The 56029-nt window shown below is 65.7% G+C and carries 51 protein-coding genes and 1 pseudogene (2 of these 52 only partly in view); 25 read left to right on the top strand and 27 right to left on the bottom strand.

Going from position 1 to position 56029, the window contains the following annotated elements:
• Positions 1-613: the 3' end of a homoserine dehydrogenase gene (locus tag ATF69_RS07640; protein WP_146870478.1), read on the top strand. It extends 791 nt beyond the left edge of the window; 613 of the gene's 1404 nt are visible here — the last part of the coding sequence; its start codon lies beyond the left edge, outside the window; the stop codon is at positions 611-613.
• A 112-nt stretch (positions 614-725) separates the two neighbouring features.
• Here the strand turns inward: ATF69_RS07640 and ATF69_RS07635 are convergent, their stop codons facing one another.
• Both ATF69_RS07635 and ATF69_RS07630 read right to left on the bottom strand, forming a co-directional pair.
• Entirely contained in the window at positions 726-1361 is a 636-nt protein-coding gene (locus ATF69_RS07635; protein WP_146870476.1) for an FMN-binding negative transcriptional regulator, read from the bottom strand.
• A gap of 1 nt (position 1362) precedes the next feature.
• Positions 1363-1842, bottom strand: a complete 480-nt coding sequence (locus ATF69_RS07630; protein WP_146870474.1) for an OsmC family protein — start codon at positions 1840-1842, stop codon at positions 1363-1365.
• Between the two features lie 97 nt (positions 1843-1939).
• On the opposite strand from ATF69_RS07630, the gene pdxR reads away from it, so the two are divergent.
• The gene (gene pdxR, locus ATF69_RS07625) at positions 1940-3382 is read left to right on the top strand and encodes a MocR-like pyridoxine biosynthesis transcription factor PdxR (protein ID WP_146870471.1); all 1443 of its coding nucleotides are present in this window, start codon (positions 1940-1942) and stop codon (positions 3380-3382) included.
• Between the two features lie 16 nt (positions 3383-3398).
• On the opposite strand, the gene ATF69_RS07620 is transcribed toward pdxR, so the two are convergent.
• The gene (locus ATF69_RS07620; protein WP_146870469.1) at positions 3399-4508 is read right to left on the bottom strand and encodes an MBL fold metallo-hydrolase; all 1110 of its coding nucleotides are present in this window, start codon (positions 4506-4508) and stop codon (positions 3399-3401) included.
• Between the two features lie 152 nt (positions 4509-4660).
• Here ATF69_RS07620 and ATF69_RS07615 point away from each other — a divergent pair.
• The 3 genes and pseudogenes from ATF69_RS07615 to ATF69_RS07605 form a co-directional block, all read left to right on the top strand.
• Positions 4661-5275, top strand: a pseudogene (locus ATF69_RS07615) (TetR/AcrR family transcriptional regulator); the annotation flags it as partial.
• Positions 5276-5485: 210 nt separating this feature from the next.
• Entirely contained in the window at positions 5486-6013 is a 528-nt protein-coding gene (locus ATF69_RS07610; protein WP_146870465.1) for a gamma carbonic anhydrase family protein, read from the top strand.
• Between the two features lie 344 nt (positions 6014-6357).
• Complete coding sequence (locus ATF69_RS07605; RefSeq protein ID WP_146870742.1) at positions 6358-8238, top strand: B12-binding domain-containing radical SAM protein; 1881 nt, start codon at positions 6358-6360, stop codon at positions 8236-8238.
• 100 nt (positions 8239-8338) lie between these two features.
• Here ATF69_RS07605 and ATF69_RS07600 read toward each other — a convergent pair whose 3' ends face one another.
• Positions 8339-8638, bottom strand: coding sequence for a hypothetical protein (locus ATF69_RS07600; RefSeq protein WP_146870463.1), 300 nt, complete (start codon positions 8636-8638; stop codon positions 8339-8341).
• A gap of 162 nt (positions 8639-8800) precedes the next feature.
• On the opposite strand from ATF69_RS07600, the gene dinG reads away from it, so the two are divergent.
• From dinG to ATF69_RS07575, 5 genes are all read left to right on the top strand, one after another.
• Positions 8801-10963: an ATP-dependent DNA helicase DinG gene (gene dinG, locus ATF69_RS07595; RefSeq protein WP_146870461.1), complete on the top strand. Its 2163-nt coding sequence runs from the start codon at positions 8801-8803 to the stop codon at positions 10961-10963.
• 62 nt (positions 10964-11025) lie between these two features.
• Positions 11026-11382, top strand: a complete 357-nt coding sequence (locus ATF69_RS07590; RefSeq protein ID WP_146870460.1) for a zinc ribbon domain-containing protein YjdM — start codon at positions 11026-11028, stop codon at positions 11380-11382.
• Positions 11383-11530: 148 nt separating this feature from the next.
• Positions 11531-12034, top strand: a complete 504-nt coding sequence (locus ATF69_RS07585; RefSeq protein ID WP_056742558.1) for a pyridoxamine 5'-phosphate oxidase family protein — start codon at positions 11531-11533, stop codon at positions 12032-12034.
• A gap of 297 nt (positions 12035-12331) precedes the next feature.
• On the top strand, positions 12332-12757 hold the full coding sequence (locus ATF69_RS07580) for a hypothetical protein (protein WP_056057652.1): 426 nt from the start codon (positions 12332-12334) through the stop codon (positions 12755-12757).
• A 58-nt stretch (positions 12758-12815) separates the two neighbouring features.
• The gene (locus tag ATF69_RS07575; protein WP_146870458.1) at positions 12816-14093 is read left to right on the top strand and encodes an extracellular catalytic domain type 1 short-chain-length polyhydroxyalkanoate depolymerase; all 1278 of its coding nucleotides are present in this window, start codon (positions 12816-12818) and stop codon (positions 14091-14093) included.
• A gap of 33 nt (positions 14094-14126) precedes the next feature.
• Here the strand turns inward: ATF69_RS07575 and ATF69_RS07570 are convergent, their stop codons facing one another.
• Together ATF69_RS07570 and ATF69_RS07565 are read right to left on the bottom strand one after the other, a co-directional pair.
• Entirely contained in the window at positions 14127-15158 is a 1032-nt protein-coding gene (locus ATF69_RS07570; RefSeq protein WP_146870456.1) for a M28 family peptidase, read from the bottom strand.
• Between the two features lie 59 nt (positions 15159-15217).
• Positions 15218-16639, bottom strand: coding sequence for a serine hydrolase domain-containing protein (locus ATF69_RS07565; protein ID WP_056742550.1), 1422 nt, complete (start codon positions 16637-16639; stop codon positions 15218-15220).
• A 146-nt stretch (positions 16640-16785) separates the two neighbouring features.
• Between ATF69_RS07565 and ATF69_RS07560 the strand changes: the two genes are divergently transcribed.
• Positions 16786-17397: a 3'-5' exonuclease gene (locus ATF69_RS07560; protein ID WP_146870454.1), complete on the top strand. Its 612-nt coding sequence runs from the start codon at positions 16786-16788 to the stop codon at positions 17395-17397.
• A 98-nt stretch (positions 17398-17495) separates the two neighbouring features.
• On the opposite strand, the gene ATF69_RS07555 is transcribed toward ATF69_RS07560, so the two are convergent.
• Entirely contained in the window at positions 17496-17789 is a 294-nt protein-coding gene (locus ATF69_RS07555; RefSeq protein WP_146870452.1) for a TfoX/Sxy family protein, read from the bottom strand.
• Between the two features lie 161 nt (positions 17790-17950).
• On the opposite strand from ATF69_RS07555, the gene ATF69_RS07550 reads away from it, so the two are divergent.
• From ATF69_RS07550 to ATF69_RS07540, 3 genes are all read left to right on the top strand, one after another.
• Positions 17951-18532, top strand: coding sequence for an NnrU family protein (locus ATF69_RS07550; protein WP_056742546.1), 582 nt, complete (start codon positions 17951-17953; stop codon positions 18530-18532).
• 78 nt (positions 18533-18610) lie between these two features.
• The gene (locus ATF69_RS07545; protein WP_015011863.1) at positions 18611-18874 is read left to right on the top strand and encodes a DUF3297 family protein; all 264 of its coding nucleotides are present in this window, start codon (positions 18611-18613) and stop codon (positions 18872-18874) included.
• The gene (locus ATF69_RS07540) at positions 18871-19368 is read left to right on the top strand and encodes a ribonuclease HI family protein (protein ID WP_146870450.1); all 498 of its coding nucleotides are present in this window, start codon (positions 18871-18873) and stop codon (positions 19366-19368) included. The genes ATF69_RS07545 and ATF69_RS07540 overlap by 4 nt, the downstream gene beginning before the upstream one ends.
• Positions 19369-19389: 21 nt before the next feature.
• On the opposite strand, the gene ATF69_RS07535 is transcribed toward ATF69_RS07540, so the two are convergent.
• The 5 genes from ATF69_RS07535 to ATF69_RS07515 all read right to left on the bottom strand — a co-directional run bounded on the left by ATF69_RS07535 (position 19390) and on the right by ATF69_RS07515 (position 22767).
• Positions 19390-19917 (bottom strand): GFA family protein, encoded by a 528-nt coding sequence (locus tag ATF69_RS07535; protein WP_146870448.1) that lies wholly within the window; start codon positions 19915-19917, stop codon positions 19390-19392.
• Between the two features lie 48 nt (positions 19918-19965).
• Positions 19966-21258, bottom strand: coding sequence for an RNA polymerase sigma factor (locus ATF69_RS07530; protein ID WP_146870446.1), 1293 nt, complete (start codon positions 21256-21258; stop codon positions 19966-19968).
• Between the two features lie 46 nt (positions 21259-21304).
• The gene (locus tag ATF69_RS07525; RefSeq protein ID WP_146870444.1) at positions 21305-21712 is read right to left on the bottom strand and encodes a VOC family protein; all 408 of its coding nucleotides are present in this window, start codon (positions 21710-21712) and stop codon (positions 21305-21307) included.
• Positions 21713-21787: 75 nt separating this feature from the next.
• Positions 21788-22324 carry an SRPBCC family protein gene (locus ATF69_RS07520; RefSeq protein ID WP_146870442.1) on the bottom strand — a complete coding sequence of 179 codons (537 nt, stop codon included), beginning with the start codon at positions 22322-22324 and terminating at the stop codon, positions 21788-21790.
• Between the two features lie 26 nt (positions 22325-22350).
• Positions 22351-22767 (bottom strand): YciI family protein, encoded by a 417-nt coding sequence (locus tag ATF69_RS07515; protein WP_146870440.1) that lies wholly within the window; start codon positions 22765-22767, stop codon positions 22351-22353.
• Positions 22768-23176: 409 nt separating this feature from the next.
• On the opposite strand from ATF69_RS07515, the gene ATF69_RS07510 reads away from it, so the two are divergent.
• Genes ATF69_RS07510 through ATF69_RS07500 form a run of 3 tightly spaced genes read left to right on the top strand, consistent with a single transcriptional unit; the run spans position 23177 to position 27591 of the window.
• A complete protein-coding gene (locus tag ATF69_RS07510; RefSeq protein WP_244303674.1) occupies positions 23177-25129 on the top strand; it encodes a TonB-dependent receptor plug domain-containing protein in 1953 nt (650 codons plus the stop codon).
• Positions 25130-25132: 3 nt separating this feature from the next.
• Positions 25133-25681, top strand: coding sequence for a YfiR family protein (locus ATF69_RS07505; protein ID WP_146870438.1), 549 nt, complete (start codon positions 25133-25135; stop codon positions 25679-25681).
• Complete coding sequence (locus tag ATF69_RS07500) at positions 25678-27591, top strand: putative bifunctional diguanylate cyclase/phosphodiesterase (protein ID WP_146870436.1); 1914 nt, start codon at positions 25678-25680, stop codon at positions 27589-27591. Before ATF69_RS07505 ends, ATF69_RS07500 begins: the two co-directional genes overlap by 4 nt.
• 1 nt (position 27592) lies before the next feature.
• Here ATF69_RS07500 and ATF69_RS07495 read toward each other — a convergent pair whose 3' ends face one another.
• Positions 27593-27958 (bottom strand): YciI family protein, encoded by a 366-nt coding sequence (locus tag ATF69_RS07495; protein ID WP_146870434.1) that lies wholly within the window; start codon positions 27956-27958, stop codon positions 27593-27595.
• A gap of 441 nt (positions 27959-28399) precedes the next feature.
• Here ATF69_RS07495 and leuA point away from each other — a divergent pair, with 441 nt between their 5' ends.
• The 4 genes from leuA (at position 28400) to ATF69_RS07475 (ending at position 32514) form a co-directional block, all read left to right on the top strand.
• The gene (leuA, locus tag ATF69_RS07490) at positions 28400-30100 is read left to right on the top strand and encodes a 2-isopropylmalate synthase (RefSeq protein WP_116748457.1); all 1701 of its coding nucleotides are present in this window, start codon (positions 28400-28402) and stop codon (positions 30098-30100) included.
• Positions 30101-30111: 11 nt separating this feature from the next.
• Positions 30112-30615 (top strand): GNAT family N-acetyltransferase, encoded by a 504-nt coding sequence (locus tag ATF69_RS07485; RefSeq protein WP_146870432.1) that lies wholly within the window; start codon positions 30112-30114, stop codon positions 30613-30615.
• A gap of 122 nt (positions 30616-30737) precedes the next feature.
• Positions 30738-31244, top strand: a complete 507-nt coding sequence (locus ATF69_RS07480; protein ID WP_056742526.1) for a C40 family peptidase — start codon at positions 30738-30740, stop codon at positions 31242-31244.
• A 169-nt stretch (positions 31245-31413) separates the two neighbouring features.
• Positions 31414-32514, top strand: coding sequence for a 3-deoxy-7-phosphoheptulonate synthase (locus tag ATF69_RS07475; RefSeq protein WP_146870431.1), 1101 nt, complete (start codon positions 31414-31416; stop codon positions 32512-32514).
• 53 nt (positions 32515-32567) lie between these two features.
• On the opposite strand, the gene ATF69_RS07470 is transcribed toward ATF69_RS07475, so the two are convergent.
• Positions 32568-32999, bottom strand: coding sequence for a PaaI family thioesterase (locus ATF69_RS07470; RefSeq protein ID WP_146870740.1), 432 nt, complete (start codon positions 32997-32999; stop codon positions 32568-32570).
• Positions 33000-33104: 105 nt separating this feature from the next.
• A complete protein-coding gene (locus ATF69_RS07465; protein ID WP_146870429.1) occupies positions 33105-33560 on the bottom strand; it encodes a MerR family DNA-binding transcriptional regulator in 456 nt (151 codons plus the stop codon).
• A gap of 309 nt (positions 33561-33869) precedes the next feature.
• Here ATF69_RS07465 and ATF69_RS07460 point away from each other — a divergent pair, with 309 nt between their 5' ends.
• Entirely contained in the window at positions 33870-38762 is a 4893-nt protein-coding gene (locus tag ATF69_RS07460; protein ID WP_146870427.1) for an EAL domain-containing protein, read from the top strand.
• A 1236-nt stretch (positions 38763-39998) separates the two neighbouring features.
• Here ATF69_RS07460 and ATF69_RS07455 read toward each other — a convergent pair.
• Complete coding sequence (locus ATF69_RS07455) at positions 39999-40571, bottom strand: Spy/CpxP family protein refolding chaperone (protein ID WP_056742512.1); 573 nt, start codon at positions 40569-40571, stop codon at positions 39999-40001.
• Positions 40572-40905: 334 nt separating this feature from the next.
• On the opposite strand from ATF69_RS07455, the gene ATF69_RS07450 reads away from it, so the two are divergent.
• Together ATF69_RS07450 and ATF69_RS07445 are read left to right on the top strand one after the other, a co-directional pair.
• Complete coding sequence (locus ATF69_RS07450; protein WP_056742511.1) at positions 40906-41961, top strand: recombination-associated protein RdgC; 1056 nt, start codon at positions 40906-40908, stop codon at positions 41959-41961.
• Positions 41962-42032: 71 nt separating this feature from the next.
• Positions 42033-43040 (top strand): acyltransferase family protein, encoded by a 1008-nt coding sequence (locus tag ATF69_RS07445; RefSeq protein ID WP_082564841.1) that lies wholly within the window; start codon positions 42033-42035, stop codon positions 43038-43040.
• Positions 43041-43095: 55 nt separating this feature from the next.
• Here ATF69_RS07445 and ATF69_RS07440 read toward each other — a convergent pair whose 3' ends face one another.
• From ATF69_RS07440 to ATF69_RS07395, 10 genes are all read right to left on the bottom strand, one after another.
• The gene (locus ATF69_RS07440; RefSeq protein ID WP_146870425.1) at positions 43096-44952 is read right to left on the bottom strand and encodes a beta-galactosidase; all 1857 of its coding nucleotides are present in this window, start codon (positions 44950-44952) and stop codon (positions 43096-43098) included.
• 187 nt (positions 44953-45139) lie between these two features.
• Positions 45140-45883, bottom strand: coding sequence for a gamma-glutamylcyclotransferase (locus ATF69_RS07435; RefSeq protein WP_146870423.1), 744 nt, complete (start codon positions 45881-45883; stop codon positions 45140-45142).
• Positions 45884-45915: 32 nt separating this feature from the next.
• Positions 45916-46689: a pirin family protein gene (locus tag ATF69_RS07430; protein ID WP_146870421.1), complete on the bottom strand. Its 774-nt coding sequence runs from the start codon at positions 46687-46689 to the stop codon at positions 45916-45918.
• A gap of 164 nt (positions 46690-46853) precedes the next feature.
• Positions 46854-47687, bottom strand: a complete 834-nt coding sequence (locus ATF69_RS07425; protein ID WP_225580984.1) for an enoyl-CoA hydratase/isomerase family protein — start codon at positions 47685-47687, stop codon at positions 46854-46856.
• An 86-nt stretch (positions 47688-47773) separates the two neighbouring features.
• Entirely contained in the window at positions 47774-49576 is a 1803-nt protein-coding gene (locus ATF69_RS07420; protein WP_146870419.1) for an AMP-dependent synthetase/ligase, read from the bottom strand.
• Positions 49573-50391 (bottom strand): ABC transporter ATP-binding protein, encoded by an 819-nt coding sequence (locus ATF69_RS07415; RefSeq protein ID WP_094289924.1) that lies wholly within the window; start codon positions 50389-50391, stop codon positions 49573-49575. Before ATF69_RS07415 ends, ATF69_RS07420 begins: the two co-directional genes overlap by 4 nt.
• Positions 50392-50404: 13 nt before the next feature.
• Positions 50405-51586: an ABC transporter substrate-binding protein gene (locus tag ATF69_RS07410; RefSeq protein ID WP_146870416.1), complete on the bottom strand. Its 1182-nt coding sequence runs from the start codon at positions 51584-51586 to the stop codon at positions 50405-50407.
• A gap of 285 nt (positions 51587-51871) precedes the next feature.
• Entirely contained in the window at positions 51872-52909 is a 1038-nt protein-coding gene (locus ATF69_RS07405; protein WP_146870414.1) for a branched-chain amino acid ABC transporter permease, read from the bottom strand.
• Positions 52909-53799 (bottom strand): branched-chain amino acid ABC transporter permease, encoded by an 891-nt coding sequence (locus ATF69_RS07400; protein ID WP_146870411.1) that lies wholly within the window; start codon positions 53797-53799, stop codon positions 52909-52911. The genes ATF69_RS07405 and ATF69_RS07400 overlap by 1 nt, the downstream gene beginning before the upstream one ends.
• Positions 53796-54638, bottom strand: a complete 843-nt coding sequence (locus ATF69_RS07395; RefSeq protein ID WP_146870408.1) for an ABC transporter ATP-binding protein — start codon at positions 54636-54638, stop codon at positions 53796-53798. The genes ATF69_RS07400 and ATF69_RS07395 overlap by 4 nt, the downstream gene beginning before the upstream one ends.
• A 155-nt stretch (positions 54639-54793) precedes the next feature.
• Here ATF69_RS07395 and ATF69_RS07390 point away from each other — a divergent pair, with 155 nt between their 5' ends.
• Positions 54794-55651 (top strand): TetR/AcrR family transcriptional regulator, encoded by an 858-nt coding sequence (locus tag ATF69_RS07390; RefSeq protein WP_244303673.1) that lies wholly within the window; start codon positions 54794-54796, stop codon positions 55649-55651.
• A 65-nt stretch (positions 55652-55716) separates the two neighbouring features.
• On the opposite strand, the gene cueR is transcribed toward ATF69_RS07390, so the two are convergent.
• Positions 55717-56029 carry the 3' portion of a Cu(I)-responsive transcriptional regulator gene (cueR, locus tag ATF69_RS07385; protein ID WP_208758700.1) on the bottom strand. Its footprint extends 206 nt past the window's final position, so only the last 313 of its 519 coding nucleotides appear in the window; its start codon lies off the right edge, out of view; the stop codon is at positions 55717-55719.

Raw genomic sequence — 56029 nt, 5'->3', positions numbered from 1 at the left:
TCGCATCAAGCTGCTGGGCGTGGCCAAGCGGCGCAAGGCGGGTGACGCGGAAGGCAATGTGGAAGGGGTAGAGCTGCGCGTGCAGCCCGCGCTGGTGCCCGCCACACATTTGCTGGCGCATGTGAACGGGTCGATGAACGCAGTGATGGTCAAGGGCGATGCGTCGGGCGTGACGATGTACTACGGCGCGGGTGCGGGGTCGGAGCAGACCGCGTCGGCCGTGATTGCGGACCTGGTGGATGTGGCGCGGCTCGATGGCACCCACGCGGGCCAGCGCGTGCCACACCTGGGCTTCCACCCCCAGGCCGTGGACGAGCAACTGGCGGTACTGCCCCGCGCAGCCGTGCACACCCGCCACTACCTGCGCGTGCCGGTGCACAGCGCGCAGCAGATCGAGGCCGTGGGCGCCTGGCTGGCTGCGCAGCATGTGCCCGTGCTGCAGGTGGCGCTGGCGCACGACAAGGCCTTGCCCCCCGGCAGCGGCCCTCAGGTGCTGGTGCTGACCGATGCCGTCGCGCAGTCCACCGTGGACCTGGCCGTGCAAGCGTTGGCAGCGCTCCCGGCGGTGGCCGGGCCGGTGGTCACGCTGCGGGTGGAGACGCTGGAGGGGTGAATGGCGCCTGAAAACGCTTTGGCACGAGGTTTTGGAGCAAAAACGGGCAGTAGCGCTAGTGCATCAAGACTGGGATGCTATCAATTTTGATAGCCCCTGCCAATCGCACCCCTCAGCCCATCAAACGTCCCAGCACCAGCGCGGCCATGTCCTCGGCCGCGCTGGTGCCTTCCGCCATCAGGCCCTGCACCACGCCGGCGCGGTCGGTATCGGTGCGGTTCTGGCTCACCTTCCAGATGCCCTCCCAGCGCTCCACCGCCAGCTCGATGCCCACGATGGCGCGCAGCAGCTTGTCGATGTAGTCGGGCGGCGCGTCGTCGATGCGCCAGGGGTCGGGGCGGTGGGCCTCGTGCTGCTCGCTCAGGGTGTGCAGGATGCCGCGCAGGCGTGTGGGGTCGTCAAACGCGCTCAAAGCGCCGTGGGCGTGCACGGTGGCGTAGTTCCAGGTGGGCACCTGCTTGCCGTCCAGGGCTTTCGATGGATACCACGAGGGCGACACATAGGCCTGCGGGCCGTGGAACACCGCCACCGCCTGCTGGGGCAACAGCGGCCACAGCGCGTTGGCGCGCGCCACATGGCCGATGAGCGTGCCCTGCGGGCCGCGCGCCGGGTCCAGGTACAGCGGGATGTGATTGACGTGTTGCGCGCCTTCGTGCGCAATGACCAGTGTGGCCAAAGGCTGGGCACGTACCAGGGCTTGCTGGGCAGCGGCATCGGCCACCTGAAACTGCCGGTTGGGGTTGGCCATGTCAGCCCCCTTCCACTTCAAGCACCGGGGCGCAGTCGATCTGCGTCTTGACCGAGTTGGCCAGAAAACACGATGCGTGGGCGCGGTGGTGCAGGTCTTCCAGCTGGGCAGCGCTGGGCGCGTGCGCTGCGTCAAAGCGCGTGACGGGCCTCAGCTGCACGTGGGTGACGACCAGCTGGCCCTCTGCGTTCTTGGCCATGGTGCCCACGACCGCGTCGGTGTAGCGGTTGAGCCGATAGCCCGCACGGCTGGCGAAGTCCATGAACCACAGCATGTGGCAGCTCGACAGCGCGGCGACATAGGCTTCTTCCGGGTCCACCGCCGCCGCGTCGGAGTACGGCAGCGGCACCACATGGGGCGACGACGACGCGGCCACGGTGGCGCCGCCGTCAAACTGCCAGGTGTGGGCACGGTGGTAGCGCTTATCCAGAAAGTCGTCGGTGCCACGGGTCCAGGTGATGGTGGCGGTGTGCTCGGCCATGGGGTGCTTTCAAGAGGATCGGACCCGTTAGGGGCCCCGGGTTTCTACAATGGTTCTTCAGTTTATGAGTGCGTCACCCCATTGAAAGGGCCAATTTGTGCCCAGCCCCGGAGCCAATCGAACCACCGCCACCCTGCGCCAGCAGGTGTATGCGCAACTGCGCCGCGCCATCGAGCAGGGCAGCCTGCGCGCAGGCACCCGCCTGCCACCCTCACGCGAGCACGCGGCCAGCCTGGGCGTGTCGCGCAACACCGTGCTGTGGGCCGTGCAGCGCCTGCAGGCCGAGGGTTATGTGGAAGCCCGCGTGGGCGACGGCACCTATGTGTCGCAGGCCGTGGCCGCCACATTGCCGGCCCCGCAAGGCCTGGTGGCGCCGCCCCGGGGCCTGTCGCGCCGGGGGCAGCTGATAGCCGACACGGCGGCGCGCTGGCGCCCGCCCCTGGCGGCGGCCAAGGCGTTTCGCATTGGCGCGCCCGAGGTCGCCACCTTTCCGTTTGCGCTGTGGGACCGCCTGACACGCCAGGCCAGTTCAGGCCAGCGCAGCCACCGCGCGCAGTACCTGGACCCGGCTGGCGACCCCGACCTGCGCCAGGCCGTGGCGCAATGGCTGTGGGCCTCGCGCGGCATCCGCTGCGATGCGGCGCAGGTGGTGGTGTGCTCGGGCTCGCAGCAGGGCATTGACCTGATTGCGCGGCTGCTGCTGGACGTGGGCGACGAGGTGCTGGTGGAAGACCCCGGCTACCCCGGAATTCGCGCCAGCCTGCTGGGCCACGGCGCGCTGGTGCGGCCGGTGGACATGGATGGAGACGGCCTGCGCATCGACACCGCTGCGGCGCAATGGCCGAACGCGCGCATGGCCGTCGTCACACCCACGCACCAGTTCCCCACCGGCGTGTGCATGGGCCTGGCGCGACGGCAGGCGCTGCTGCAGTGGGCGCGCACGCACGACGCCTGGGTGGTCGAGGACGACTACGACGGCGAGTTCCAGTACGGCGGCGCTGCCCAGCGGGTACCGGCGCTGTGCAGCCTGCCGGGCTCGGAGCGCGTGCTGTACGTGGGCACCTTCAGCAAGACGCTGCACCCCGGCCTGCGCCTGGGCTTTGTGGTGGTGCCCCCCGCGCTGGTGGAGGCCTTTGCCATGGCCCGCGCCATCACCGACCGGCACGCACCCGGCGACGCTCAGGCGGTGCTGGCGCGCTTCATTGCCGAAGGCCACCTGCTGCGGCACCTGCGGCAGATGCGCGAGCTGTACCTGCAGCGGCAACACACGCTGCGCGCCGCACTGGCCGAGGCCAGCAACGGCGCCTGGCAACTGGCCGCCAGCGATCGTGGCATGCACCTGCTGCACGAGATAGCACCCGGCACCGACGACGAAACCCTGAGCCGCCGGGCGCTGGCGGCGGGCGTGATGCTGGCGCCGCTGTCGCGCTATGCGATGCAGTCGGCGCGCAGGGGCTGGCTGCTGGGCTATGCGGGGTTTGACGATGCAGAGATCCGCGCGGCCGCTCGCGTGGTGGGCGGCCTCGTGCGTCAGCGGTGATGCGGGCGCTGGTGCTTCACCACGCGCCGGGCTGAGGGGCCAGGGCCGTGCCAAGGCCCTCCGTCTGAACCACAGCCTGCGGCTGCACCTTGCGCCACCAGTGCGTGGACAGCGCGGGCGCGCGGATGTCCAGACGCTCGCCCATGATGGGCGCCACCAGCGGCACCTGCGCTGCCGCCGCGAGGGCGGTGATGCGCTCGAACGGCTCCACCCACGGGTGCAGCGACAGGTCGAACGTGCCGTTGTGGATGGGGAACAGATGGCGCCCCTTCACGTCCAGATGGGCCTGCAGGCTCTCCTCGGGGTGCATGTGGATGTCGGGCCAGTCGGCGTTGTAGGCGCCCGTTTCGATCAGCGCCAGATCGAAGGGGCCGAACCGCTCACCAATGGCCTTGAAGCCGTCGAAGTAGCCCGTGTCGCCACTGAAGAAGACGCGGACTTGGTCGGCGCCTTGACCCGCGATCAGCACCCACGAGGCCCACAGCGTGCTGTTGCCGTCCGACAGGCCCCGGCCCGAGAAATGCTGCGCAGGCGTGGCCACCAGCTGCAGCCCGCCGATGGTGGTGCCCTGCCACCAGTCAAACTGCTGCACCTTGGCCGCAGGCACGCCCCAGCCGATGAGCCGGTCGCCCACGCCCAGCGGCGTGATGAAGTGCTCCACCTTGGGCGCGAGCTTCTGGATGGCTGCGTAGTCCAGGTGGTCGTAATGGTCGTGCGACAGGATCACGCCAGTGATGGGCGGCAGCTCGTCAATCGTGATGGGCGGCGCGTGAAAGCGCTTGGGGCCCAGGAACTGGAACGGCGAGGCGCGCTCGGAAAACACCGGGTCGGTCAGCCAGAACTGGCCGTTGATCTTGAACAGCAGGGTGGAGTGCCCCAGGCGCCACAGGCTCAGGTCGGGCGCGGCCAGCAGGTCTGACCGCATCACGGCGTACACCGGCACGGGCTGGCGCGGCACCGAGTCGTCGGGCTTGCCGGTGGCAAAGCGCCACATCACCTGCAGCGTCTTGAGGGCGCCCAGCTCATGGCGGGGTGCCACGTTGCGAAATTTGCCACCCGCAAACTGCGGCGACTGTTCATAGGCGGCCACCGGCTGGGCGGCGCGGGAAAAGAGGCTGTAGGCCATGGCGATCAGTACAACGAAGGCGACACAAAGTGCCGGGAGCAGACGGCGGCGGCGGGCGATGGAGAGTGACACCGGATCTGCGACATAGAAATTACACTGCACAGTGTAGTTCACTTTTTAGAAAAGTAAACTACCCGGTGTAAAATTTGCGCATGATCGCCTCCCAGCCCACCCCTCGCCTGACCGACCGCAAGCGCGATGCCATCGTGCAGGCCGCCATCGGCGAGTTCCGCGAACACGGCTTTAACGGCACCAGCATGGACCGCGTGGCCGCAGCGGCGGATGTGTCCAAACGCACGGTGTACAACCACTTCCCGAGCAAGGAAGAACTGTTCGAAGCCATCCTGCTGCTGATGTGGGAGCGCAGCCAGTCACCCGACGAACTGGCCTACACCCCCACGCGCCCGCTGCGCGACCAGCTGCTGGAGCTGCTGGCACAAAAGATGCGCCTGCTCAACGACGCGAGCTTCATCGACCTGAGCCGCGTGGCCATGGCCGACATGATGCACACCCCCGAGCGCGCGCGCGGCATCACCGCCAAGCTCTCGGCCAAGGAAGAGGGCCTGCCGCGCTGGCTGCGCGCGGCCCAGCAGGATGGCCGCCTGCGCGCCACCATGGATGTGCCCTACGCCGCGCAGCAACTGCAGGGCATGGTCAAGGCCTTTGCGTTCTGGCCCCAGCTGGCCATGGGCCAGCCTCCCTTGAGCGCCGCACAGCAAGCGCAAGTGGTAGGGGATGCGGTGGACATGTTTCTGGGGTTCTACGCGGCGCCCACCCAGAAGGCCAAGGCCCCCGTAAAAAAGGCCCCGGCTGGAAGCACGGGCAAGGCAGCGGCAGCCCCTGTTGCCACCTCTGCGAAACCTGCCCCTCGCCGCGCCCCAGCGCGCTGACCCACGCCACCACCCTGTCCAGCAAACCGGCGTGAGGTGCGATTTGCACTACGCTCGCCCGTTCTTTCCACGCAGCCTGACACCAAGATGCCCCTCGCTCCCTACCTCGACACCGCCCCGGTCCTGGACACCGGCGTTTTCATCCACGACTCTGCCCAGGTCATCGGCGACGTCACGCTGGGCCGCGATAGCTCGGTGTGGTGCAACGCCGTGCTGCGCGGCGATGTGAACCGCATCACCGTGGGCGTGTGCAGCAACGTGCAAGACCTGACCATGGGCCATGTGTCGCACCGCAACGCCAGCAAGCCCGAAGGCTCGCCGCTGGTCATCGGCGACTACGTCACGGTGGGCCACTCGGTGATCCTGCACGGCTGCCGCATCGGCAACGAATGCCTCATCGGCATGGGCTCCATCGTGATGGATGACGCCATCATCGAAGACCGCGTGATGCTGGGCGCGGGCAGCCTGGTCTCGCCCGGCAAGGTGCTGGAGAGCGGGTGCCTCTACATCGGCCGCCCTGCGGTGCGCCAGCGCGCGCTCACGGATGCAGAGATTGCGTACCTCAAGTACTCGGCCGAGCACTATGTGCGGGTGAAGAACAACTACCAGGGATGACCTGCATCACTCCCTGCGGTCTGTGATAGCGCGGTCTCTGGCAGTCCGCTGCGTTGCTTTTCTTGCCAATAGCCCGCTATTGGCTGCAAAAAGACGCCTTGCGGCCTGTCCTGATCCGCACTACCACCGACTCGCGAGGGTGATGCAGGACATCCCTAGCGGCACACCCCACGCGGCTGCAGTGCCCCCGGCGCCCCCCGCCCACCAGGGATAAAGCCGGGCCGGGATAATCGGGGGTTCCACGACCCCTGCGGCGGCACCGCATCGCCCCATTGCCTGTTTCCACCATGTCTGCCGTCGCCCCCGCCTCACCCGCCCAGCGCGTTCTCTCCGTCATCCCCCCGATGACGCAGCTGAACACGCCATACCCCTCCACCGCCTACCTCACGGGCTTTCTGCGTTCGCGGGGGGTGACAGCGTTCCAGGAAGACCTGGCATTGGCACTGGTGCTGCGCCTGCTCTCGCCCGAAGGGCTGCGCGCGGTGGCCGCCCAGGTGGATGCGCTGCCCGCCAAAAAGCAGAGCCCCGCTGTGCAAAGTTTTGCGGCGCAAAAGGACCGTTACCTCGCCACCATCGGCCCCGCCATTGCCTTCTTGCAAGGCCGCGACAGCACGCTGGCGCACCGCATCGTTGGCCGCAACTACCTGCCCGAGGGGCCGCGCTTTGCCACGCTGGACGTGTATGTGGATGACGAGGGTGGCGACCCGCTGGGCTGGGCCTTTGGCGCGCTGGGCCTGACGGACAAGGCCAAGCACCTGGCCACGCTGTACCTGAACGACCTGGCCGATGTGCTGCGCGACGCGGTGGACGAGCGCTTTGAGTTTGTGCGCTATGCCGAATCGCTGGCGGGCAGCCAGCCCACATTTGACCCACTGGCCAACGCGCTGGCGGCAACACCCACGCTGGTGGACGCGCTGCTGGAGCAGCTCACGCACGAGGCGATTGCCAAGCACCAGCCCACCGTGGTGCTGCTGTCCGTGCCGTTCCCGGGGTCCGTGTATGCGGCGTTCCGCATCGCCCAGGCCATCAAGGCGCGCTACCCACACATCGCCACCGTGCTGGGCGGCGGCTTTGTGAACACCGAGCTGCGCGAACTGGCCGACCCGCGTGTGTTCGACTTTTTTGACTATGTGACGCTGGACGCGGGCGAGCGCCCATTGCTGGCGCTGCTGGAACACCTGCGCGGCGAGCGCGGCCGCCAGCGCTTGGTGCGCACCTTTGTGCGCCATGATGGAGAAGGCGGCGATGGCGCGGTGCAGTACATCAACATGATGGAAGCCGACATCGCCTTCGCCGAGGTGGGCACCCCCACCTGGGACGGCCTGCCGCTGGACCGTTATCTGTCGCTGCTGGACATGCTCAACCCCATGCACCGCCTGTGGAGCGACGGGCGCTGGAACAAGCTCACCGTGGCGCACGGCTGCTACTGGAAGAAGTGCAGCTTCTGCGACGTGAGCCTGGACTACATCAGCCGCTACGAGGGCGCCAGCGCCGCCGTGCTGGCCGACCGCATCGAGCAGATCGTGCACGAGACGGGACAGACCGGCTTTCACTTTGTGGACGAAGCCGCACCGCCCAAGGCACTCAAGGCGCTGGCTACCGAACTGATCGCGCGCAACGCAGGCATCAGCTGGTGGGGCAATGTGCGGTTTGAAAAAACCTTTACCCCCGACCTGGCCGAGCTGCTGGCCGACAGCGGCTGCATTGCGATCTCGGGCGGGCTCGAAGTCGCGTCAGACCGGCTGCTCACGCTGATGAAAAAAGGCGTGTCGGTGGACCAGGTGGCGCGCGTGACCCGAGCCTTCACCGACGCGGGCATCCTGGTGCATGCGTACCTGATGTACGGCTTTCCCACCCAGACCGTGCAGGATACGGTGGACGCGCTGGAGTACGTGCGCCAGCTGTTCGCCAACGGCTGCATTCAGAGCGGGTTCTTCCACCGCTTTGCCTGCACCGTGCACTCGCCCGTCGGCAAGAACCCCGAGGAGTACGGTGTGACCCTGGCGCCCCTGCCCCCGGGCGACTTCGCCAAGAACGACGTGGCCTTCATCGACCCTACGGGCGTCGACCACGACGCGCTGGGCGGCGCGCTCAAGAAGGCCATCTACAACTACATGCACGGCATCGGTCTGGAAGAAGACGTACGCACGTGGTTCCCGTTCAAGGTGCCCAAGACGACGGTGCGACGTGACCGGATCGAGCGCGCGCTGCGCGAGCGGGGGTGAATGCAACAGGCGATACAGCTACCACCTTCAAAGAAAATGGCCGCTAGCGCTTTCTGTATAAGCGCTGATAGCTATCAATAGCGAAGCATTCACAAGGCTATCAACGCTTTTGCTTCTGGTAAGCCTTGTCGGCCGGTGGCCCCCGATCGGTGTCTTGCAACCCACGCTGCACGTCACGGTAGGCCTGCTCGATTTGTGCGTCGGGCTTGCCATGGGTCATGTCCACCGACTCATCACGCTCGTGGGGCAGCTTGGGCTTTTCTTCCTTCGCGGCAGACTGCCCTGCCTTCAGCGGTCCCTGCGTGTCGGGGCCGGGGGCTTGGCGTTTGGTGGTGTCGATGGAAGGTTCTGGGCCGGTGGGGGCGGGGGTGGGTTCGTCGGGGTTGGTGTTGCGGGGCATGGGGTCTCCTGGATGGGGACCGCAGCGGGTCCCGTCCTGTGGATCGTAAAAACGCCCCCCTCGTCGCCGTGTAGGCCCGGAGGCCATCTAACCGACGGGCGATGGAGACGGCGCAGCACGCCCTTGGCGCGGCGGGCCCCCCAAGCCATGCGACACTACTGTATGTCTCAACAGGTGTGGGCCGCACAGGCCCTTGAATCTTTCGATGCGGTGGTGTCGGCCACCGAGGGTTTTCGCAGCCGCGCTGGCCAGCGGCTGATGGCGCAGCAGGTGGCACGCACGTTCAGCAGCGCCACGCTGGGCAAGGTGGATGAAGAAAGTGGCGAGGCCGCGCCCACGCGCTCCATTGCCGTCATCCAGGCGGGTACGGGCGTGGGCAAGTCGCTGGCGTACTGCGCACCCGCCATTGCGCTGGCGCTGTCGCGCGGCACGCGGGTGTTGATCTCTACCGCCACGGTGGCGTTGCAAGAACAGCTGGTCAACAAGGACCTGCCCGCACTGGCCGCGATGCTGCCCCAGCCCTTCAAGTTTGCGCTGGCCAAGGGGCGCGGGCGCTATGTGTGCAAGCTCAAGCTCGACCGCCTGGCGGGCACGGGCGAGGCGGAGGAAGAGGGCGAAGACGACCTGTTTGCCGAGGAGGAAGCGGCCGCCCGCGCCAAGCGCCCCCGGCACGAAACCGAGGCGCGCATCCAGTTCTATTCGACGATGGCACAAACCTTGTCGAAAGGCGCCTGGGATGGTGACCGCGACAGCCTGGACACACCGCCCGAGCCCGAGGTGTGGAGCCCCGTGGCGGCCGAGGGCGCATCGTGCACCGGCAAACACTGCCCGGCTTTCAGCCAGTGCACCTACTACGACAAGCGCAAGGAGCTGGTGGGTGCGCAGGTGATCGTGGCCAACCACGATTTGCTGCTTTCATCGCTGGGCGCGCGCGTGTTGCCCGAGCTGGACAACTGCCTCCTGGTGCTGGACGAAGCCCACCACCTGCCCGCCACGGCGCTCGACCAGTTTGCGTGTAGCATGGACCTGTCGCGCATCACCTGGATCGAGCGGCTTGCCAGCCGGGGCCTGCGCATTGGGGCATTGCTGGAGGTCGAAGAAATTGCCGACATCCCCAAACATTCGGCCCAGCTGCGGCAGACGCTGCAGGACCTGGCGCGCATCGTGATGGATGTGTACGGCGCCCAGCTCAAGAGCCAGCCCAGCGCCTGGGGTCCGGCGCGCGTGCGGGTGCCACGCGGCGAATTGCCCGAACAGCTCATTGCGCCGCTGGGCCTGCTGGCCGCCAGCGCTGAGGGCTTCCTCGACGCCCTGCGCGCCATCAGCAAAGCCCTGCGCGCCGAGATGCGCGACAAGCCCGACGAGGCCAAGCGCCTGTCCACGCTGTACGCGCAGATCGGCATGCTGGCCCCGCGCCTGGAAGCGCTGCATGCCACCGCACAATTGCTGCTGCAGGATGCGCCCGAGGGCGCGGTACCCGCCGCGAAATGGTTCACGCTGGAGGTGGATGGCGACTTCATCGTGGTCAAGGCGCATGCCAGCCCCATCCTGCCCGGCACCACGCTGCGCAACCACCTGTGGAGCGCCGTGCGCGGCGCGGTGCTGACCTCGGCCACGCTCACCAGTTGTGGGCACTTCGACTTCTTCTTGCGCGAGGCGGGCTTGCATGGCGATGAAGCCACCACCACGCTCGAAGTGCCCAGCCCCTTCAACTACGCCGCGCAGGGCACGCTGATTGCCGCCGAGACCCGCGCCGACCCCAAGAACGCCGCGCAGTTCACCACCGAGATGGTGGACGCGCTGCTGCACGACATTGCCCGCGTGGAATACGGCGCACTGGTGCTGTTCACCTCGCGCGAGCAGATGCGCCAGGCCGTGGATGCATTGCCCACCGCCATGCGCAGCGTGGTGCTGGTGCAGAACGCGCTGCCGCGCACACAGCTGCTGCGCCGCCACCGCGAGCGGGTGGAAAACGGCGAGCCCTCGGTCATCTTCGGCATGCAGTCGTTTGGCGAGGGGCTGGATTTGCCGGGGCGCCTGTGCGAGTCGGTCTTCATCACCAAGCTGCCCTTTGCCCCGCCCGACGACCCCGTGGGCGAAGCCCGCGCCGAATGGCTGCGCGCCGTGGGGCGCGACCCCTTCAGCGAGCTGGTGGTGCCCGCCACCGCCATCCGCCTGGCGCAATGGGTAGGCCGCGCGATCCGCACCGAAGAAGACATGGCGCATGTGTACTGCTACGACAAGCGCCTGACGCGCACCAGCTACGGCCAGCGGCTGCTCAAAGGGCTGCCGCCGTTTGCGCTGGAGCAACGCGCGCCGCTGTGAAGCGGCGACACTTTGCGCACCCATTTCACAACCACTACAACAACGACAGAGAGGACCCCACCATGCCCCACACCGCTCCCGCCTGCCCCCAGTGCGGCCAGGAGAACACCTACCCGGATGGCAGCAACTATGTGTGCCCCGACTGCGCCTTTGAATGGCCGCAGGTGGCCGATGCAGCGGACGCCGACGCCGATGCAGGCGACGGCATCGTCCGGGATGCCAATGGCAATCCACTCGCCGACGGCGACGCGGTGATCCTGGTGAAAGACCTCAAGGTCAAGGGTTCGTCGTCCACCCTCAAGAAGGGCACCAAGATCAAGAGCATCCGCCTGGTGGATGGTGCCGATGGCCACAACGTGGACTGCAAGACGGACCTGGGCAGCATGCTGCTGAAGTCGGAGTTCTTGAAGAAGGCCTGATGGAGGAGGGCGGCGCCCCTGTGTCAGACAACCGCCCACAGGCATCGGCGTTCCCCGCCGACGCCCTGGCCGCCCCATGGTGCCTAGAGTCAATCGATTGCAGTGCCCGCACTCTTCGATTGATTCCCTACCACCTGCTGGAGGCCCCATGCACCCCAATTCCCCCGCCCACGACACCTTGTGGAAGCTCATCAAGGACATCCGTTTTGGCATGCTCACGCACCGCACGTCCACAGGCATGCTGCACGCGCACCCGCTCACCACGCAAAACCGGCAGCTCGATGAACAGGCCGAGCTGTACTTCTTCATCTCCCAGTCGGGCGAGCTGTACGAACGCCTTTTGACCGATGGGGAGGTGAATGTGTCGTACGCCGACCCGGGCGAGGACCGCTATGTGTCTGTGTCAGGCCAGGCGCGTTTTGTGGACGACCGCGCGCTCAAGGAAGCCCTGTGGTCGCCCCTGGCCAAGGCGTGGTTCCCCGGCGGAGCGACCGACCCGGACCTGGCACTGCTGGTGGTGCGCGTTCGCCACGCCGAATACTGGAACGTGGACGAGAGCAAGATGGTGCAGCTGTTCCAGATGGCCAAGGCCGCCTTCACTGGCGAGCCGCCGCGCAGCCTGGGTGAACACAAGGAACTCACGCTGTTCTGAGCGCCTGTGGACGATCCCTCGGGATCGGCCTGCAGGGTGTGAGTGGAGCCCCTTTCCCCAGGGCGGTGCAGCATCTGCACCGCCATCCTGCGGGTCTCCGGGGCAAATTTCAGGCAAAACCGGGCGCTAGCGCTACAGAAACATGGCTTGTTTGCTACCATTTTGGTAGTGAGCGCATGCAGTACCTCCTGGGGCCCGTAGGCCCCATTCTTTTTGGGCAGCTCTTGCAAAGCAGCCAACCACCATCCATATTCCATCCATAAACCATCTGTTTGGATGTTTTTTGGAGTGTGCTTGATGAGCAACCTGGTTCCCACCGCCCCCGCACGCAGCAAGGTGCCCGAGTCCGAGAAGGTCACCATCAACCTCGGTTTTGTGGACCTGGGCCACATTGACCTGCTGGTGTCCGAGGGCTTTTACGCCAACCGCACCGACTTCATCCGCACCGCCATCCGCAACCAGCTGACCGCCCAGAACGACGCGGTGCGCCAGGTGGTGGCCCGCAAGATGCTTGTGCTGGGACTGCAGCGTTTTGGCCGGGCCGAGCTGGAGGCCGTGTTGGCAGCAGGCCAGGCGCTGGAGATCCGTGTGCTGGGCCTGGCCAGCATCGACGACGACGTGCCGCCCGCACTGGCGCAGGCCACGATCGCCTCGGTGACGGTCTTGGGCGCATTCCACGCCAGTGCAGCCGTCAAGGCCGCGCTGGCCGGGCGCATGCATTGAATCCGTACACAGACCGCAGAGCGTCGCCCGTGCCCGCACCCACCACCAAGGAGTCCCCATGGACTGGAACCTGAACCTCAAGCGCCTGATGGGCGAAGCCACCCAGCTGGTGCGCAGCGGCCAACTGGCCGACGCCACGCGGGCCATCCAGCAAACCCTGGGCGAGGCCGTGGCGCGCCATGGCCCCCCTCCCGCACCCGCCAGCACAAGCGCCCCCCCGCTGCACGCGCCCGAGCCCGAACCCACGGCAGGGAACGCCCCCCGCTGGCGCAGTGCCCACACCGCGCAAGAGGTGGAAGACGCCGTGGTCATCGACCGCAGCACCCACGCTCCGCCCGCAGAGGCACAGCCCCCGGCCACACCACGCCCCGCCTCCAGCCACCACCCGCTGGCGGAGTCGCCCGACAGCTTCTCCCGCGTGGCCTTCACCCCCCCGGGCGCTCGGCACAACCCGCACCACTACCACCTGTACGTGCCCCCGGGCGCCACGGCAGGCACCCCCATGTCCCTGGTGCTGATGCTGCACGGCTGCACGCAGAACCCGGTGGACTTTGCGACCGGCACGGGCATGAACGACGCAGCCGCGCCCGCCAACGCTCTGGTGCTGTACCCCGAGCAACCCCACAGCGCCAACCCCAACGGCTGCTGGAACTGGTTTCGCCCCGGCGACCAGCACCGGGGCGGCGGCGAGCCCGCGCTGATCGTGGCCATGCTGCGGGATGTGATGGCGCGCCACCCGGTGGATGCGCAACGCGTCTACGTGGCGGGCCTGTCGGCCGGCGGCGCCATGGCCGCACTGCTGGGCCGCGAATACCCCGACCTGTTTGCGGCCGTGGGCGTGCACTCCGGCCTGCAGGCGGGTGCCGCGCACAACGTGATGGGCGCACTGTCGGCGATGAAGAACGGGGCCAAACCCGGTGCGGCGACCCACCATGCCGCTGACGCCCCAGCCCTGCCACCCCCACCGGTGATCGTGTTCCACGGCGACGCCGACACCACCGTACATGCACACAACGGTGAACAGCTCATCGAGGCAACGCTGTCAGCACTGGCCACGGCTCCAGGTGACGGCCAGACGACGGTGGAGACCGTGCACCAGGGCCAGTCCCGTGGTGGCCAGAGCTACACCCGCAAGGTGTACACCGTGGCGGGTAGCGCCCCGTCGGCCAGCGCACTGACTGGCACGGTGGTGGCAGAACACTGGGTACTGCACGGCGCAGGGCACGCGTGGGCCGGTGGGCACGCGGGCGGCAGCCACACCGACCCGTGCGGCGTGGACGCCACGCAGGAGATGCTGCGGTTTTTTCTGGAGCATCCGCGCGCTGCGAGGCATTGACTCTCCACACGCGTCCGCTCGGTCTTCGACGCGCTAAGGCCGGTGTGCAAGATCGCGCACAACACCTTCTAGCCCCTGAACCACGCGAGCCAGGTGGTCGAAATCCACCTGGTCAGGAGTGTCCTGGCCGGTGTGATAGTGGGGATAGCGATAAGGGGCGGTGTCGGTCACCATCAACGCGGGATAGCCCGCGTCGAGATAGGCCGCATGGTCTGAATAGTCCACGCCGGGGATGAAGCGGGGCGCCGCAATGCCCTCGGACGGAAGCGCCGCGTGGGACCGAAAGGACCGCACCACCTTTCGCACCAACCCCAGGTCGCCAGGCGTCGCCACAAAAGCGATGAAATCACCCTGCGTGGGGTAGAACTGGTTCAGGGGCCAGGGGTACTTCTGCGACCCTTCGGCGCTGGAAAAGTACCCCATGGTCTCCAGCGACAGCATCGCAACCACGGGCGCCCCACGAGCCAACAAGGCCTGGGCGTGCACCTGGCTGCCCATCAGCGGGGTCTTGAAAAAGGGCGGCTCTTCGTTGGTGTAGAGCACAAACATCACGTCCGCCTGCGCGGAGGCGCCCAGGTGCTTGAGGCTTTTGGCCAGCGCCAGCACGGCGGCGGTGCCCGTGGCGTTGTCGTTGGCGCCGGGCGTTTCGTGCGCCGAATCGTAGTGGGCGCCAACCACCACCAGCCGCTGCCCCGGTGCGCTCTGGCTGGGCACCGTGACCTCCAGGTTACGCACCGCCACACCGCGCGCCTTGAACTCGTCGCGCCGGACTCGGTAGCCGTACGACGCCAGTTCCGACTCCAGATAGGTCGCCACGGCCTCCAGGGCGGCAGGGTGCTGGGTGTTGTGTTCCTGCGCTGCAATCACGGCCACATGCTGGCGCAATTGCTGTGCCAGCACCTGCTGCTCTGCGGTGGCGGGCAGGAGCGCGCCGCGGTGCGAACTGCCGGGCATGGTGGTGACTGCCAGGATGGCCGCCAGCAGCAGGCCCAACACGGTGGCGAGGGCCCCGGTGATGCGCAGCAGGCTTTGCCCCAGGCGCAGGGCGATCTGTGAAATTCTCATAGCGTTGTATTCATCGGCACTGCGTGCCTGTTACCAAGCACATGCCCCGAGTGCATCCGTCACTTTGATGGATCACTGCGACGCGGGCGCGCCTTGCGATAGCGACGGGTGGCCTCAGCCACCATGGCGTCCTTGGGCAACAGCTGGGTGCCGCCCACCCACAGCTCGGTGGCGGTGCCGCTGGCATCGCGCACGCGGCGCACCGGCTGGCCGGGGCTGGCATAGGCCGAGGCTTTCTGGACCACGCCGCTGTCGCGCCCGGTGATGGCCAGCTCCGTGGTGGCGGCGTTGAACGGCACGAACATGGCGGGCACCACCTGGCACACCACCTTGCCCATGGGCACCATGTCGCTGGCGCCCCACAGGCTCCACCAGCGCCCCGCCCAGGCGGCTTCCTTTTTGCCCGGCGCACCATGCTGCTGGAACGCAAACAGGATGCTGGCAATGCCTTCCACCCACTCGGTGGACAGGCCGTCCTGCGCGTTGGTGAGCACCGTCACCGTCAAGTCGAGCGCGGGGTAGCGCGCGGTGCGTGACAGGAACCCTTGCAGGCTGCCGGTGTGGCCCATCCATTCACGCGGGCCCGGCGCGCTGAGCATGGTGCCCAGGCCGTAGTGGGACTCGAACAGGTTGCAGGGGTCGCGCCAGCGGCGCTGCGCCATCTCGCGGCGGCTGGCGGGCGACAGGATGCTGCGCTGGCTGTCTGGCGCCAGCTGCGAAAAGAAGCGGGCCACATCCGACGCGGTGGACACAAACCCGGCCGCCGGGGCCATGGCGTCGCAACGGTTGTCGCCCGGCACGATCAGGCGCTGGCCGAACGGAAACTCGCTGCTGTGGCCCACGGCCATCGGGGCGCCCCGGGCCAGGCGCGGCATGTCGGGCACGGTTTCCTGCAGGCCCGCAGCATCGATCACGTGGCGCACCATCCAGCTGGCGTACTCCGTGCCGGTGACCTGCTCCATCATCAGCCCCAGCAGGCCGTAGCCGTGGTTCGAGTACTTGAGCTGCACCCCCGTCTCCAGCGGCGGCTTGTGGCGCAGATCCGCCAGCAGCTCGGCGCGGGAGAGATACGGCCGCCGGTCGAGGAACTGGCCGGCATCGGGCCCGTCGCGCGTCACGCCCGCGCTGTGCGAGAGCAGCTCGCCAATGCGCGCCCGGGCCAGGTCCTTGTGCAGGCCATCGACATAGCGGCCAATGGGGTCGTCGAGCCCGACCTTCCCCTGCTCGCGCAGCAGCATGACGCCCGCTGCCGTAAAGCTCTTGGAGTGCGACGCGATGCGCAGGCGGTGCCGGGGCGTGAGGGGTTGGTGGGTGCGCATGTCGGCCACGCCCAGGGCCAGCTCGGCCACGGTCTCGCCGCCGCGTGCAATGGCCACGGAACACCCGGGCTGGCGGTAGCGCTCCAGTTGCAGGTCCAGCCACTGCGGCAGGTAGTCCAGGGCGGCGTGGAGCCAGGCGGGTTGGGTGGTGTGGTTCTTCATGGGTTGCTCGGCTCCATGCATCCAGAAACGGGGTGGGGCAGTGTAGGCCACACTCCTGGATAGGCAGTTGGACACACAGGCCCGCAGGACGCACAGGATGGCGGGCAGGTGCGGCGGCACAATCCTTCCTTTTCGCACGCAAGCCCATGCCCCCCATCGCCGTCATCGACTTTGAAACCACCGGCGTCTCGCCCGGCCAGGGCGCGCGCGCGACCGAGGTGGCCATCGTGCTGCTGGAAGGCGGCCAGGTAGTGGACCGGTTCCAGAGCCTGATGAAAACCGGGGTGTGGATTCCGTCCTTCATCACCCAGCTCACCGGCATCACCAACGCGATGGTGAACGCCGCGCCCGACGCGGCGCAGGTGATGCAGGATGCCGCGCGTTTTGTGGGCGATGCGCCCATGGTGGCGCACAACGCATCGTTCGACAGCAAGTTCTGGCAGGCCGAACTGGCCCTGGCCGGACTGCCCGCGCCGCAGCCGTTTGCGTGTACGGTGCTGCTGTCGCGGCGCCTGTACCCGCAGGCGCCCAGCCACAAGCTGGGCACGCTGGTGGACTACCACGGCCTGCCGCGCACAGGCCAGGCCCACCGGGCGCTGGCCGATGCCGAGATGGCCGCTGCGCTGCTGGCCCGCATGCAGCACGACCTGCGCACCCGCTGGCGGGTGGCCGAGCCCAGCTACGCCTTGCTGCAAACGCTGCAGCGCTGCGCCAAGCCCAAGGTGGGGGCGCTGCTGGCGCAGCATGCGGGGATCTGACACGACCTGCGTGCAGGCAATGCAGCAGCAAAACGACTACCAAATTGATAGCTATCAGCGCTTGATTCACTAGCGCTTGGGGCAGTTTTCGCTCGAAATCAGGGCTGGCGACCGCTCTCCAGATCGTCCAGCTGCATCAGCAGCGCGGTGCGCTCCTGCTGGGCCACACTTTTCCAGTCCCGGCCGCTCAGCGCGCCCTCCAGCGCCCACAGCAGGTTGAGGCTGGGTTGCTGCCCCGCCTGACGCACAGCCACAAAAGCGGGCACGGAGCCCAGTGCACGCAACGCTGCGGGGGTGTGGATGCCCGCCGCGTGCAGCATGCGTTCAGACGCCGGGCCCAGGTTGGGCAGGGCGCGTAGCTCAAAGGCGTCGGGCAACGGGCGGACAGACATGGGCGGCATGATGGCGGCGCGGAGCCGGCACGGCAAGCCCCCACACGACGAGGGCACAGGCACGCACTGCCGATAATCCGCCCAAGCAAGACCGAGGGGCCACGCCGCCAGATGGCGGCGCGCCAGCCCCTGTTGATTCAGACGACAAGAAAGGCTTGGCCATGGGGTATCTGGTACTGGGACTGGTGTTGTTTCTGGGCGTGCACTCGGTGCGCATCGTGGCCGATGGCTGGCGCACGCAGACGCGGGCGCGCCTGGGCGAGATGCCGTGGAAAGGGCTGTATTCGCTGGTGTCGGCCGTGGGCCTGGCATTCATCGTCTGGGGTTACGGCCTGGCGCGGCAGCAGCCGGTGGTGCTGTGGGTGCCGCCCATCGGCATGCGGCACGCCGCAGCGCTGCTGACGCTGATCGCCTTTGTGCTGCTCGCCGCCACCTATGTGCCGCGCAATGCCCTCAAGGCGCGGCTGCACCACCCCATGGTGCTGGGCGTGAAGGTGTGGGCGCTGGCGCATTTGCTGTCCAACGGCAACCTGGCCGACGTGCTGCTGTTTGGCAGCTTCTTGCTGTGGGCGGTGCTGAGCTTTCGCGCCGCGCGCCAGCGCGACCGGGCGCAGGGCACCGTGTACGCGGCAGGCAGCGCTGCAGGCACGGCGGCGGCTGTGGTGGTGGGTGCAGTGGCCTGGGCGGGCTTTGCGTTCTGGGGCCATGCGTGGCTGATCGGCGTGGCGCCGCTGGGGCGATGATCGAACGCTGGGAAGGCCAGCACCCCAAATGCCGGAGAATCCGCGCTTTGCGTTTTCTCCTTTCTCGCCGAGACCTCTATGACCGAAGCCACCACCCCCAACACCCCCGCCCTGCCGCCCCTGCCCGACCACCTGTCGGTCAACCCCCGCAGCCCCCACCATGTGGCCGCCGTGTTCGAGCACGACATCGGCATCCGCCTGAACGGCAAGGAGCGTTTTGATGTGGAGGAGTACTGCATCAGCGAAGGCTGGGTGAAGGTGCCCGCCGGCAAGACCGTGGACCGCAAGGGCCAGCCGCTGCTCATCAAGATCAAGGGCACGGTCGAAGCGTTCTACAAGTGACCGCTGCAAGGGCGGCTGCGCCGCTCGCCCCTGGTGCCTGGGTAATCCACTGTGACGGCAGTGCCTGGCCCAACCCTGGGCGCATGGGCCTGGGGGCGGTGCTGACGGGCCCCGACGGGACCGTGCAGCACGAGATCTCCGAAGCCACCACCTTCACCGGCTGCAACAACGAGGCCGAGTTGCGCGCGCTGATGTTGGCGCTGCAGTGGCTGGCGCAGCAGGGCATCGCAAACTCAACACCGGTGCAGGTGTTCAGCGACAACAGTGTGCTGGTGGAGCAGTTGGGCAGCCATCCCAAGGCACCGATTGGGCGGCTGGCAACGCTGTTTGACGAAGCACGCCAGGCACTGCGGCAGTTCCCACAAGCCGAGGTGCAGTGGATTCCCCGCCACCGCAATGGCGCGGCCGATACGCTGGCGCGCGCCGCCCTGGGGCTGGCACCCAAGGCCGCTACGCCACAGGGGCAGACGCTCAAAAAGCGCCGCAGGCGCTGAGCCCCCGCTCTGCACACGCCATCAGGTCGGGTCGAGCCCCGCAGCCGCACGGTAGGCCTGGATGCGCGGCAGCACCGCCTGGCGACGGGCGATGCTTTGCGCAGGCCACAACCCCTCGCGTTCGTAGTATTCCGCCACGGCGGGTGTCCCTGGCGACAGCACCACCCAGGGCTGCTTGGAGGCCGTGAAGATGTGGATGTCGGGCCGCAGGTGGTCCGGAACATCCAGCGTGCCCACGCGCACAAACGCCATCACGGGGCCGGCACCTGCGTAGTGGCTCCACACTGCCACCTGGCAGTGCGGGCACCGCGCAATCTTTTGGCCCAGGCCGCTTTCTGACGGGGTGTGCACCATCGCTGGGATGCCTGCGAGCAACTCCACGCGGTCGGCCTCGATCATGGCGTTCAGCGCAAAGGCCGCGCCGCTTTCGCGCTGGCACCAGCGGCAGTGGCAGCAGTGCACAAACAGCGGGGGCGTGAGCAGGCGGTAGCGCACATGGCGGCATGTGCAGCCGCCGTCCAGCGGGTATTCAGGGGCAGGGTGGGGCATAGCGATGGTGTCCTTGCAGCGGGGTGAGGGTGGGCGCAACACCGGCCTTCAGCCGCAGGCACGGGCCAGCAGCAGCGCCTTTTCCTGCGCGTTGCGGGTGAGGCTGGCTGCGCGCTCGAACTCGATGCGGGCTTCATCCCCCCGGCCCAACTTGACCAGCAGGTCGCCGCGCACGCTGGGCAGCCAGTGGTAGTGGCGCAGCAGGGGGTCGCCCGCCAGCGCATCGACCAGCGCCAGCGCGGCTGCGGGCCCTTCGGCCATGCCCACGGCCACGGCGCGGTTGAGCGCTACGACGGGCGAGGGCGCCACCTGCAGCAGTGCGTCGTACAGCGCCACGATATGGGGCCAGTCCGTGTCTTGCGCCTGCCGGGCGCGTGCGTGGCAGGCGGCAATGGCGCCCTGCAGGGCGTACGGCCCCCAGGGCTTGCCGGTGCGCGCGAGCTGCTCGGCCTTGTCCAGCGCGGCCAGGCCCCGGCGCACCAGCAGGTGGTCCCAGCGTGCACGGTCCTGGTCCATGAGCAGCACGGGCTGGCCTTGTGCATCGGTGCGCGCGGGCAGGCGCGAGGCCTGGATTTCGAGCAGCGCCACCAGGCCTTGCACTTCGGGCTCGTCGGGCGCCAGGCTGGCCAGCACCCGCGCCAAGCGCTGGGCCTCGCCGCACAGCGCGGGGCGCATCCAGTCGTCGCCTGCGGTAGCGGCATAACCTTCGTTGAAGATGAGGTAGATCACCTCCAGCACCGAGGCCAGGCGCGGCGCGCGCTCGGCCGCGCCGGGCACTTCAAACGGCACATGCGCGGCCGTGAGGCTGCGCTTGGCGCGCACGATGCGCTGGGCCACGGTGGGCTCGGGCACCAGGAAAGCGCGCGCGATCTCGGCCGTGGTGAGGCCGCCCAGCAGCCGCAGCGTGAGGGCCACCCGCGCCTCGGTGGGCAACACGGGGTGGCAGGCGGTGAAGATGAGGCGCAGCAGGTCGTCGCCAATGTCGTCCTGCTCGGCGTGCATCAGGGTGTCCACCACATCGGACGCGTACTGGGCTTCAAGCGCTTCGAGGTCATGGCCCAGGGCCTCGTGCTCGCGCTGGTGCAGGGCCTGCTGGCGCAGGTGGTCGATGGCGCGGCGCTTGGCGGTCGTCATGAGCCACGCGGCCGGGTTGGCGGGCAGGCCGGTGGTGGGCCAGTGCTCCAGCGCGGCCACCAGGGCGTCTTGCGCCAGTTCCTCGGCCCGGCCCACGTCGCGCGTCATGCGCGCCACGCTGGCAATGATGCGCGCGGCCTCGATGCGCCACACCGAGTCGATGCTGCGGTGCAGGGCATCGCGGTCGGGCAGTGCAGAAGGTTTCACGCGATCAAAAGGTGTGAATGAATCCGGCGCATTCATTCACACGTTCTCAGCCCAGCGCCTTGCTGGCATCCACCATATGCACAAACTCCCAGGTGTGACCGTCCGGGTCGTCAAAGCTGCGCGAGTACATGAAGCCCAGGTCTTGCGCCGGGCGCGGTGTGGTGCCGCCTGCAGCCACGGCCTTGTCCACCAGCGCATCGACCTCTTCGCGACTGCTGCACGAGAAGCACACCAGCACCTCCGACGTGGTGCGTGCGTCGGCAATCGTTTTGTCGGTGAAGGTTTGATAAAAGCTCTTGACCAGCAGCATCACGAAGAGGTTCTCGCCCACCACCAGGCAGGCGCCCTGGTCGTTGGTGAACTGGGGGTTGAATTCATAGCCCAGGGCGCGGAAAAACGCCTGCGAGCGGGCCATGTTCTCGATGGGCAGGTTCACAAAAATCTGTTGGTGCATGACGGGCTCCTGAAGGGTGAGGACGGTAATGGGAAACGAAGGGTTTGGCAAAGGTGGAGGGGCGGTGGACGACATTCACGTTGCGGGCTTTTGCGCCGCGGCCTGCAGGTTGGCCAAGCCATCCTCGAAGTCCTGCCCCACCATGCGGTCCATGTTGAACACCAGGTGGGCGATCTTGGCCAGGTAGGGCACGGGGCCCTGCATGGCCCAGGTGACGCGGGTGGCCTCTGCGCCTTCGGGCAACAGCGTGAACTCGACCTGGTTGTGCGCTTCAAAGGGCTTCACAAAGTCGAGCTTCATGCCCACGCGGCGGGGTGCGGTGGCCTCGACGATCTCCATGCTGCCCACGCCCACCTTCTCGCTCTGCCAGGCGTAGCGGGCACCGGGGCCGCTGGTGGCGGCGCTGTACTGGCCCTGGATGGCCGGGTCTTTGCGTTCATACGGGTTCCAGGTGTTGAACTGGCGCAGGTCGTGGATGAGCCCGTACACCCGCTCGGGCGGTGCCGCAATCACGCGGCTGCGCTCCACGCGGAAGGTGTCGGGGCGGGTGGCGGCAAACGCCAGCAGCAGCGCCAGGGCCGCCAGCAGCACGAGGGCGATGGTCTTGATCATGGGGATGTTGTCCTTCACGCTGGGCATCAGCCGCGCAGGGCTTCGAGGTCGCGGAACTGCTCGACGCCATCCACCCCGGCAAAGTCCTCCATCTCATAGAGCTGGCGCACTTCGATCTCGGCATCCAGGCCCTCGCCGCGTGGATTGGGAAAGCGGCGGGTCCATTCCAGCGCTTCGTCGCGGCTGCGCACCTGGATGAGTGTGTAGCCCGCGATCAGCTCCTTGGTCTCGGTGAACGGGCCGTCGATGACGGTGCGGGTGCCGCTGGCGGCATAGCCCACGCGCCAGCCCTTGGCGGAGGGCTGCAGGCCACTGGCATCCAGCAGCACGCCGGCCCGCGCGAGTTCTTCGTGGTAGCGGGCCATCGCGGTCATCAGGGCTGGGGTCGGCTGGCAGCCCTGTTCGGATTCGGCGGTGGCCTGGATGATGATCATGAAGCGCATGGGGTTCTCCTCAAGGTAATAAAAAATGCGGAAGCGCTGACGGTCCTTGCCAGGTGCTTCACAGTGACGACGAATGGGAGCGCCCGAAATCGACATCCGGATGTGCAAGCCCGGGCGGAACCAGGGTTAACACCTATCCTGGCCGGTTGGCGCGCGGGGCGGGTGAGGGGCCGCCATAGGGAGACTACTGAGCGCCCGCACTGGGTTTTGCAACCCCTGGTCGATACAATTTGTAAAGACTGATTCATCGATCCTGAGACTTCGCCCCGCATCCTCCCGCCCGCCCGCCAGCGAGGTCCCCACGGGGGGACAACCGCCAGCCACACGCAGTGCCTTTGCCATGAAACGAGGATCGACCTATCGACAGCGGCCACACCGCCCATGGGTGGTATTGGGGCTGTGCGCTGGCATGGCGGCAGCCCACGCGCAGTCCGACATCGCCGCCATGGCCGACCTGCCGCTGGAGCAGCTCATGCAGATGCAGGTCACCACGGCCAGCCGGTATGCACAGACGGCCCTGGAGGCCCCGGCGGCCGTGAGCGTGGTGACCGCCGATGACATCCAGCTGTTTGGCTACCGCACGCTGGCCGATGTGCTGGCCAGCATGCGCGGGCTGTACGTGTCCTACGACCGCAGCTACCACTATCTGGGCACACGGGGTTTTGCCACGCCGGGCGACTACAACACGCGGGTGCTGCTGCTGGTCAACGGCGTACGCTTCAACGACAACCTCTACGACCAGGCGAGCATCGGCACGGACTTTCCCATCGACCTGGATCTGGTGGAACGGGTGGAATTTGTGCCTGGCCCCGGGTCGGCGGTGTATGGGGCCAATGCGTTTTTTGGCGTGGTCAATGTCATCACCCGCGATGGTCGCCAGCTGGGCGGGCCCCAGGTGAGCACCGAGGCCGGCAGCCATGGCTACGCCAAGCTGCGGTTTTCGGTAGGCGCCGTCGATGCGCAGGGAGGCGACTGGCTGATCGCGGCCACGCGCTCCACCGCACGCGGGGCCGACCAGTACTACCCCGCGTTCGATGCGCCCGCCAGCCACCAGGGCGTGGCGCACGGCCTGGACTATGACCGCAGCACCCAGCTGTTCGCCCGCATGCGACGCGATGGGCTGACGCTGACCCTGGCCCACGGCGAGCGCACCAAGGGCATCCCGACCGCAGCGTTCTCGCAGGTTTTCAACGACCCGCGCTCGCGGTACATCGACACCAGCACGCGCGTGGCCGCCGAATACACCGCGCAATGGCAGCCGACGCTGGCCTTCACTGCGCGCCTGCACGCCGGGCGCTACCAGTACGTGGGCGACTACGTGTACGACTACCCGCCCGTGACGGTGAACCGCGACGTCGGCACCGGCCAGTGGTGGGGCACCGAATGGCAATGGGTGAGCACGGCCTTGGCGCGGCACAAGCTGTCGTGGGGGCTGGACTACCGGCGCGACACCCGCATCGCGCAGCGCAATGACGACCTGGACCCGCCCGCGCAGTACCTTGACACACGCCGCAACGGCAATGTGCTGGGCGTCTATGTGCAGGATGAGTTTGCACTGCGCCCCGACCTCACGCTGCACACCGGCCTGCGCTGGGGGCAGCAGTCGGGCAGCGCGGGCGCCTTGCACCCCCGCCTGGGGCTGGTGTACTGGTGGGACGCGGCCACCGCTGTCAAGCTGCTGCACGGCACGGCCTACCGTCCGGCCAATGCCTATGAACGCGACTACCGCGTGAACCTGCCTGGCGGCGTGGTGGACACCACCAGCATCCGGTCCGAGCGTGTACGCACCACCGAACTGGCCGTGGAGCATGCCCCGACCGGGGCCACGCGCCTGCTGTTGACGGCGTTCCGGTCGGGGGTGAGCGACCTGATCTCGCTGGACAGCCTGGGCCACTCGGACCGGCTCACCTTCAACAACACCCGCACCGTCAAAGTGCATGGCCTGGAAGCCGAGGCCGAACAACGCTGGGCGGGCGGGCGGCGCCTGCGCGTGGCCTATGGGTGGCAAAAGGCGCGGGACCCGTCAACGGACGGCGCGCTGACCAACTCGCCCCGGCACCTGCTCAAGCTCCAGTGGTCCGACGTATTGCACACGCCTGCGCACTGGGGTTGGAACCCGGGCCGCTACGCCATCGAAGCCATCGGCATCGGCCCGCGCAACACCGTGCTCAACGCCCGCCTGCCCGGGCATGTGCTGACCCATCTGACCTATTCCACGCGCATCGCGGATGTGGATGTATCGCTGGGGGTGTACAACCTGTTCAACCGCCGCTACGCAGACCCCGCTTCGTTCGAGGTGCGCGAAGATGCGATCCGGCAGGACGGGCGTACCTACCGCATCAAGCTGACGTACGCGTTCTGAGCCATGGCCTATTCCCTGCGATTGCGCACGCTGCTGGCGATCTGCCTGTGGACGGTGTGTGGCGTGGGCACCAGTGCAGCCAGTGCCAACGAGCCCGTGGCAGACCTGGACCTCAAGGCCGCCTACATCTTCAACTTCATCCAGTTCATCGACTGGCCCGACAGCGATGGCGCGCCCGGCAATGAGGTCACGGTGTGCGTGTCTGCCTTCAGCCCGCTCAAGCGCGCCCTGACTGCGCTCGATGGCAAACAGGCCACCAAGGGCCGCACCGTGCGCGTGCGGTTGCTGGATCTGCCGGCGATTCGTGGCTGCCGCGTGCTCATCATCCACAACGCCGAAGTGGAGCCTGTTCTGCGACTGCTGCGTACCCTGCCGCCGTCCCACGGCATCCTCACCGTGTCGGATGAAATCACCTTTGTGAATCCAGAAATCGTCATCGCCCTGGCCCAGCAGGAAGGGCGCGTGGTGTTCGGCATCAGCCCCGACGCCGCCAGCAAGGCTGGCCTCATCATCAGCTCACGGCTGCTGCGGCTGGCCAGGGGAGGCCGGTGAAAACACGCCCCGCTGAAGCCGACACCGCAGCGCCCGCAAGCCCGGCGACACATGCCCTGCTTTCATCGCGCCTGGTGGTCACGGGCATCCTGGCCGCAGGCCTGGCGCTGCTGACCGTGGTGCTGGCGCTCACCGGCGTGGACTATTGGAGCACCCGCGCGTCCATGCTGCAAGACAGCCGGGTGGAAGCCGCCATCGTGGCCGACAACATCTCTGCGGCCGTGGTGTTCCGCGACACCAGCACCGCCAACGAAATGCTGGGCGCGCTGCGGTCATCGTCCATGGTGATCAGCGCCACGGTGTACGACAAGGATGGCGTGCTGTTTGCGCATTACGCGCGCGACCGCGACCCGGACTTTCCCACCACGCTGCGTGCCACGGGACTGGACGGCGCCGCAGAGCGCGCAGGCTGGCGCATGCTGGAGATCGCCCGGCCCGTCGAGGCGTCTGGCACCAGCTGGGGCACGCTGTACATCCGCAAGTCGATGGCAGCGGTGTACATGCGGCTGGGCATCCGATTTGGCACCGCCTTGTTGATCGCCATTTGCGTGATGGCCATGGCCACCGCCATGGTGCTGCGCAGCCGCGCTGCTGTGCGCGAGGCCGAGAACCGCTTGCACGCGCTGGCCCACACCGACGCCGTCACCGGCACGGGCAACCGGCACGCGTTCAACGAGCGGCTGGCCGCCGAGCTGCAGGGCGCACGCAGTGCGGGCTACCGGGTGGCACTGGTGTACATCGACCTGGACAACTTCAAGACACTCAACGACACCTTCGGCCATGCGGCGGGGGACGGCCTGTTGCGCCAGGTGGCCCGGCGCCTGCAATCCGTGGTGCGCAGCACCGACACCATCTCGCGCCTGGGGGGCGACGAGTTTGCGCTGATCCTGCGGTTGGACATGGATGACGCGGCGCTGGAGAAATACGCGCAGCGCATCGTCAGCGTCTTCCAGGCTGCTTACACCGAGGTCGGCCAGCAGGTCAACGTGACCTGCAGCGCAGGCATTGCCACGTTTCCCGACGATGCGATGGACATGGACGCGCTGGTGAGCAACGCCGACACCGCCATGTACCGCGCCAAGGAGATGGGCAAGAACCGCTGCGTGCGGTTTGATGCGTCGATGAACCTGGCCGTGGTGCGGCGCCAGGCCATTGAACAGGCTCTGCGTGCCGAGCTGGAGCAGGGCACCGGTTTGGCGCTGCACTACCAGCCCCTGTTTGCCGCCAGCGACCGGGCCCTGGTCGGCGCCGAGGCCTTGCTGCGGTGGACGCATGCGGAGCTGGGCTCCGTGTCGCCGCTCGAGGCCGTGTCGGTGGCCGAGGACTGCGGACTCATTGCCCCGCTGGGCTACTGGGTGATGCGCACTGCCTGCCGCGACGCCGCGCAGTGGAAAGGGGGCCCGCCCCTGCGCGTGGCCGTGAACATCTCGGCGCGGCAGCTGGGTGACCCACAGTTTCTGGAACGCGTGATGGACATCCTGCGCGAAGAGGGCCTGCCCGCGCACCTGCTGGAAATCGAGCTGACCGAAACCGTGCTGATGGAAAACATGGAGGCCGGCGCCCACACGCTGCACCGGTTGAGCCAGCTGGGCATTCACCTGGCCATCGATGACTTTGGCACCGGCTACTCGTCACTGGCATATCTGCGCCAGTTGCCCATGCGGCGCCTGAAGATCGACCGCAGCTTTGTCAAAGACCTGCCGGGGCAGGAGCACAGCCGTGCCATCGTCACCGCCATTGTGGCGCTGGCGCATGGCCTGGGGCTGCAGGTGACCGCTGAGGGCGTGGAAACCCAGGAGCAGGCCGACTACCTGGTGCGGCAAGGCTGTGATGTGCTGCAGGGCTATGTGTTTGCACGCCCCATGCCAGCGCCGCAGTTCCTGGCGCTGCAGGCAGGCGCTTCGGCTTGATTCAATCCACCGCGCCGTGGTAGCAGGGTGCCAGTTCGCGCACCTCCATGGTGGCCCACTCGGCGGCCGGGCATTCGCGGGCAATGGCAACGGCCTCGTCGCGCGTGGCGCAGTCGATCAGAAAGAAGCCGCCCACCATTTCCTTGGTCTCGGCAAACGGCCCGTCGGTCAGGCGGGTCTGCCCTTCGCGCACCTGCAGCCGCACCGCCTGCTCGGTCGAGGCCAGCGACTCGCTGGCGCGCAACAGGCCGCGGGCCTGCAGACCAGCACCAAAACGCTGCATGCGGGCATAGGCCTCCTGGCCACCGGCCAGGCCCCGCTCGGCGCGCTGGCCGTGGGGTTCCATGATGAGCAACAGGTAAGGCATGGTATCTCCTGAATCGGGGCCAATCGTGCCAGCCGCCATGGGCAGTGGCAGAGCTGGAGACATTCAAGAGCGTCATGCTACCAGCCTCATTTGCTATATATTTAATAGCTAACTAGGCATGTACAACCAGCGCCATAGGCAGATTTCATGCAAATGGTTGCGCACCGCAGCATCGCTGTGCTATCTTTGGTTCCCTATGCAACGCAGCATGTTCCTATCCACCCTATCGCTAGGCCTAGTGTCTGGCCGGGGTCTGCCTGCGTTCGCCACCGTTGCCGTTTTGCGCAACACCTGATTTCCCCCTGACCCCGGCCCGCGAACCAGCCTTTGCACACGCAAAGGGCTGCAGGGGATGTCATTCGTTTTGATTTCTTTCGATTCCGATTGACCCGTGCACCGTGCCTGATTGGCACACCGCACACACCGTTCGTGGAGCCCCTCATGATTGCCAAGCCCGCCACCAAATACCAACCCATCGCCCCCATTGCGCTCGCCGACCGCCAATGGCCCAACCGCAGCATCACCCAGGCGCCCGTGTGGCTCTCCACCGACCTGCGCGATGGCAACCAAGCCTTGTTCGAGCCGATGAACGGCGAGCGCAAGATGAAGCTCTTTCACGAGCTGGTGCGTATCGGCTTCAAGGAGATCGAAGTCGGCTTTCCGGCCGCGTCGCAAATCGATTTCGACTTTGTGCGCCGCCTCATCGACGAAAACCTCATCCCCGACGATGTCACCATCATGGTCATGACCCAGTCGCGCGAGGACCTGATCGCACGCACCGTGGAGGCCGTGAAAGGCGCACCCCGTGCCATCGTCCACTTGTACAACGCCACCGCGCCCGCGTGGCGCCGCATCGTTTTTGGCATGAACGTGACGCAGGTGATGCAGCTCATCGCGCACCATGTGGGCTACCTCAAGCAGCTCACCGACGCACAGCCCGAAACGCAGTGGACCCTGCAGTACTCGCCCGAAACCTTCAGCGCCACCGAACTCAGCGTGTCCCTCAAGGCCTGCCAGACGGCGGTTGCAGCATGGAATGCGGGCCCTGGCCGCCCCATCATCATCAACCTGCCCACCACCGTGGAAAACGCCACGCCCAACGTGTTTGCCGACCAGATCGAGTGGATGGATCGCCACTTGTCGCCACGCGAGCACATCGTCTTGTCGGTGCACCCGCACAACGACCGGGGCACGGGCGTGGCGGCGGCCGAGTTGGCCATGATGGCCGGTGCCGACCGTGTGGAAGGCTGCCTCTTTGGCAACGGTGAGCGCTGCGGCAACGTGGACATCGTGACCTTGGCGCTCAACATGTACACGCAGGGCGTACACCCGAACCTTGACTTCTCGGACATCACCTCGGTCGCGCGCATTGCCGAAGAATGCACCTCGCTGCCCGTGCATCCCCGCCACCCGTATGCGGGCGACCTGGTGTTCACCGCGTTTTCGGGCTCGCACCAGGACGCGATCAAGAAGGGTTTTGCTGCGCAAGACCCGAACGCCTTGTGGGAAGTGCCCTACCTGCCCATCGACCCGGCCGACCTCGGCCGCACGTATGACAGCGTGATCCGGGTGAACAGCCAGTCGGGCAAGGGCGGCATCGCGTTCTTGCTCGAACGTGAACATGGCGTGGTGATGCCGCGCCGCATGCAGGTGGAGTTCAGCGCCGTGGTGCAGCGCCAGACGGACGCGAGCGAAAGCGAGATGACGGGCGACGCGTTGTGGAGCCTGTTCCAGGCCACTTACCTGCAGGCACCCGTACACGCCACAGTACAGGCCGCCATCACCTGCCACAGCCACCGCATCGATGAAGACGGCCAGGGCATCGAGCTGGACGTGACCATCGACGGCACGCGCCAGACCCTGCGCGGCCAGGGCAACGGGCCGATTGCAGCTACGGTGGACGCGCTCGGTCTGCCACTGCGGGTGGACCACTACGAGGAACGCGCCACCGGCACGGGCGCCAACGCGCAGGCGATGGCCATTGTGGAAGCAGCCATGGACGGCGTGGCAGGTTCCACCTTTGGGGCAGGCGCCAGCCACAACATCGTGACTGCCTCGGTGCAAGCGATTGTGAGCGTGGCCAACCGGTTGATGGCGCGGCGGCCTGCGTTGCATCCAGAAGCAACTTCCCTGGCCGAGTGACCGAAACCCGCATGGAAATTCTTACCGCATCGACCCGGGATGCGCCCGCCATCAGCGCGCTTGCGTTGTCGGTGGCGCACTTCTTCACGCTGGACAAAGACGGGCGTGGTGCGGAGGCGTTTTTACAGACCCTGCAGCCCGATGCGGTGGCGCTACGGCTGCAGAGTCCATCGTTCAAGACCTGGGTGGGGTGGACACGCAACAACACCTTGGCGGGCGTCGTGGTGGTGCGGGAGGACAGCCACCTGTTCCATCTGTTTGTGGCCGAGGCTTTCCAGGGACTTGGCTACGGGCAGCAACTGTGGCAACACGCCCTGTCCCATATCGCTACCGGCCCTGCACCGGGCATCACAGTCAACGCGACACCCCATGCCCGGGGCTTCTATGAGCGCATGGGGTTTTTGGCAACGGGTCCCAGGGTGGAGACCCGCGGGGTTGCATTCATTCCGATGCGGCGCGCCAGCGATGCATCCAGCATGGCGTACAAACAGGCCGCAGGGAATACCCCGTTCTGACGGGGATCGACAGGGGGTTTTCTCAGGCACTGCCAACGGCCTGCGCAAGGCTTGGCGCGCAAAGACCTTGGGGAGCCTGGGTAAAGTGCAGGGAGCCGCGTAAGTCCAGTAACCTCGGGCCCATGCGCGCCTTTCACAGCCTGAGCCTTGCCGCCTGCACCGCCGCCCTGCTGGTGCTGGCCGGTTGCAGTACATCGCGGCCTCCGTCCCCCTCGTCGCCACCGCAGGCTTCCACACGCACGGCGCCGCCGCTCACGCCGGAGCAGGCACACGACATTGCCATCCACGCGCTGGGCCTGGTGGGCACGCCGTATCGCTACGGCGGCAACACCCCGGACTCCGGCTTTGATTGCAGCGGCCTGATCGGCTATGTGTACCGCAACCAGGTGGGTACACCACCGCCGCGCACGGTGGCCCAGCTCAACACTTGGGGCTATCCCATCGACGGCAGCGAGCTGCGTGCAGGCGACCTGGTGGTGTTTGGCACGGGCCGCCAGCCCAGCCACGCGGGCATCTATGTGGGCGAAGGGCGGTTCGTGCATGCGCCGTCCACCGGCGGCACGGTGCGGCTGGACCACCTGCAGTCGCGCCACTGGGCGCGGCAGAATGCGGCGTTCCGCAGGCCGTAGAGGCTCCCCCTGAGGCGCTGCGCGCCTTCCCCCAAGGGGACGACGCATTCGCTGCGGGGCGGCCCTTGCTCTGCGTCTCTCGCGCTGGGCCGCGCCAGTGCCGACGGCCATGCACTGGTTCGGTCGCCAAAAGGGGCTGGAATCCAGCTCCGCGACAATCGGGGCCACCATGACCCACGCACACCGCTCCGCCACCCCCATCTCCACCCACGACACCACCCGCATTGATGACACGCGCATCAAGGCCGTGCGCCCACTGATCACACCGGCGCTGCTGCAGGAATGGCTGCCCACGCCCGATGCGGCACTGACCCTGGTCGAATCCAGCCGCGCTGCCATTTCGCGCATCCTGCATGGGCAGGACGACCGGCTGATCGTGGTGGTGGGGCCTTGCTCCATCCACGACCATGGCCAGACCATGGACTATGCACGCCAGCTGAAAGCACAGGCCGATGCACTGCAGGACGACCTGCTCATCGTGATGCGGGTGTACTTTGAAAAGCCGCGCACCACTGTGGGCTGGAAGGGCTACATCAACGACCCGCATCTCGATGGCAGCTTTGCCATCAACGAGGGGCTGGAGCTGGCCCGCCAGCTGCTGCTGGACGTGCTGGCGCTGGGCCTGCCCGTGGGCACCGAGTTCCTGGACCTGCTCTCGCCGCAGTTCATCAGCGACCTGGTGAGCTGGGGCGCCATCGGCGCGCGCACGACCGAGAGCCAGAGTCACCGGCAGCTGGCCAGCGGCCTGTCGTGCCCCGTGGGTTTCAAGAACGGCACCGATGGTGGCGTGAAGGTGGCGAGCGACGCCATCCTGGCGGCCAGTGCCGCGCACGCCTTCATGGGCATGACCAAGATGGGCCAGGCCGCGATCTTTGAAACGCGCGGCAACCAGGACTGCCACGTGATCCTGCGCGGCGGCAAGCAGCCCAACTACAGCGCCGCCGATGTGGATGCGACCTGCGCCGTGCTCAAGGCCGCCGGCCTGCGCGAGCAGGTGATGATTGACGTGAGCCACGCCAACAGCAGCAAGCAGCACCAGCGCCAGATCACCGTGGCGGCAGAAGTGGCGCAGCAGATTGCCGCAGGCGACACACGCATCACCGGCCTGATGATCGAGAGCCACCTGCAGGAAGGCCGCCAGGACATCGTGCCCGGCCAGCCGCTGGCGCATGGCGTGTCGGTGACGGATGCCTGCATCAGCATGGCGCAAACCGTGCCGGTCCTTGAAGGACTGGCAGCAGCAGTGCGGGCGCGGCGCCAGAAGGCCTGACACACCCGACGCACCTTGTGCTCGGCTGGCACGCCTGGCGTCAGGCTGCGCTATCAGCCCTGGGGCGGTCTCGCGGCCCCCATGTCGATGTTGCGCGCCGTGGCCAGCAGCGTAGCGCACAGCCGCTGCTGGCCGGCGGCACCCACTGCCCACACGTCGGCGGCACAGACGGTGAGCAGGCGCCCGGCATCCACCACGCGTCCCCGCGCCCGCAGGCACTCGCCCTGGGCAGGGGCCACAATTTTCAAGGTGGTGTCCACTGTGGCGTTGGTCCAGCCGGGTGGCAACACGCTGCCTGCTGCCGCCACCGCCGCAAAGTCAGCCACCGCAAACACGGCCGTGGCCTGCAACTGGCCCGGGCGAAAGCTGAAGGCCTCGCTCACCGGTATCTCCACCTCCACCCGGCCGGGCTCGGCATGGACAAAGCGCAGCCCCAGCGTGCGGGCCATCGGCATGGCCAGCACCACGGCCTGCAGGGTTTCCATGGTGCTACGGGGTCCGCTGGACAAAGCATCGCAGGGCGCGGGTGTGAGTGGGGCTGTCATGGTGGGGGTCTCCTGGGGATGGGGTGTTTGGGTGCTGCGAGGGGTCTAGGGTTTGCGGGCCGACGGGGCACGCACACGCGGCCAGGGCTTGGTAGATGCAGTGGCTGCGCCCGAGGGTGTTTGCCGACCCTGGGTTTTTGATCGCTGCTTCTTGAGCAACTGGCCACGCAACCAGGCCTGGTGAGCCTGCACGGTGGATTTTTGGGACTGCAGCGCAGCGATCTGCTGGTCGATCGCGTCCACACGCGCCTGCAAGGCCTGCACCATGTCGTCAATGCCGAGGGTGCCAGCGCGGTATTCATCCAGGCGAAGGGCAATCTGCGGCAGGCTGAAGCCCAGCTGGCGGGACATGGCGATGAACACCACCTCGCGCCGCATGCGGGCCGGATAGTCGCGGTAGCCGTTGGCCCGGCGGTCGGGGTGGATGAGCCCCAGCCGCTCGTAGTGGCGCAGCGCGTGGACGGACACCGAGGCCTGTTGCGCGAGTTCGGAAATCTGCATGGGGCCACGTTAGCAAGCCTCGTGCTGCGCGAAGGTTGCCTGGGTGACTGCCCGAGGTCAAAACACTGTGTTTTTTGGGACAAACCCCCATGGGCGCACGTCGCCAGCGAGGACTGTGCGGTGTAGCATTCACACTCTTTGCCACAGTGCTTGTGGCGCTGTGAACCTGAGCGCGCGGTGCGGCCGCATTGCACGCTCCCTCTACTGCCCGATTGCCTTGCCGACGCTACTCCGCCCCGCCACCCATGGCTTGGTCGCACCGACCAGGCTGGGCAGCTGCGTGCGCAGCGGCGCCGCGGTGGACTGACCATGCCACCAGCGCAAGCCACCGCAGAGGCCGCCCGGCTCCAGGCACTGCAGTCTTACGCGATCCTCGACACCCCGGCGGAAGACAGCTTTGACCAGCTGGCCACGCTGGCTGCGCGTGTATGCCAGTGCCCCATGGCGGTGGTCAACTTCGTGGACAGCGACCGGCAGTGGTTCAAGGCCGCAGTGGGTGTACCGTTCAAGGAGACCGAGCGCGCGATTGCGTTCTGCGCGCATGCACTGAGCGGCAGCCGCGAGCCCATGGTGGTCAACGACACCCACAAGCACCCGGTTTTTGCCCACAACCCGCTGGTCACGCAGGACCCCCATGTGCGCTTTTACGCCTGTGTGCCGCTGGTCACCCCCGAGGGGCAGGCGCTGGGCACGCTGGCGGTGCTGGACTCCATCCCCCGGCACATCGAGGCCGAGCAGCTGGAGGGCCTGCGCATACTGGCCGAGCAGGCCATGGTGCAGCTGGAGCTGCGCCGCCAAAAGCAGGTGCTGGCCGACCTGGTGCAGCAGCGCGACAAGATGCATGCCGAACTGCTGGCCCAGAGCGAGACCCTGCGCGTGGCCGGGCAGATGGCCCGCATTGGCGGGTGGATCGTGGAGCTGCCCAGCCTGCAGCTGAACTGGTCGCAGGAGATCGCCGCCGCCTTCGGCATTGCGGGACGCATGGGCTCGGTGGAACAGATCATGGAGCTGTACCTGCCCCCGCACCGGCAGGCCATGTTGGCAGCGTTTGAGAGTTGCATCCGCCACGGCACACCGTTTGACCTGGAGGCAGAACTTGTCACACTGGCGGGTCGGCACTTCTGGGTGCGCACCACCGGGCAGGCGGTGCGCGACGCCGAGGGCCGCATCGTGCGGATACAGGGGGCGTTTCAGGACATCTCGGCCCAGCACCAGGCCCGGCAGGCCCGCCGTGAAAGCGAAGAGCGCTTTCACCTGGTCTCACGCGCCACCGCCGACGCGGTGTGGGACTGGAACCTGCACACCGATGCCATGTGGTGGAACGAAGGCATGCAGACCCTGTTCGGTGTGCCACTCGACCAGTTGCCGCCCGACAGCACCTCGTGGACCTTGCGGCTGCACCCCGATGACAGCGAAGAAGTGCTCGAAGGCATCCATGCAGCCATCGACGGCACGGCCAACCACTGGTCGGACGAATACCGCTTTCGCCGCCAGGACGGCAGCTATGCCTGGGTGCTGGACCGGGGCTTCCTGATCCGCGACCTGCAGGGCAAGGCCGTGCGCATGGTGGGCGGCATGACCGACATCAGCGCGCAAAAGCTGGCCGACCTGGACGCCCAGCGCGACGCACAGAACCATGCCGAGCTGCTGCAGGTGCAGCAGCGCATTTCGTCGCTGGACATGCCGCTGCCCGAGGTGCTGCAGCTGGTGGCCAGCACCGTGCTGCGCCAGACCGAAGCGCGCGGCGCCATGGTGGAGCTGCTGCAAGGCCGCCAGCTGGTGGCGCAAGCCGCGGCCGGTGACCACGTGCGCCCGGTGGGCAACCTGCTGCCAGTGGACCAGAGCCTGCTCTGGCCTGCGCTCAGCAAGGGCCAGACCGTGGTGTGCAACGACACCGAGGCCGAGGGCTGGGACATGGCTTCGATGCCCCACCGCCACGGCGTACGGTCGGTCATGGCGGTTCCGCTGCGCAGTGGCGACGCCATCGTCGGGTCGCTCAAGGTCACGTCGGACAAGGTCAATGCATTTTCGCGCCGCGATGTGGCGCACCTGGAGATACTGACCGAGTCCCTGGGTGCCATGGTGCAGTTGCGGCATGTGGCGGGGCAGCTGCATGCGTCCGAGCAGCAATACCGCATGCTGTTTGACGAGCACCCGCATCCCATGTGGGTGTATGACCGTGAAACCCTGCAGCTGCAGGCCGTCAACCGGTCAATGGAGCGCCACTACGGCTACACCGAAGCCGAGCTGCTGAACATGTCGATGCTCGACCTGTGGCCCGCTGAGCGTCGCCCCAACGTCGAGGCTAACATCCGCGCCGTTCCGATGGAGCAGCGCAACACTCCTGTCATCAGCCGCCACATCAAGAAGGACGGCAGCTTCATGGATGTGGAGATCACGGCGGGCAGCATCAGCTTCAACGGACGCCCGGCCCGCCAGGTACTGGCCACCGACGTGACCGAACGCCTGCGCACCGAGCGCGAGCTGGCGCGCATGGGCCGTGCCCAGCGCCTGCTGAGCGCATGCAACGAAACCCTGGTGCGCGCCACGTCCGAGGCCGCACTGCTGCAGGCCATCTGCCAGATTGCGGTGGACATCGGTGGCTACCGCATGGGCTGGGTGGGGTTTGCGCTGGACGACGAGCGCAAATCCATCCGCCCTGTGGCCCATGCGGGCTACAACCAGAACTATCTGGAAAACCTGCAACTGAGCTGGTCGGCCGACGACCCCTACGGCCGGGGCCCGGCGGGCATTGCGGTGCGCACCGGCCAGCCAGTGATCGTGCAGGACATCCGCACCGAAGGCGACTTTGCCGACTGGACCGAGCGCATGCTGGAGCATGGCTTTCACGGGGTGATCTGCCTACCGTTGCGCGAGCATGCGCGCGACCACGCCCAGGACCGCAGTTTTGGCTTGTTGTACCTGTACGCACCCGACGTGTTGCAGATCAGCCCCGAAGAAGCTGCACTGCTGCAGGAGCTGTCCAACGACCTGGCCATCGGCATCACCAGCCTGCGCGCGCACAAGGCGCAGCAGCGGCTGCAGGCTTCGGTGCTCAAGGTGGCGGCGGCCGTGTCGGCCAGCACCGGCACCGAATTTTTTGTGCAGTTGGTGCGCAACATGGCCGATGCGCTGGATGCCCAGGGCGGCTGCGTGGTGCGGCTGCTGCCGCATTCGCAAGACCAGGCGCCCCGGGTGGTCACGCTGGCCGCCGTGCTAGACGGCCAGATGCTGCCCAACGACGAATACAGCCTGACCGGCACGCCCAGCCTGTTGCTGATGTCGCAGCGTACCCATGTGGTGACCGACAAGGTGCAGCAGCTGTACCCCGAAGCCCCCGTGCTGCGCGCGGTGGGTGCCCAGGCGTATGTGGGCCAGCAGCTGTGCAATGCCGACGGCGAGGTGGTGGGCATCGTCTTTGTGCTGTTCCGCCACGCGATTGCCGACACGGACTTCATCACCTCCACGCTGCAGATCTTTGCCTCGCGCGCGTCGGCCGAGATCGAGCGGCAGCTGGCCGATATCCGCATCCGCCACCAGGCCTCGCTGCTGGACAAGGCCCAGGACGCTATCCTGGTGCGGGACCTGGACCACCGCATCATCTTCTGGAACAAGAGCGCAGAGCGTCTGTACGGCTGGTCGCAGCTGCAGGCGCTGGGGCAGTCCATCGAGACGCTGCTCTACGAAGACCCCACGCACTTCCGGCACGCCACGCAGACGGTGCTGGAGCAGGGCGAGTGGACCGGCGAGATCGTACAGCGCCACCGCGATGGCAGCACCATCGAGGTGGAAGGCCGCTGGACGCTGGTGCGGGGCGATGACGGCCAGCCACAGTCCATCCTGGCCATCAACACCGATATCCGCCAGCGCAAGGCCAGCGAGCGCGAGATCCAGCGCCTGGCGTTCTACGATGCGCTCACCGGCCTGCCCAACCGCATGCTGCTCATGGACCGCATGCACCAGGCCCTGGCCACCGCGCAGCGGCGCCAGCAGGGCGGGGCGTTGCTGTTCATTGACCTCGACAACTTCAAGACCCTGAACGACACCCTGGGCCACGACCAGGGCGACCTGCTGCTGCAACAGGTGGCGCAGCGCCTGAACACCTGCGTGCGCAGCGTGGACACGGTGGCCCGGCTGGGGGGTGACGAGTTTGTGGTCATGCTGGAAGAACTCAGCCCCAAGCCGCACGAGCTCGCGCTGCACGCCCGGGGCGTGGGTGAAAAGATCCTGGCCATGCTGGCCGTGCCCTATGCGCTGCAGGGCTACCAGTACCGCAGCACGCCCAGCATCGGCATTGCGCCGTTCACCGGCGAACACACCACAGTGGGCGAGCTGCTCAAACAGGCCGACCTGGCCATGTACCAGGCCAAGACGGCCGGCCGCAACACTTTGCGCTTTTTTGACCCCGACATGCAGGCCGTGGTCACGGCGCGCGCGGGGCTGGAAACCGACCTGCGCTCCGCGCTGATGCAGGAAGAGTTCCTGCTGCACTTTCAGCCGCAAATCCACCAGTCGGGCCGCTGTGTGGGGGTGGAGGCGCTGGTGCGCTGGGCCCACCCGCAGCGCGGCATGGTGTCGCCCGCGCAGTTCATCCCGCTCGCTGAAGAGACGGGCCTCATCCTGCCGCTGGGCCGCTGGGTGTTACACACCGCATGCAAGCTGCTGGCCAGCTGGCAGAGCGACCCGGCCCTGTCGCACCTGACCATGGCCGTCAACGTGAGTTCGCGCCAGTTCCGCCATGCCAGTTTTGTGGACGACGTGGCCCGCGTACTCGCCATCACCGGCGCGCCCTCGGCCCAGCTCAAGCTGGAGCTGACCGAAAGCCTGCTGGTGGAAGACATGGAGACCACCATCGCCACCATGACCGCGCTGCGGTCGTACGGGGTGGGCTTCTCGCTGGACGACTTTGGCACGGGCTACTCCAGCCTGAGCTACTTGAAGCGCATGCCACTCGATCAGCTCAAGATCGACCAGAGCTTTGTGCGCGACCTGCTGACTGACCCCAACGACGCTGCGATCGTGGACACCATCATCGGCTTGTCGCGCAGCCTGGGGCTGGAAGTGATCGCCGAAGGCGTGGAAACCCCCGAGCAATGCGCGCTGCTGGCCCGCGCGGGCTGCCAGCTCTACCAGGGCTACCTGTTCAGCAAGGCGCTGTCGGTGGACGTTCTGGACAGCTTCCTGCGCACCTCGCAGGCATAAGCGGCGCCCGCCAGGTGTTCCTGGCTCTTGTCCACATCCAAGGCGCCCTTAATTCCTAACTCCCTCCTGAGGGCCCCAGAAGCTCCGTGAGGAACCTGTGGGTACGTTTCGGCCCCCTGGGCCTGCTTTTGCGCCTAAGGCCCTCCACGGCCTTCTGGACGTCTCCAGATCCCCTCGTTCATCCCGGTTGGGGCGGGTACACCCGGTATGTCGGTGCCCCTCCATTCACCCCCGCCGTGTGCGTGGCCCCAGTTGTTCTCTGTCTTCTTCTTATTTCTTTTATAAATACATAGTCGTAGTAGTAGAGGGCGGCCTGGCGTGTGGACAACTGTATTTTTGCCAGCGCTGGCAAGCACTTAGCCCGCTGCCAACCCTGTGCACCCAGCCCTGCTCCCGTTGTCGCCCGAGCGGGGACAAAAGCGGCGCATCGCACTTTTCTGTGGATAAGCCCCCGGTTGTGCCAAAACTATCCCCAGTTTTACGCACCGGGCGCGTGGGCAGCAAGAAGTTCAATCAAAACGACCCGTAGCGCTACGGCCGTATGCCTTTTTTGCTCTCTAATTGATAGCATTGAGGCAGATGTGACGCTCCGCTTCCGGTGCTGCAGGGGCTTGGGGGGCGCCAGTGAGGCGGTCAGAACCTGCCCAGACGATGGTCGATGTAGCGCACAGGACCTTGGCACAGCACATCCCTCGTACCAGGCCGCAAAGCCGTTTCGTGCAGTCAACGACCGCCTGTGGGTTCCCAAGAGGACCTGAGTGATCCGCAGGGCAGGCTGAGCTGTCGTCACCACGGCCTGGTGGTGATGTCCGTGCAGACAGGCCCCCACAAGCAGAACCGCACGTCGCAGGCGTGTGATGGGTACCCCGGAGTTGGAGTTCTGGTTATTCTTTAATAGCTTTATATATAAATAGCAGTAGTAGTAGAGAACGCCTGTTTGTGTGGACAAGCGTCTTTTCTTCAATGCTGGCGCGTACTTGCGTCGCTGCAAAGTGTGTGGGGCGGCTCGCACAAAGTGCGGGGCTCACCGACAACAACTTTCGGGTGTCGGATTTTTGTGTGGATAACTGCCCGGTTGTGCCAGAACTGTGCCCAGAGTTATCCACAGCTGCGTCGCATGCTGCCATTCGCTGCTCCCCATGGGCTGGCCACCACAACAAAAAAACCCGGCGTTCTGTGAAGAACGCCGGGTTGGCGGGTGTGCGCCTTAGCGCCTGTCAGCCTGGCCGGGGGGCCTTATTTGGCCGGAGCGGGGGCCGGACGGCCTTCGCCCCCGCGCATGCCGCCGTGGTGGTCGCCGTGCCCGTGGCGGCCCTCGCCACCCCGCATGCCACCCATGGGGTGGCCCCGGTGGGCCTGGGCGTCAAAGGTCTTTTGCTGCTCGGGCGTCAGCGTCGCATAGAAGGCCTTGGTGGCCTCGCCACGGCGGTCGGCTTCGGCAGCGTGCTGAGCGCGCAGGGCCCGCATGCGGTCGATGCGTTCCGGCGTGGTCAGCTTGTCCATGTCCTGGCGGTCCAGGCGGGCGGGGCGTTCGCCGGGTTGCATGGCGGTGGTGAAGGTGGTCCAAGCGGATTCCTGTGCAGGCGTCAGCTTGAGCTGGGCCTTGAGGTCTGCCAGCCGCTTGGCATGGCGCTGGGCCATGTCGCCATGGTGGCGTTCATGGCGGCCTTCGGCGGCCTTGGCGGGGGCTGTGGGGGATGCCGCAGGCGCAGCTGGGGGCTGCTGGGCCAGCACAGGCAACGCCATGGCGGCGAGCAGGGCGGTGGCGGCAATGCGGTGAGAGATGTGGTGGGAGAAACGGGATGCCATGGTGGGAGTCCTTTCGCGGTGGTGAGCTCGCTGCAACGACCGTTTCAGCGATTGGAGTCCAGTGTCTGCCGCCCACGTATCGCCACGGTGCGCGTTGGGTGAGGCTGTGTAAAGTTGCAGCGAACGCTTGCAAAGTGGCCTCCGAGATAATTTTGAGCAAATAGTCGGCGATGCGCCAGTGGCATATGCCTTGTTTGCTATTGATTGTGTAGCGTTTTTAGTCCCTCAAGGGATGCCTGTGCCCTAGCGGCCCGGCGCCTGGGTGGCGACCGCCGACAATGGCGGGTTCCGTGTCCGTGTCGTTGTCCGCAGCGACCCCAACCAAAGGTTTTCCGTGTTCAAGAACATGATCGTGTACCGCATTGCTCCGCAATGGCAGGTCGAGCTGACGCAAGTAGAGGACGCCCTGGCCAAGGCCCCGTTCCAGGAATGTGGCGCCACGCAAGAGAAGTCGCTGGGCTGGGTGCCCCCCCGGGGTGAACTACATGGCCCCTTGGTCGAATCGGTGGGCGGGCAGTGGATCCTGCGTTTCATGGTCGAGACCAAGGTGTTGCCCGGCAGCGTGCTGGCGCGCAAGGTCAAGGAAAAGGCCGAACGCATCGAAAAGGAAACCGGCCGCAAGCCCGGCAAGAAGGAGAGCAAGGAGCTGAAAGACGAGGCCAAGCTGGACCTGCTGCCCATGGCCTTCACCAAGCAGGGCTCGATGTGGATCTGGATCGATACAGCCTCGCGCCTGCTGGTGCTGGACACGTCAGCCCAAGGCCGTGCCGATGAAGTGGTGACCTTGCTGGTCGAATCGCTGCCGGGTCTGTCGGTGTCGCTGCTCGACACCCAGACCAGCCCTCAGGCCGCCATGGCCCACTGGCTCAAGGAGCAGGAGCCACCCGTGGGCTTCACGGTGGACCGCGAGTGCGAACTCAAAAGCGCCAACGAGGAAAAAGCCGTGGTGCGCTACGCCCGCCACCCATTGGACATCGAGGAGGTGCAGGCCCACATCGACGCCGGCAAGCTGCCCACCAAGCTCGCCCTCACCTGGGACGACCGCGTGAGCTTCATGCTCACCGAAGGCCTGCAGATCAAGAAGGTGTCGTTCCTGGACACGGTGTTTGAAGGCACCAAGGCGGACGAGGGCGGGTTTGACACTGACGTGGCGATTGCCACGGGCGAGCTGGTCAAGCTGATTCCGGACCTGATCGAGGCGCTGGGGGGGGAGACCGAGAGTGGAGTGGCTGGTGCGGCGCAGGCGGTTGCGTCGGAAGGGGAAGCCGTACATGCGCCTCGGGCAGTTGTGCGAACTGCGGCGTCAACACCGTCACGCAAGGGCGGCGGCGTGATAACTGGGCCGGAACAGGCGCCGGTGGATTCAGATCCAGATGCGGCGCCCTTTTGACAAACATCCAGCTGATCCGCCTATCGTTTAGGCCATTGGCGTAGGTATTAATGCCAGAAGATTAATTAAAAATGGATAATTCTCAATATCAGAAAAATTCTTCCATAGAGACGCTAAGAGCTTTAGCTGTCGCTTTGGTTTTTGTGCACCATCTTCACTCGGGCGCTAACATAACCTTCCTGCCTTTTTTTGCACATCTTGGTGGGTGGCTGGGGGTGCAGATATTTTTTGTCATCAGTGGATATTTAATTATTCTCAGTGCTATCCGGTATTCGGCAAGAGATTATTTTATTCACAGATTTTTTAGAATTTATCCGGCGTATATTTTTTGGTTTTTGGTGTTTTCTTTGGTATTCAATCAGTTGACGCTGGAGGGGCTTGATATCAAAGCGCTGTTGGCGCATCTGAGCTTCCTGCAGCACCTGTTTCCTGATTATTACTACAAATACAATGCGCTGTTTGTTAGCTGGACACTGACCATAGAGTTGGCGTGGTATGTCATCGCCTTCCTATGCGCTGCAAATTTCGCGAAGCACCCTTTGAAAATGACATTCCTGTTCATGGCAATTTCATATGGATGGCTTTTTCTGGGATGGTCCGACCTGTCGATCTACAAAGGGCTGGATTCGAACGCCAGGTTCTTCTTCGTTAACAACAGCTTCATCAGCCAGTTGCCGTTTTTCTTCTTCGGTGCCTATATTGCCATCAAGAAGCCGAAGTTCGACAAGGCAGGATTGTTTGCAGTCTTCTTGATCACCGTGGTTTTGTCATCATCCTGGAAGCAGCATTTTCCGGATCCGGTGTTCATCACTGGTTTTGGGGTAACGGCGCTGTTTCTGATACTTAAGGATACAAATTATCAGAATCCGAAATTTGTCAATGTTCTGTCTGATATTTCCTATTCGTTTTACCTGATTCACTATCCAGTTATAGTCTCTGTAGCGCAGGTGGTCGAAAAGAGATCAATGGTGGTAATTATTTCTGTTGTGATTACCGTTGTGCTTGCTTATCTAAGCCATCGATTTATTGAGCAGCCTTTTATAAGAATGGCAAAGCGGCGCACTGAGAAGGTCGCTTAAAAAGAATGTGCAATCAACCCGATTGCACATCAATTTGACGGTATTAGATGTGTATTTACTTTGACGCGGAAGACCCTGATTTCACTGTCTTGTTGATTTCGCGTACAAACAATTTTCTCCAAACATCCCGGGTTTCGTCTTCCACCAACTGTGGCATGAAGCCGAAGGCCAAAGTTCTTTCACCTTTCACCATGATCCCCTGCTCTTTCTGCAGAAGCTCCGTAGCGACCAGCGTGTAGCCAGCGCGCGGAGTAATGGACGCATAGCTGGTGTACAGAGTCTTCGAAGTTTTGAGCCGGTAAACCTTTCCATCGATAAGAAAGATACTCCCCCGCTTTTTCCACTCAACATTGGCAATCCCAAACACCTCATGCATCCAGTCAAAGGTGGGTTTGCCATTTTCGTCAAACTCACCCAGACGCATGTCCTGAATGAGTGCTCCGCCATTTTTCCAGTAAGTGGTGAGTTTGGCCTTGATGCTCTGTGGCATGGCCGCTTGGTGGGGGACCAGGATGGCGTCGAGTTGCTGGATGATGGGGTCGTCCTGCAACAGGTTCTTTTCGCCGATGATGTGAACGTCCATCCCTGGCTCTTGGCTCAGGATTTTGTAGGACGCGAACAGCGCATCGCGGTGGGGGTTTCTGCCAGCGCTTCGTTCTCCGTGCCACACATGGAAGTTGGTGGTGGAGCCGAGGATGCCGATCTTGATTTGCCCGACGGGCTTGCCGGATGTGGCGGGGAGGGGCTTGGGAGTGGAAGCATTGAGCTTGACCATCTCCAGACTGGCCAGCGCGCCGCCATTTGCCTGGTGCTGGAATCCCCCGATCTCATACCCTATCACGTGGGCTTGCGATAGCGACTGGGCAATAGAGCGTCGGATGACGGGCATCAGCTCTTGGGTTTTCTTGGCGGCCTCCCAGCGTTCTGCATAGGCGCCGACCATGACTTTCTTGTAGCCCAGCGAACCCATGTAGTTGGCCAGCGTCGGCAATACGTCGGAATCGGCCACCAGGCCATAGCCATCGTAGAAATTGAAATCGATGACGGCGATGTCGATGCAGGGGGCCAGTTTTTCCACGATGCCGGTGGCGTAGATGGCGTCGTGCGATGTGAAGGTTTCAGCAAAATAGCCGATGGCCTCTGCGCCTTTGCTGCGGATCACGTTGGCATAGGCGCAGGTGGCTTCCTGCAGGCGGGCCTCTCGGAATTCCTTGTGGGCATGCAGCAGTGGCTCTGCCTTCGGCACGCCTGCGGCTATGTTGTTGTTGTAGTTGATGACCGGTTGCTTGGCGTTGTATTTTTTGGCGAACGCTTGCTGTGTGGAGTCTTTGTAGTCTCTCCACTGGTAGCCCATCTGGCCGTACTTGATTTCGTGTTCTTCCTGAAGGCCGATGGCGTAGCCCAGCACCTTGCCTGGGTAGCGTTTGGAAAAATGCTCTACCGTTTGCGCGATGAACGGGTCAGCGTACTTTCTGACCGCAGGATCTGCGAAGTCGGGCTGCCAGCTTGCCTCGCCTGAGAAATTGCGCATGGCCATGTCCGGGTGTGCCGCAACAATCCATCGGGGCACGGTGGACAGGTTGGGGACGATCTGCCCGGTTTCGTCCTTGTAGGGGCGTCCGCCCATGTCTATCACCAGCAGCAGCGACAGTCCGCCCTGGACGATGGCATCCACATAGCGGTGGTAGTGGGCAAAGTCGTACTGTCCCTTGCGGCTCTCGATGTCGGACCAGTTGAGATACACCGTTGCATGGCTCACACCCTGGGCCTTGAGTTCACTGGGCAGGTTCTTGTTCTGGTTCAGGTCCCACGGCATCACGATGATGCTGGACACGGGAGATGCCGGAGCCGCATGGCAGACCGAGGCAACCAGAGAAAACAGGACGGCTGCGGTACGAAGGATTTTTTTCATGGAATCACTGGCGAAAGGACCCGGGCGCTTTGGTGGCCGCGTGGGACCCGGAGAGAGGAGTCCGTCGGTTGAGCCAGGCATTCTGGTCAACCGGGGCGATTTTTCCATTGTTCCATGAACTGCTGGCCGGCCTGGGGCACACACGGCCGCGATGGCTCCCTTGCAAAGACCGGTCAGCGGGGGGCTTTCAGTGTGCGGCCCGCACCATGGCGGATAGCCTGTGTACGTAGGGATCGGTGATTCCCAGCACCCCACACTGCCGCACCAGCTGCTCCAGGTAGTCCCGGTTGCTGCCGATGCGCCCGCAGGCGGTGGCAATGATCGCGGCCGTGGCCTGCAGCGACAGATTAGCCCGGTAATGGGTATGGGCCGTGTTGGCGACCAGCACCAGCGCCTGCACCTCGCCCTGGGGCGTTGGCAGGGGCAGCAGTTGCGGGCAGTAGGCGCCGGTGATCATCTCGCGCCGCCACAGCATGCGGGACTCGTCCTCCACCAGAGGCGCCGGGATGCGGAATGCCAGGCCCTCGCAGCCCTGTGGCTCTTCGTCGCCCGTGCGCTGCAAGGTCAGCACCAGGCCCGGGCAATCGGGAGTGCCCCGGCCGATGGTGGTGCTCAGGGCAAAGCGGCGTGCAAAGCCGGGCAGGCAGGCGCGGCGCACTTCGCCAAAGTGAAAGCCTGGGTTCCACATCAGCGAGCCATAGGCAAACACCCACAGATCCTGCTGCTCGGAGGTGATGGTGGAAAGCACCTCGCGGCGGGATTGCTCAACCTCGTTATCTGGCAGGCGCCAGTGGGCGGGCAGGCCCTGGCAGCGCGCCTGGGCGTCCCACTCGGCCAGCACCTCGTCGGTGAGGCGCAGGCCTGAGGCATGGGCGGGGGTCAGCCGGCCTTGCAGCTCAGGCAGGTGAAGGAAGGCTTCGTCGGGGGTCATAGTGCCAGTTCCATGCGCTGGGGTGACGCGTTTCAACGCCGCGCCAGGTCAAACACCAGCACCTCGGCGTGGTGGCCGTCGTGCAGGGTCAGCGTGTTTTCGCCGTCCAGCGAGGCGCCATCGCCACCAGACAGCGCGATGCCGTTGACCTGCACCGCCCCCCGCGCCACGTGCACATAGGCCAGGCGTTCAGGGTTCAGCACTTGGGTGGCGGTTTCGCTGCCATCCAGCAGGCCTGCCCAGATGGAGGCGTCGGCGTTCATGGTCACCGAGCCGTCCTCTCCCCGGCGCGAGGCAATGCGCACCAGGCGGCCCCGGCGGTCTGCGGGCGGGAAGTGTTTTTGTGCGTAGCTGGGGCGGATGCCTGTGAACAGGGGCTTGATCCAGATCTGCAGGAAATGGGTGGGCTGGTCGGGCAGCGCATTGAATTCGCTGTGGCGCACGCCCCAGCCGGCGCTCATGCGCTGTACGTCGCCCGGGTGCAGGATGCCGGTAGGGGCCTCCGCCGAATCAGCCCCTGGCGCCCCCGAGGCCGCTGGGCCGCCAGGTTGTTGGCCGGTGCGTTCGTGCAGGTTGTCCTGGTGGGCCAGGGCGCCGTCGAGTACGTAGCTCACGATCTCCATGTCGCGGTGCCCATGCGTGCCAAAGCCTTTGCCGGGCGCCACTGTGTCATCGTTGAGCACCAGCAGGTTGCCATGGCCCTGGTGGCGCAGGTCGAAGTAGTCGCCAAACGAAAAGCTGTGGGCGCTGTACAGCCAGCCGGTGGAGGACCGGCCCCGTTCGGAGGAGGGGCGGACGGTGATCATGGGGATTTGTCTTTTGCGCACCCAGTGGTGACACTGCGTGAACTGTAGACGGCCTCGGCGCCGGCATAAACCCGGGGCGGGCAAACGGAGTGTTCTGGAATCGTGACCAATGCCTGCGCAGGGCGGCCGTGGCGCAACAGGGGTTGTGGAGAAGGAGTGTCGGACTACCGCCCCACAAACTGCGGGCTCTGGCGCTGGTGAAACGCCTCCACCCCCGCGCGGAAGTCCTCGGTGCCCGCGCAGTGCACAAAGGCGTCTTTTTCAGCGGCCAGTTGCTCGGGCAGCGTGTGGTCCATCGACGCGCGCATCAGGCGCTTCATTGCACCGTAGGCCAGTGTGGGACCGCTGGCCAGGCGCTGGGCGAGGGCGGTGGTGGCACTGTCCAGCTCGGCGCCGGGCACCACGCGGTTGACGAGGCCCAGGCGCAGCGCATCGTCCGCGGTGAAGGCCTCGCCCAGCAGCGCAATCTCCAGCGCTTGGCGCACGCCCACGATGCGCGGAAGCGCCCACGATGCACCCACATCGCAGCTGGTGCCGAGGTTGATGTAGGCCAAGTTGAAGCGTGTGCCTTCGGCAGCGATCACGTAGTCGGCCATCAGCACCAGGCTCAAGCCCGCGCCGGCGGCCGCACCGTGCACCTGCGCGATGACGGGCGCGTTCATCTGCGCCAGCAGCAGCAGTGCCTGGTTCAGCGGCGTGAGGATGTCGATGGCGCCCTGCACCGGGTCCGCGCGCAGCGTGGCCAGGTCGCCCCCGGCCATGAAGCCCCGGCCGTTGCCACGCAGCACCACGGCCCGCACACCGGGGTCGGCAGCGATGGACTGCACGGCGGCGAGGAAGGCATTGGCCATGGGCACGTCGATGGCGTTGAGTGCCTCGGGCCGGTTGAAGCGCAGCGTGGCGATGGCGCCGTGGCGCTCCAGCAGCAGGGGCGGCTGTGGGGCGGGCGCGGACGGTGCGGTAGCGGCTGCTGCAGGGTCTGTCGCGGTATTTTTCATGTCAAATCCGCTTCAAGCGCTAGTGGATATTGCGCTATCAGCTCCTGTTTTGATAGTAAGTGGGTTCCAATGCGCCGAGCCCTGGGCTATTGGTACAGCGCCTCGATCTCGGCCGCATAGGTTTTGTAGATGCTTGCGCGGCGCACCTTCATCGTCGCGGTCACCTCGCCGTCGTCGTGGTCCAGCTCCTTGGTCAGCAGGTGGAACTTGCGGATCTGCGAGACCTGCGCGAGGCGCTGGTTGCCCTGGTTGATTTCGGCGTCGATGAGGCCACGCACCTCGGGGTGCTCCACCAGCGAGCGAAAGTGCGTGAACGGAATGCGCCGCGCCTCGGCCCATTTGCCCACGGTCTCGTAGTCGATCATCACCAGCGCGCCGACGAACTTGCGCGCCTCGGCCACGATGATGCATTCCTTGATGAAGGGGCTGCCCTTCATCGTGTTCTCGATCTCGGACGGCGTGAGGTTCTTGCCACCCGCCGTGATCATGATGTCCTTGAGGCGGTCCACGATCTGGATCTGGCCTTGCGATTCACGCACCACGTCGCCCGTGTGCAGCCAGCCATCCACGATGCTGCTGGCCGTGGCCTCGGGGTTCTTGTAATAACCCGCAAACACCATGTCGCCTCGCAATTGCAGCTCACCGTTGTCCGCAATGCGGTGCTCCACGCCCTGCGTGGGCACGCCCACGGTGCCCACCACCACATGATCGAGCCGGTGGCCCGTGACCATGCCGGTGGATTCGGTCAGGCCATACACCTCGATGAGCGGCACACCCAGCACGCGGAAGAAGCGCACCACGTCGGGCGGAATGGGCGCGGCGCCGGTGAGCGCCACATGGGCATTGCGCAGGCCGATGAAGTTCTGCAGCGCGCGGAAGACGAGCCAGTAGCTCGCGGCATAAGTGAGCTTGTCGCCCACGCTCCAGGCACTGCGCGGCTTGTCGGCCAACGGCTTGCAGGCGTTGTAGGCTTTGTGGAACAGCGCACGGCGCAGGCCGCCCGTTTCCTGCAGCTTGATGTGGATGGCGGCGTGCAGCTTCTCCCAGATGCGGGGCACGCCCAGGAACATGGTGGGAGCGACCTCGCGCAGGTCCTCCTGCACGGTGCGGATGGACTCGCCAAAGTTCACTTGCGAGCCGATGTACACGGGCACAAAGCTGGTCAGCATCTGCTCGGCCACGTGGCACAGCGGCAGGTACGACAGGTGGGTGGTCTCGCGCGACAGTTCCAGCCGGTCCACGATGCCAGGCACCACGCCCCGGATGTTGCGGTACGAAATCATCGCGCCCTTGGGCTTGCCGGTGGAGCCTGAGGTGTAGATCATCAAGCCCACGTCGTCGAGCCGCTGGCGTGCCAGAGCGTCGTCGATGATGGTTTGTTGGCTCGACGCTGCGCCCAGCTGCTCGACCTCGTCAAACGTGGTGATGAACTGCCGCACCTCGGACGCAAAGCTGCGCAGGCCCTTGGTCTCCATGACCACGATCTTTTTCAGGCGTGGCAGATCGGGCAGCGCGGCCAGCAGCTTGTCGGTCTGCTCCTGGTCTTCGCAGACCATGATCTCGATGTCGGCATGGCCCACCACATAAGCCACCTCGTTGGTGGGGCTGGTGGGGTACACGCCCACCGTCACGGCGCCCACCAGGCCCGCGCCCATCTGCGCCAGCACCCATTCGATGCGGTTCTCGGAGATCACGCCCACATGCCCGCCCGCAGGCAGGCCCAGTGCCCGCAGGCCCAGGCCGAAGTGACTGGCACGCTGGTGGTACTGCGCCCAGCTGAACGGCTTCCAGATGCCGAAGTCCTTTTGCCGGATGGCTATGCGCTGCGCGTCGGTGCGTGCGCGCTCGCGCAGCATCTGGGGCGGGGGGAGGTCGGGAAGTGTGCTCATGACAGCCAGCGTTTGCGACGCTTGTAGTGCTTGATGTCCTTGAAGCTCTTGGCCTCGCCACCACCGCCCATGCCCAGATAGAACTCGCGCACATCGGGGTCGTTGGCCAGGCGCTCGGCCGTGCCATCGATCACGATCTTGCCGTTCTCCATGATGTAGCCCCGGTGCGCCACGGCCAGGGCCACGGTGGCGTTCTGCTCCACCAGCAGCATGCTGGTGCCGCGCTCGGCGTTGATGCGCGCAATGATGGTGAAGATGTCTTCGACCAGCTTCGGAGAAAGGCCCAGCGAGGGCTCGTCGAGCAGGATGAGCTGGGGCTGTGCGATGAGCGCACGGCCAATGGCCAGCATCTGCTGCTCACCGCCCGACAGGTAGCCTGCCAGGCCCTTGCGCCGCTCATGCAGGCGCGGAAAGTAGCTGTAGACCAGATCGAAGTCGGGCGTCGCATCCTTGCGCCCTGTGAGCGCATAGGTGGCGGCCACCAGGTTTTCCTCGACCGTGAGGTCTTCGAACACGCGGCGGCCTTCCATCACATGGCTCAACCCGTTGCGCACCAGTTGCTGCGGGGCTACGGCGGCCGTGGGCTGGCCGTTGAAGTGGATGCTGCCGCTTTCGACCACGCCATCCTCCAGCGCCAGCAGGCCCGAGATGGCCTTGAGCGTGGTGCTTTTGCCCGCCCCATTGCTGCCCAGCAACGCCACGATCTGTCCACGCGGCACGGCCAGCGACAGGCCGCGCAGGGCCTGCACCACCTTGTTGTAGATGACCTCGATGTTGTTGACTTCGAGGACGTGGGCCGGGGTTGGCTGGGTCATGGCGCAGGCAGTGTCAGAGTTTGATCCAGTCCGATGCCGCGACCATTTTTTGCGCCTTCATATCGGCGCGGTACACACGGCCCACGGGGATCGAATTGCCGCTGATGGTGATCGGCACGCCGATCAGCCCGCCGGTGTCGAAGTCCTTGATGGAGTTGAGCGCTGCCTTCAGGCTGGGGCCGGTGAGGGGCTTGCCTGCATCCAGCGTGCGCTTGGCTGCCTCGGTGAACAGCATCGCGGCCAGGAAGCCCTGGATGTAGGCCGTGCTCTGGTACTCGGGCCGCAGGGCGCGGATCTTCTCCAGCATGGGCGCCTTCTCGGTGTCGTAGTAGTAGCGATACGGCATCACACCCATGAAGCCGTCGGCGGCGTCGCCCATCTTCATGACGGTGGAGCTGTCCATGGTCCAGAAGGTGCCCATCCACTTGCTGGTCATGCCCTGCTGCTTGCCCTGGGTGATGAACTCAGGGATGGGCGCGAGGATGTAGCCGTGGAAGATGGTGTAGTCGGGCGCCGCGCGGCGCAGCTTGATGACTTCGGTGGAGACGTCCACGCTGCCGGCGGGCGTCATGATCTTGATGGGCACCGACAGGCCCAGCTGCTTGGCCATGGCTTCGCTGGACTCGATGGGGTCGCGGCCGAATTCAGAATCGGAGTACACGAAGGCCACCTTGGCACCGGGCTTTTCCTTGGCGATGTGCTTGAGCAGGATGCCGAACATCTCGGTGTAGTCGGGGCCCACGAGGAACTGGTTGGGGTACTTCTTGGGGTCGTTGAGTTCGGTGGCAAACGACGCGCCCGCCATCAGGATGTTGCCGTTACGGTCCAGCTCTGGGTTGATGGTTTTGGAGAAGCCTGTGGAGTCACCGTAGTAGAGGTTGACCTTGTTCTGGCTGGTGATCTTCTTGAACGCAGCCACTGACACATCGACCTTGTAGCCCGTGTCTTCGGGCACGTACTTGACCTTGCGGCCCTTGATGCCACCCGCGTCGTTGAGCATCTTCACGTAGTCGCCCATGCCCGCGTTGATGCCCACGCCCGCAAACGCGAACACGCCGGTGAGCGGGATGGAGCCGCCGATCACGATCTCTTCAGCGCCTTGGGCCAGCACCGACAGCGGGCTGGCGAGGGCAGCGGCGCCAGCGGCTCCGAGCAAGAGTTGGCGGCGCTGGAAGGAAGTGCGTTGTGTGTCCATGGTTGTCTCCTGTGGGTTAGAGCCTATTGATAGCCATTTCATGGGGTACGTTGCCCCGCAGAGGCAGTGGATGCAAGGCGCCCACCGCAAGCTGCACTGATGTGCAGCGAGGATGGGCAACGCTGCAGACGCTACCTCTTCGGGGCAACCCTTCGGGCATGACAGCACACTGCCACGCTCGTCGTTCCCCGCCTTGCCCAGGCCGCCAGCATGCGCTGCGACGGGCGCCTAGATCGTGACTGTGTGTTGTCATGCGTACCCCATGAAATGGCTATCAATAGGCTCTCAGTTTCGGAAAGGCCAGAGATGGAAGAAACGACGGACGCGCCGCCACACTTCGGCCAGGCCATGGGGCTCGAAGACGAGAAAACCGATGATGAGCAGGCCAAAGATGACCGTGCGCACGGGCGAGAGGAACACGGTGAGTTCGCTGCCGCCGGGCATCAGGTCCACCACGAGCTTGAGCAGCTCGGGCACCATGGTCATGAACACCGCGCCCAGGATGCCGCCCAGGATGGAACCCATGCCGCCGACTATGATGGCCGCCAGGAAGAAGATGGACATGAGCAGCGGAAAGCTCTCGGGTGTGACCACACGAAAGAAGTACGCCCACAGCCCGCCTGCCACACCCGCATAGAACGATGACAGGCCAAACGACAGCAGCTTGTAGCGCAGCAGCGGTATGCCCAGCACCTCGGCCGAGATGTCGCGGTCGCGAATCGCGATGAACGCACGGCCCACGCGCGTGCGAAACAGGTTGGCCGCGCCCAGCAGCATGAGAAGGGTGACGGGTACGATGAGCCAGTACAGCCTGAATGACGTATCGAGCGCCATACCGAACAGCTTGGCGGGTGGCACGCTCAGGCCCCCAGTGCCGCCGGTGAACTTCCAGTTGGCAAAGATGAAGTGCGCGATGAACGACGCGGCAATGGTGGCAATCGCCAGGTACAGCCCCTTCACGCGCAGCGAAGGGATGCCCACGACGATGCCGCCCAGCATGGCGACAAAGCCACCGGCCAGCAGGTTGAGCACAAAGGGCGTGCCCACCTTGGTTTCCAGCACGGCCACGGTGTAGGCCCCCAGGCCCATGAAGGCGGCCTGCCCCAGGCTGACCAGCCCCGTGTAGCCCGTGAGGATGTTGAGGCCTGTGGCACTGGCCACATTGATGCTGACCAGGCAGGCCAGGTACAGCCAGTAGTCGCTGGCCATGAACGGGAACAGCACCAGCAGCGCGGCTCCCACGGCCAGCCACACCGTTTGCGTGCGCGAGTCGAACAGCGCCGCGTCGGCGATGTAGGTTTCCTTGAGGGTCCCGATGCGCATCAGAGTCTCTCTATCTCGTGGGTGCCGAACAGGCCGTAGGGCCGCACCAGCAACACGGCGACCAGCACGATGAAGGTGGCCAGCAGCTTGTATTCACCGCCCAGGTAAGCCCCGGCCAGCGCCTCGATCAGGCCGATGAGGATGCCGCCGATGAGTGCGCCCAGCACGCTGTCGAGCCCGCCCACGATGACGACCACCAGCACTGACAGACCGAACACGCCCATGCTGGACGAGATGCCGCCAATCGAGCCCACGATGATCCCGGAGATGGCTGCCAGCATGGCCGAGGCCACCCAGGCCAGCGAGAACACACGCGGCACGTTGATCCCCACCGAGTACGCGGCAGCCTGGTCGCTGGCCGTGGCACGCAGGGCCACGCCACCGCGCCAGAAGCGGAACACCACCAGCACCGCCGCGATGAACACGATGGCAATCACCGCGCCCCAGAACACCTTGGGCGCCAGGAACGCGTCGCCGACCATGATGGGCTGCGTGGGCATGAAGTCGGGCAGGCGGCGCTGGTCGGCCGTCCAGATCATCTCGACCAGGCCCACGAGCACCGAGGCCAGGCCCACGGTGACCATGAAGACGGAGATGGGTGGCTCGCCCAGCAGCGGGCGGATCATGGTGCGCTCGATCACCGCGCCCAGCAGCCCCGTGCCCAGCACGGCGGCGGGGATGGCCAGCCACAGCGGCAGCGCAAACATTGATGCAAAGGTGAAGAACAGGTACGCGCCCACCATCAGCAGTTCGCCAATGGCAATGTTGACCACGCGGGTGGCCTTGTAGACCATGACGAAAGCCAGTGCGGCCAGCGCGTAGAGACCGCCACCGGCGATGCCGGTGAGGCTGATCTCAAACAGGTAGGCCCAGTCGAAGTTGCCGGTCATGCGGTGGTCACCCCCTGCAGCTTGGCGCGCAGGTCGCCCACATCACCGGCGCCCAGGTAGGCGCGGATGACCTCGGGGTCCGCCTGCACCTGCGCGGGCGTGCCCTGCGCGATGACCTGGCCGAAGTTGAGCACTACCACGTGGTCCGACAGGTCCATCACCATGCCCATGTCGTGTTCGACCATGAGCACCGTCACGCCCCACTCCTCGCGCACGTCCAGGATGAAGCGCGCCATGTCTTCGGTCTCTTCGCGGTTCATGCCAGCCACGGGCTCGTCCAGCATCAGGATCTGCGGCTGCATGGCCAGCGCGCGGGCCATTTCCACGCGCTTTTGCAGGCCGTAGGGCAGGGCCGAGACCGGCGCATGGCGAATGTGGTCGATTTCGAGAAAGTCGATGATGCGCTCCTCGATGTCGCGGCGCAGTTCGGCCTCTTCGCGTCGGGCGCGGCCGAAGTACAGCAGCGCGTCGAGCACGTTGGTTTTGAGGTGCGCGTGGCGGCCCAGCTTGATGTTGTCGAGCACCGTCATGCCGCGAAACAGCGCGATGTTCTGAAAGCTGCGGCCCAGGCCCAGCTTGGCGCGCTGGGGCGCGGGCACGCGGGTGATGTCCTGCCCCTGAAAGCGGATGGAGCCCTGGCTGGGCCGGTAAAAGCCCGAGATGGTGTTGAACAGCGAGGTCTTGCCCGCACCGTTGGGGCCGATGACGGCGGTGATGGAGCCGGGCTGCACGTCAAAGCGTACGCCGGTCAGCGCCTTCACGCCACCGAACGCCAGGGTCACGCCCTGCACCTGCAGCAGGGGCGTGGCAGCAGCGGGGCCGGAAGGGGTTGTCTCCATTGGCTTTCTAATACGGGTTGACTGCAGCTTTTGACAGAAATTTCGATGGAACCCAGCAGAAATTTCCTACTTGTGCGTAAACTGTTTACTCGCAAGTAGATTCTGGAAGCCGCGACCCTCATCAGCATCCGTACTTTCCCGAGGAACTGCCATCCATGCCCCACGCCAAAGTGGCACCCCGCCGCCGCAGCGCCACCGCCACCGCCGCAGCCCCGTCTTCGCCATCCACAGCCAAGCGAGCCACGCCGGTCAAAGCGGCCAAGCAGGCCAAGGCCACGCCCGCCCAGGCCGCAGCCGCTTCTCCCTGGCCCCCGGTGTCGCACCGCGAGCGCCAGCGCGAGGCCAAACGCAATGCCGTGCTGCAGGCGGCGGCCCAGCTGTTCAACGAACGCGGCTTTCACGCCACCTCGCTCGACGACATCGCCGCGCGCCTGAACGTGACCAAGCCCACGCTGTATTACTACGTGAAAAACAAGGACGAGATCCTGCTGCAGTGCGTGAGCAAGGGGCTCACGATGATGCTGGAGGGGATTGACGCCTCGCGCGCTGCGGGTGGCAAGGCCATTGACCAGCTCATGACCTGCATGCAGGTGTATGCGCGCATCGTCACCATGGACTTCGGCATGTGCCTGATCCGCGTAGGGGACGAGCAGCTGCCCCCCGAAAGCCGCAAGGAGCTGCGCCGCCTCAAGTCCGCCATCGACCAGGAGTTCCGCCGCCTCGTGGCCGAGGGTGTGGCCGAAGGATCGCTGCAGCCCTGCGACCCGAAGATGACAGCCTTTGTGATTGCCGGCGCCCTGAGCTGGATCGGCCGCTGGTACCAGCCCGATGGCGAATACACGCCCGAGCAGGTGGCGCAGCAGTGCATTGCGACGCTGTGTGATGGGGTGCTGCGGCGGCCTGCGCAGGCCCCGGTTTCAGCCGCGGACACGGGGGCCGCGCCAGCGACCGCACCCCGCCGCAAAACGGCAGTTGGCAAGGTCAAGGCTCCAGCGCGTTTGGGTGGTGCCTGACGGGCCTGCCCACACAGATTTCAAAGAAAAACCGCTCCAAGCGCCAGTCGAACATGCGCAAGTAGCTATTGATTTGATAGCGTTTTGCGCGAGGCTCGGGGTACGTGGTGTTCTGCCTGCCCCGCTGCCAGATCGTCCAGGATGGGGCAGTCCGGCCGGTCGTTGCCTTGGCAGCAGGACACCAGCGTTTGCAGGCTGCGCTGCATGGCCTGCATCTGGGCGATGCGTTCGCTCAGGTCGTCAATATGCTGCTGCGCGATGCGCTTGACCTGGCTGCTGGCGCGGCTGCGGTCGTGCCACAGGCCCAGCAGTTCGGCGATTTCTTCCATCGAAAAGCCCAGGTCGCGGCTGCGGCGGATGAAGTGCAGGGCGTGCACG

It is taken from the genome of Acidovorax delafieldii (genome assembly GCF_007993815.1).
GTDB lineage: Bacteria > Pseudomonadota > Gammaproteobacteria > Burkholderiales > Burkholderiaceae_C > Acidovorax > Acidovorax delafieldii.
This window is presented reverse-complemented; position numbering and strand designations above follow the sequence as displayed.

Bases quoted from the DNA above. Each gene is read 5' to 3' on its own strand.
- ATF69_RS07590 (WP_146870460.1), top strand. From the start codon at position 11,026: ATGCCCCACACCGCTCCCGCCTGCCCCCAGTGCGGCCAGGAGAACACC.
- leuA (WP_116748457.1), top strand. From the start codon at position 28,400: ATGATTGCCAAGCCCGCCACCAAATACCAACCCATCGCCCCCATTGCG.
- ATF69_RS07580 (WP_056057652.1), top strand. From the start codon at position 12,332: ATGAGCAACCTGGTTCCCACCGCCCCCGCACGCAGCAAGGTGCCCGAG.
- ATF69_RS07440 (WP_146870425.1), bottom strand. From the start codon at position 44,952: ATGAAAAAAATCCTTCGTACCGCAGCCGTCCTGTTTTCTCTGGTTGCC.
- ATF69_RS07465 (WP_146870429.1), bottom strand. From the start codon at position 33,560: ATGCAGATTTCCGAACTCGCGCAACAGGCCTCGGTGTCCGTCCACGCG.
- ATF69_RS07470 (WP_146870740.1), bottom strand. From the start codon at position 32,999: ATGGAAACCCTGCAGGCCGTGGTGCTGGCCATGCCGATGGCCCGCACG.
- ATF69_RS07395 (WP_146870408.1), bottom strand. From the start codon at position 54,638: ATGGAGACAACCCCTTCCGGCCCCGCTGCTGCCACGCCCCTGCTGCAG.
- ATF69_RS07390 (WP_244303673.1), top strand. From the start codon at position 54,794: ATGCCCCACGCCAAAGTGGCACCCCGCCGCCGCAGCGCCACCGCCACC.
- ATF69_RS07425 (WP_225580984.1), bottom strand. From the start codon at position 47,687: ATGAAAAATACCGCGACAGACCCTGCAGCAGCCGCTACCGCACCGTCC.
- ATF69_RS07620 (WP_146870469.1), bottom strand. From the start codon at position 4,508: ATGGCCTACAGCCTCTTTTCCCGCGCCGCCCAGCCGGTGGCCGCCTAT.
- ATF69_RS07505 (WP_146870438.1), top strand. From the start codon at position 25,133: ATGGCCTATTCCCTGCGATTGCGCACGCTGCTGGCGATCTGCCTGTGG.
- ATF69_RS07420 (WP_146870419.1), bottom strand. From the start codon at position 49,576: ATGAGCACACTTCCCGACCTCCCCCCGCCCCAGATGCTGCGCGAGCGC.
- ATF69_RS07605 (WP_146870742.1), top strand. From the start codon at position 6,358: ATGACGCAGCTGAACACGCCATACCCCTCCACCGCCTACCTCACGGGC.
- ATF69_RS07485 (WP_146870432.1), top strand. From the start codon at position 30,112: ATGGAAATTCTTACCGCATCGACCCGGGATGCGCCCGCCATCAGCGCG.
- ATF69_RS07555 (WP_146870452.1), bottom strand. From the start codon at position 17,789: ATGTCTGTCCGCCCGTTGCCCGACGCCTTTGAGCTACGCGCCCTGCCC.
- ATF69_RS07520 (WP_146870442.1), bottom strand. From the start codon at position 22,324: ATGATCAAGACCATCGCCCTCGTGCTGCTGGCGGCCCTGGCGCTGCTG.
- ATF69_RS07525 (WP_146870444.1), bottom strand. From the start codon at position 21,712: ATGCACCAACAGATTTTTGTGAACCTGCCCATCGAGAACATGGCCCGC.
- ATF69_RS07635 (WP_146870476.1), bottom strand. From the start codon at position 1,361: ATGGCCAACCCCAACCGGCAGTTTCAGGTGGCCGATGCCGCTGCCCAG.
- ATF69_RS07560 (WP_146870454.1), top strand. From the start codon at position 16,786: ATGCCCCCCATCGCCGTCATCGACTTTGAAACCACCGGCGTCTCGCCC.
- ATF69_RS07405 (WP_146870414.1), bottom strand. From the start codon at position 52,909: ATGCGCATCGGGACCCTCAAGGAAACCTACATCGCCGACGCGGCGCTG.
- ATF69_RS07565 (WP_056742550.1), bottom strand. From the start codon at position 16,639: ATGAAGAACCACACCACCCAACCCGCCTGGCTCCACGCCGCCCTGGAC.
- dinG (WP_146870461.1), top strand. From the start codon at position 8,801: ATGTCTCAACAGGTGTGGGCCGCACAGGCCCTTGAATCTTTCGATGCG.
- ATF69_RS07445 (WP_082564841.1), top strand. From the start codon at position 42,033: ATGGATAATTCTCAATATCAGAAAAATTCTTCCATAGAGACGCTAAGA.
- ATF69_RS07400 (WP_146870411.1), bottom strand. From the start codon at position 53,799: ATGACCGGCAACTTCGACTGGGCCTACCTGTTTGAGATCAGCCTCACC.
- ATF69_RS07600 (WP_146870463.1), bottom strand. From the start codon at position 8,638: ATGCCCCGCAACACCAACCCCGACGAACCCACCCCCGCCCCCACCGGC.
- ATF69_RS07430 (WP_146870421.1), bottom strand. From the start codon at position 46,689: ATGATCACCGTCCGCCCCTCCTCCGAACGGGGCCGGTCCTCCACCGGC.
- ATF69_RS07550 (WP_056742546.1), top strand. From the start codon at position 17,951: ATGGGGTATCTGGTACTGGGACTGGTGTTGTTTCTGGGCGTGCACTCG.
- ATF69_RS07495 (WP_146870434.1), bottom strand. From the start codon at position 27,958: ATGCCTTACCTGTTGCTCATCATGGAACCCCACGGCCAGCGCGCCGAG.
- ATF69_RS07480 (WP_056742526.1), top strand. From the start codon at position 30,738: ATGCGCGCCTTTCACAGCCTGAGCCTTGCCGCCTGCACCGCCGCCCTG.
- ATF69_RS07510 (WP_244303674.1), top strand. From the start codon at position 23,177: ATGGCGGCAGCCCACGCGCAGTCCGACATCGCCGCCATGGCCGACCTG.
- ATF69_RS07460 (WP_146870427.1), top strand. From the start codon at position 33,870: ATGCCACCAGCGCAAGCCACCGCAGAGGCCGCCCGGCTCCAGGCACTG.
- ATF69_RS07410 (WP_146870416.1), bottom strand. From the start codon at position 51,586: ATGGACACACAACGCACTTCCTTCCAGCGCCGCCAACTCTTGCTCGGA.
- ATF69_RS07535 (WP_146870448.1), bottom strand. From the start codon at position 19,917: ATGCCCCACCCTGCCCCTGAATACCCGCTGGACGGCGGCTGCACATGC.
- ATF69_RS07570 (WP_146870456.1), bottom strand. From the start codon at position 15,158: ATGAGAATTTCACAGATCGCCCTGCGCCTGGGGCAAAGCCTGCTGCGC.
- ATF69_RS07630 (WP_146870474.1), bottom strand. From the start codon at position 1,842: ATGGCCGAGCACACCGCCACCATCACCTGGACCCGTGGCACCGACGAC.
- ATF69_RS07415 (WP_094289924.1), bottom strand. From the start codon at position 50,391: ATGACCCAGCCAACCCCGGCCCACGTCCTCGAAGTCAACAACATCGAG.
- ATF69_RS07475 (WP_146870431.1), top strand. From the start codon at position 31,414: ATGACCCACGCACACCGCTCCGCCACCCCCATCTCCACCCACGACACC.
- ATF69_RS07610 (WP_146870465.1), top strand. From the start codon at position 5,486: ATGCCCCTCGCTCCCTACCTCGACACCGCCCCGGTCCTGGACACCGGC.
- ATF69_RS07435 (WP_146870423.1), bottom strand. From the start codon at position 45,883: ATGACCCCCGACGAAGCCTTCCTTCACCTGCCTGAGCTGCAAGGCCGG.
- ATF69_RS07515 (WP_146870440.1), bottom strand. From the start codon at position 22,767: ATGCGCTTCATGATCATCATCCAGGCCACCGCCGAATCCGAACAGGGC.
- ATF69_RS07585 (WP_056742558.1), top strand. From the start codon at position 11,531: ATGCACCCCAATTCCCCCGCCCACGACACCTTGTGGAAGCTCATCAAG.
- ATF69_RS07455 (WP_056742512.1), bottom strand. From the start codon at position 40,571: ATGGCATCCCGTTTCTCCCACCACATCTCTCACCGCATTGCCGCCACC.
- ATF69_RS07545 (WP_015011863.1), top strand. From the start codon at position 18,611: ATGACCGAAGCCACCACCCCCAACACCCCCGCCCTGCCGCCCCTGCCC.
- ATF69_RS07575 (WP_146870458.1), top strand. From the start codon at position 12,816: ATGGACTGGAACCTGAACCTCAAGCGCCTGATGGGCGAAGCCACCCAG.